Annotated in this window: 41 protein-coding genes and 1 tRNA gene; 7 read left to right on the forward strand and 35 right to left on the reverse strand. The window is 52.3% G+C overall.

The window, feature by feature from the left end:
* Nucleotides 1–51: 51 nt before the first annotated feature.
* Nucleotides 52–127, reverse strand: a tRNA-Asp gene (locus B3W37_RS10195).
* 259 nt (nt 128–386) lie between these two features.
* On the opposite strand from B3W37_RS10195, the gene B3W37_RS10200 reads away from it, so the two are divergent.
* Complete coding sequence (locus B3W37_RS10200; RefSeq protein ID WP_483171870.1) at nt 387–728, forward strand: hypothetical protein; 342 nt, start codon at nt 387–389, stop codon at nt 726–728.
* A 3-nt stretch (nt 729–731) separates the two neighbouring features.
* Here B3W37_RS10200 and B3W37_RS10205 read toward each other — a convergent pair whose 3' ends face one another.
* Nucleotides 732–1,601: an NAD(P)/FAD-dependent oxidoreductase gene (locus B3W37_RS10205; RefSeq protein ID WP_483175652.1), complete on the reverse strand. Its 870-nt coding sequence runs from the start codon at nt 1,599–1,601 to the stop codon at nt 732–734.
* Between the two features lie 137 nt (nt 1,602–1,738).
* On the opposite strand from B3W37_RS10205, the gene B3W37_RS10210 reads away from it, so the two are divergent.
* Nucleotides 1,739–1,990, forward strand: a complete 252-nt coding sequence (locus tag B3W37_RS10210; RefSeq protein ID WP_483175690.1) for a hypothetical protein — start codon at nt 1,739–1,741, stop codon at nt 1,988–1,990.
* A 40-nt stretch (nt 1,991–2,030) separates the two neighbouring features.
* Here B3W37_RS10210 and B3W37_RS10215 read toward each other — a convergent pair whose 3' ends face one another.
* On the reverse strand, nt 2,031–2,717 hold the full coding sequence (locus B3W37_RS10215; RefSeq protein WP_483171868.1) for a hypothetical protein: 687 nt from the start codon (nt 2,715–2,717) through the stop codon (nt 2,031–2,033).
* 165 nt (nt 2,718–2,882) lie between these two features.
* Between B3W37_RS10215 and B3W37_RS10220 the strand changes: the two genes are divergently transcribed.
* The gene (locus tag B3W37_RS10220; protein ID WP_483175653.1) at nt 2,883–4,091 is read left to right on the forward strand and encodes a cofactor-independent phosphoglycerate mutase; all 1,209 of its coding nucleotides are present in this window, start codon (nt 2,883–2,885) and stop codon (nt 4,089–4,091) included.
* 86 nt (nt 4,092–4,177) lie between these two features.
* Here the strand turns inward: B3W37_RS10220 and B3W37_RS10225 are convergent, their stop codons facing one another.
* The 4 genes from B3W37_RS10225 to B3W37_RS10240 form a co-directional block, all read right to left on the reverse strand.
* Nucleotides 4,178–5,716, reverse strand: coding sequence for a hypothetical protein (locus B3W37_RS10225; RefSeq protein WP_483175654.1), 1,539 nt, complete (start codon nt 5,714–5,716; stop codon nt 4,178–4,180).
* A 90-nt stretch (nt 5,717–5,806) separates the two neighbouring features.
* Nucleotides 5,807–6,241, reverse strand: a complete 435-nt coding sequence (locus B3W37_RS10230; protein WP_483175656.1) for a CGGC domain-containing protein — start codon at nt 6,239–6,241, stop codon at nt 5,807–5,809.
* Nucleotides 6,242–6,546: 305 nt separating this feature from the next.
* Nucleotides 6,547–8,046: a threonine synthase gene (gene thrC, locus B3W37_RS10235; RefSeq protein ID WP_483175657.1), complete on the reverse strand. Its 1,500-nt coding sequence runs from the start codon at nt 8,044–8,046 to the stop codon at nt 6,547–6,549.
* Between the two features lie 122 nt (nt 8,047–8,168).
* Nucleotides 8,169–8,909 (reverse strand): prepilin peptidase, encoded by a 741-nt coding sequence (locus B3W37_RS10240; RefSeq protein ID WP_483175658.1) that lies wholly within the window; start codon nt 8,907–8,909, stop codon nt 8,169–8,171.
* Between the two features lie 286 nt (nt 8,910–9,195).
* Between B3W37_RS10240 and B3W37_RS10245 the strand changes: the two genes are divergently transcribed.
* Nucleotides 9,196–9,732: a DUF2726 domain-containing protein gene (locus tag B3W37_RS10245; protein WP_483171864.1), complete on the forward strand. Its 537-nt coding sequence runs from the start codon at nt 9,196–9,198 to the stop codon at nt 9,730–9,732.
* Between the two features lie 95 nt (nt 9,733–9,827).
* Here the strand turns inward: B3W37_RS10245 and B3W37_RS10250 are convergent, their stop codons facing one another.
* Genes B3W37_RS10250 through nuoE form a run of 3 tightly spaced genes read right to left on the reverse strand, consistent with a single transcriptional unit; the run spans nt 9,828 to nt 13,295 of the window.
* Nucleotides 9,828–11,552 (reverse strand): NADH-dependent [FeFe] hydrogenase, group A6, encoded by a 1,725-nt coding sequence (locus B3W37_RS10250; protein WP_483175660.1) that lies wholly within the window; start codon nt 11,550–11,552, stop codon nt 9,828–9,830.
* 22 nt (nt 11,553–11,574) lie between these two features.
* Entirely contained in the window at nt 11,575–12,798 is a 1,224-nt protein-coding gene (gene nuoF, locus B3W37_RS10255; RefSeq protein WP_483175661.1) for an NADH-quinone oxidoreductase subunit NuoF, read from the reverse strand.
* A 53-nt stretch (nt 12,799–12,851) separates the two neighbouring features.
* Nucleotides 12,852–13,295: an NADH-quinone oxidoreductase subunit NuoE gene (nuoE, locus tag B3W37_RS10260; RefSeq protein ID WP_483171861.1), complete on the reverse strand. Its 444-nt coding sequence runs from the start codon at nt 13,293–13,295 to the stop codon at nt 12,852–12,854.
* Nucleotides 13,296–13,564: 269 nt separating this feature from the next.
* Here nuoE and B3W37_RS10265 point away from each other — a divergent pair, with 269 nt between their 5' ends.
* Entirely contained in the window at nt 13,565–15,157 is a 1,593-nt protein-coding gene (locus tag B3W37_RS10265) for an aldehyde dehydrogenase family protein (RefSeq protein WP_483175662.1), read from the forward strand.
* A 90-nt stretch (nt 15,158–15,247) separates the two neighbouring features.
* Here B3W37_RS10265 and folE read toward each other — a convergent pair whose 3' ends face one another.
* The 4 genes from folE to B3W37_RS10285 form a co-directional block, all read right to left on the reverse strand.
* Nucleotides 15,248–15,823, reverse strand: a complete 576-nt coding sequence (folE, locus tag B3W37_RS10270) for a GTP cyclohydrolase I FolE (RefSeq protein WP_483171859.1) — start codon at nt 15,821–15,823, stop codon at nt 15,248–15,250.
* A 192-nt stretch (nt 15,824–16,015) separates the two neighbouring features.
* Nucleotides 16,016–17,683: a formate--tetrahydrofolate ligase gene (locus B3W37_RS10275; RefSeq protein WP_483175664.1), complete on the reverse strand. Its 1,668-nt coding sequence runs from the start codon at nt 17,681–17,683 to the stop codon at nt 16,016–16,018.
* Nucleotides 17,684–17,847: 164 nt separating this feature from the next.
* Nucleotides 17,848–18,384 carry a spore maturation protein gene (locus B3W37_RS10280; RefSeq protein ID WP_481038028.1) on the reverse strand — a complete coding sequence of 179 codons (537 nt, stop codon included), beginning with the start codon at nt 18,382–18,384 and terminating at the stop codon, nt 17,848–17,850.
* Nucleotides 18,385–18,388: 4 nt separating this feature from the next.
* Nucleotides 18,389–18,979, reverse strand: a complete 591-nt coding sequence (locus B3W37_RS10285) for a nucleoside recognition domain-containing protein (protein WP_483175665.1) — start codon at nt 18,977–18,979, stop codon at nt 18,389–18,391.
* A gap of 234 nt (nt 18,980–19,213) precedes the next feature.
* On the opposite strand from B3W37_RS10285, the gene B3W37_RS10290 reads away from it, so the two are divergent.
* Nucleotides 19,214–20,485 (forward strand): helix-turn-helix domain-containing protein, encoded by a 1,272-nt coding sequence (locus tag B3W37_RS10290; RefSeq protein WP_483175666.1) that lies wholly within the window; start codon nt 19,214–19,216, stop codon nt 20,483–20,485.
* Between the two features lie 215 nt (nt 20,486–20,700).
* Entirely contained in the window at nt 20,701–21,900 is a 1,200-nt protein-coding gene (locus B3W37_RS10295; protein ID WP_483175668.1) for a M24 family metallopeptidase, read from the forward strand.
* Between the two features lie 87 nt (nt 21,901–21,987).
* Here B3W37_RS10295 and ytfJ read toward each other — a convergent pair whose 3' ends face one another.
* From ytfJ to ruvB, 21 genes are all read right to left on the reverse strand, one after another.
* Complete coding sequence (gene ytfJ / locus B3W37_RS10300; RefSeq protein WP_481038024.1) at nt 21,988–22,425, reverse strand: GerW family sporulation protein; 438 nt, start codon at nt 22,423–22,425, stop codon at nt 21,988–21,990.
* Between the two features lie 2 nt (nt 22,426–22,427).
* Nucleotides 22,428–22,952, reverse strand: coding sequence for a DUF2953 domain-containing protein (locus B3W37_RS10305; protein WP_481038023.1), 525 nt, complete (start codon nt 22,950–22,952; stop codon nt 22,428–22,430).
* Between the two features lie 52 nt (nt 22,953–23,004).
* Nucleotides 23,005–23,568, reverse strand: coding sequence for a DnaJ family domain-containing protein (locus tag B3W37_RS10310; protein WP_483171853.1), 564 nt, complete (start codon nt 23,566–23,568; stop codon nt 23,005–23,007).
* Nucleotides 23,561–24,085 carry an SMC-Scp complex subunit ScpB gene (scpB, locus tag B3W37_RS10315; protein ID WP_483171852.1) on the reverse strand — a complete coding sequence of 175 codons (525 nt, stop codon included), beginning with the start codon at nt 24,083–24,085 and terminating at the stop codon, nt 23,561–23,563. The genes B3W37_RS10310 and scpB overlap by 8 nt, the downstream gene beginning before the upstream one ends.
* Entirely contained in the window at nt 24,072–24,809 is a 738-nt protein-coding gene (locus tag B3W37_RS10320; RefSeq protein ID WP_483175669.1) for a segregation and condensation protein A, read from the reverse strand. Before B3W37_RS10320 ends, scpB begins: the two co-directional genes overlap by 14 nt.
* Before the next feature lie 13 nt (nt 24,810–24,822).
* Nucleotides 24,823–25,446 carry a site-2 protease family protein gene (locus tag B3W37_RS10325; protein WP_483171851.1) on the reverse strand — a complete coding sequence of 208 codons (624 nt, stop codon included), beginning with the start codon at nt 25,444–25,446 and terminating at the stop codon, nt 24,823–24,825.
* The gene (locus tag B3W37_RS10330) at nt 25,430–28,069 is read right to left on the reverse strand and encodes a CBS domain-containing protein (RefSeq protein WP_483175670.1); all 2,640 of its coding nucleotides are present in this window, start codon (nt 28,067–28,069) and stop codon (nt 25,430–25,432) included. Before B3W37_RS10330 ends, B3W37_RS10325 begins: the two co-directional genes overlap by 17 nt.
* 213 nt (nt 28,070–28,282) lie before the next feature.
* The gene (locus B3W37_RS10335) at nt 28,283–30,571 is read right to left on the reverse strand and encodes an S-layer homology domain-containing protein (RefSeq protein ID WP_483175671.1); all 2,289 of its coding nucleotides are present in this window, start codon (nt 30,569–30,571) and stop codon (nt 28,283–28,285) included.
* A gap of 242 nt (nt 30,572–30,813) precedes the next feature.
* On the reverse strand, nt 30,814–31,947 hold the full coding sequence (locus B3W37_RS10340; RefSeq protein ID WP_483175672.1) for an S-layer homology domain-containing protein: 1,134 nt from the start codon (nt 31,945–31,947) through the stop codon (nt 30,814–30,816).
* 223 nt (nt 31,948–32,170) lie between these two features.
* Nucleotides 32,171–33,463 carry a diaminopimelate decarboxylase gene (gene lysA, locus B3W37_RS10345; protein WP_483175674.1) on the reverse strand — a complete coding sequence of 431 codons (1,293 nt, stop codon included), beginning with the start codon at nt 33,461–33,463 and terminating at the stop codon, nt 32,171–32,173.
* A 230-nt stretch (nt 33,464–33,693) separates the two neighbouring features.
* Nucleotides 33,694–34,056: a lipopolysaccharide assembly protein LapA domain-containing protein gene (locus B3W37_RS10350; RefSeq protein ID WP_483175675.1), complete on the reverse strand. Its 363-nt coding sequence runs from the start codon at nt 34,054–34,056 to the stop codon at nt 33,694–33,696.
* Between the two features lie 18 nt (nt 34,057–34,074).
* A complete protein-coding gene (locus B3W37_RS10355; RefSeq protein WP_481038015.1) occupies nt 34,075–34,980 on the reverse strand; it encodes a cation diffusion facilitator family transporter in 906 nt (301 codons plus the stop codon).
* 157 nt (nt 34,981–35,137) lie between these two features.
* The gene (gene secF / locus B3W37_RS10360; protein ID WP_483175676.1) at nt 35,138–35,977 is read right to left on the reverse strand and encodes a protein translocase subunit SecF; all 840 of its coding nucleotides are present in this window, start codon (nt 35,975–35,977) and stop codon (nt 35,138–35,140) included.
* A gap of 13 nt (nt 35,978–35,990) precedes the next feature.
* Complete coding sequence (gene secD / locus B3W37_RS10365; protein ID WP_483175678.1) at nt 35,991–37,196, reverse strand: protein translocase subunit SecD; 1,206 nt, start codon at nt 37,194–37,196, stop codon at nt 35,991–35,993.
* Between the two features lie 24 nt (nt 37,197–37,220).
* Nucleotides 37,221–37,880, reverse strand: coding sequence for an HD domain-containing protein (locus tag B3W37_RS10370; RefSeq protein ID WP_483175680.1), 660 nt, complete (start codon nt 37,878–37,880; stop codon nt 37,221–37,223).
* Nucleotides 37,881–37,882: 2 nt separating this feature from the next.
* The gene (gene yajC, locus B3W37_RS10375) at nt 37,883–38,161 is read right to left on the reverse strand and encodes a preprotein translocase subunit YajC (protein WP_481038011.1); all 279 of its coding nucleotides are present in this window, start codon (nt 38,159–38,161) and stop codon (nt 37,883–37,885) included.
* A gap of 62 nt (nt 38,162–38,223) precedes the next feature.
* Nucleotides 38,224–39,330: a tRNA guanosine(34) transglycosylase Tgt gene (gene tgt / locus B3W37_RS10380; protein WP_483171846.1), complete on the reverse strand. Its 1,107-nt coding sequence runs from the start codon at nt 39,328–39,330 to the stop codon at nt 38,224–38,226.
* Between the two features lie 53 nt (nt 39,331–39,383).
* Nucleotides 39,384–40,439: a tRNA preQ1(34) S-adenosylmethionine ribosyltransferase-isomerase QueA gene (gene queA / locus B3W37_RS10385; protein WP_483171845.1), complete on the reverse strand. Its 1,056-nt coding sequence runs from the start codon at nt 40,437–40,439 to the stop codon at nt 39,384–39,386.
* Between the two features lie 5 nt (nt 40,440–40,444).
* Entirely contained in the window at nt 40,445–40,672 is a 228-nt protein-coding gene (locus B3W37_RS10390) for a DUF2905 domain-containing protein (protein ID WP_483171844.1), read from the reverse strand.
* Entirely contained in the window at nt 40,669–41,229 is a 561-nt protein-coding gene (locus B3W37_RS10395) for an epoxyqueuosine reductase QueH (RefSeq protein WP_483175681.1), read from the reverse strand. The genes B3W37_RS10390 and B3W37_RS10395 overlap by 4 nt, the downstream gene beginning before the upstream one ends.
* 11 nt (nt 41,230–41,240) lie before the next feature.
* Nucleotides 41,241–42,125 (reverse strand): Holliday junction branch migration DNA helicase RuvB (ruvB, locus tag B3W37_RS10400; RefSeq protein ID WP_483175682.1); only part of this gene is annotated, 885 nt, incomplete at its 5' end.

Raw genomic sequence — 42,125 nt, forward strand, 5'->3', positions numbered from 1 at the left:
CACGCGGATTTTCAGTCCGCTGCTCTACCAGCTGAGCTACCGAGGCTAATATGGCGAAGCCGAAGGGATTTGAACCCTCGATCTCCGGCGTGACAGGCCGGCATGTTGACCGCTACACCACGGCTCCGCAACGAAATTTATTATAGCATCACCTGCTTTTTTAGTCAACACACCAGTCATTTTCTGTCGTTGAGCAGCGATACTGTCATGGCGCCTGTTCCTGAGAATATGTCATTTATTGGATAATATTAATACTTGCCGTGGCAATATTTTATTATACATTCTTCTGCCATCCGTGTTAAAGCGGTTTTTTCCGCCTTTATTGCCGGTTCTTGCCGTCATATTTGAGCCGCCCGGGCAAATACTAAGCCAAAAGAGGTGTTATTATGCCCGAACACAAAGCGGATGTACACCCCAAGCAGCGCAGTTATGCCATGCGAATGGCCAGGGGCGACACCGGGAGAAATTTTTTAAACGAGTTCTTCGATGTTGTCTTTTACGGCGTTGACAGTATGTTGTATGAATTCGGCTTATTTAAGGATCAGGAAAAATCATCCCTTCCCTTGAGGAAGCCATTGCAGGGTCAGGAAAAAGCCCAACCGCCCTCGGGCAGTTATTTATCGCGGTCAGAAAACGCCCGGTCGCGGTACGGCAATCTTAGCAAAGCCCGGTCAGAAAATGACCCGAGGCTGCAAGAAGACCCTCAACCGCCTTCCTCCCCGGAATAGACCCTACGGCCGGGCCTGGGATGCCAACAGGCTGGCCTGCAGCCCGGCCACCTGCCCTTCCCCGATTGATTTAGCCACCTGATAGGGCTTGCCGGTGCAGTCGCCGGCGGCCAGAACGCCGTGAAGATTGGTTTCCTGTTTGCGGTTTACCTTTATGTGGCGGTCTTCCATCTCCAATCCCGGCACCAGCCGGCTGGGCGAAGTTTCGCCCCCCAGGATGAACAGCCCGTCGACCGGGATGACCTGATCATTGGTCATGCGCACCCCGGTTACTTCGTTTTCCCCTACGATCTCTCGCGGTCTTTCCTGCAAAACCTTAACACGGGCATCCATGGTTCCAACCTTTTTATACAGGGGCACATAATAGACATTACGGCAGATTTGCACCATGAAATCGGCTTCGTTTTCCCCCTCCTCATTATGGGAGATGAGCATCACGGTTTTATCCCGGTACAGCGGACCGTCGCAGGTGGCGCAATAGCCCAGTCCCTTGCCCAGCAGTTCTTCTTCCCGGGGCAGGGTGCTTTTGTAGGGAACCCCGGTGGCTATAATGATGGTTTTGCTGTTGATAAATTCATCCTGCAGCAGGAGTTGGTAGCCTGCTCCGGTGTCATTGATCAAGTCCACTTTGCCGTTGACGATTTCTATATCCACGGCCTGGGCGTGATCCATGAAGCGCTTCAAGAGTTCGGCGCCGCTGGTGGCGGGCAGCCCCAAGTAGTTGTCGATCTTCTGCGCCTTGTGCATAGGCGGGCTGCAGGGGTCTCCCCCGATGACCAGAACCTTTTTGTTGCGGATGGTGGCGTTGACGGCGGCCGATAAGCCGGCCGGTCCACAGCCTAAAACTACCACATCATAATCTGCATGCCGCATCTTATCCCTCCTTTACTCTGCTAACAGTATGCGCCCTAACTCATGCCTATAACCTAACTGGTGCATTTGATTGACTTAAATGTCACCGCCTGGGACAGAAACCGCATGGCCGGGTCTTTCCTGACAGTGTTTTGCCTATGGACGAAAACAATCTCGTTAATTCAAGTTCGGACAGTTCGGTTATGGAAAATACGTTTATGATAAAAAGCCACGCAAGAATACGTGCGATGGAAAACTCGTTTATGTTTGTGATAAAGAATCGCCAGCCGCAATTAAGTGGTCTTCTTGAAAAGGAAATCGCCGAGCGCTTTCCCGGCGATGTGATTGACGAATCATCTAACCGCTCAGGCATTTCGCGGCCTTGCTACCGGGCGATTTGCGTCCCATAGGGTATGCGGAACATTACTTGTCCCGCATGACTTCCTGCGGTTAGATCTCATGGGCGATGCGATTTAATTCTTCTATGGTTTCGGTCAGCTCTTTGATCCGGTTGCTTAAGACCTGCATCAAGCTGGCCTGCTGATCGCTGCGCTGCACGATTGCCTGTGATTCAGACATGATCATATCCAAATCTGCTCTTATGGCCTGTAAGGCATTGCCGGTTTCCTCACAGAGGGGGCCGCTGTCCTCTATCTGATGCAGGGATTGCTGGACGTTCTGGATATGCTTGTAGAGCACGGCGTTGTTGATTTTCACATCGTGGCTTTCCATTGCCAGCCTTTTCAGGGCGATGCCCATCTCGGCCGTCCCCACTTGATAGGTGTTGGCCAGTTTGCGCAGGGAAAAGGCGCTGTCGCGGCTCAGTGACATGGCGAAGGCGCCCAATAGCAAGTCCGGCTGGTCGTCATCAAATATCGGAGCGGCAAATACCTTTATAGGTTCTCCGTAGTAGCTGAGATCCAATTCCATAGCCACCACTTGCTCGGTGCGAATGGCGGTTCCGGAGGGTCCATGGGGTACATAAGGCTCCCCTACTTTTACTCCCGGAACGGAATCGGCCGGAGCCTTAAAGATCACTTTTTCCAGATTGGAGAGGTAAAATGTGAAACCCGGCGGCAGGGCTTGCAGCATGCCTTCTACAACCAGCGGATAGGAATCCCAAAATTTGCTGCCCATGATAACGCCTCCTTTTACTGTTTCTAAGTTAATTATAAGGGTCGTGCCATTATATAGCAATTCCAGCTGGAGCCGGCCGTTCATAATGACTGGCGCTGGCGGGCGTCTTATCATCCCGGCCCGGAGATGCTATACTGATTCTAATCATTGCGAGGAGGAAACAATATGAAATACCTGCTCATCCTGGCCGATGGGATGGCTGACGAGCCGATCGAAGCACTGGACAATACAACCCCTCTGCAGTATGCGCAAACGCCGAATATAGATTTTCTGGCTAAAACCGCTGTGATCGGAACCGCGCAGACCATTCCCCAGGGTTTCCCGCCAGGGAGCGACGTCGCCAATTTGTCGGTTCTGGGTTATGATCCCAGGCTTTACTATACCGGCCGCAGCCCTATAGAAGCAGTCAGTATGGGTGTTTCCATGAGCGATACTGACCTGGCGCTACGCTGCAATCTGGTCACATTGTCCGAGGGCTCTTGTTACGCACACCGTACAATGGTCGATTACAGCGCCGGAGAAATCAGCACTGAGGAATCCAGGCAGTTGATTGGCTTCTTACAAGGCGAGCTGGGAAATGACCAATTGAGCTTCCATCCCGGCATAAGCTATCGCCACCTGCTGCTGTGGAAGGGCGGCGCCGAACGGGTTATGGACCTTACCCCGCCCCATGATATAACCGGGCGGGTGGTGGGCGACTACCTGCCCCGGGGCGTAGATAGCCTGGCGCTGTTGGAAATGATGAAAAAGAGCGTAACCTTGTTGGAGAATCATCCTATAAATGTAGAGCGTCGCAGTCAGGGCAAAAATCCGGCAGTCTCGGCCTGGTTCTGGGGACAGGGCAGGAAGCCGGCCCTGGACAGCTTCGCTGACAAATACGGAATAAAGGGATCGGTAGTGGCTGCTGTCGATCTGGTCAAAGGCCTGGGCATCTGCGCCGGGCTGCGCCCGGTAATCGTGCCCGGGGCCACCGGGGCAGTTGAGACCAATTTTGCCGGCAAGGCCCGGGCTGCCCTGGATGAACTCCTGGGAGGGCAGGATTTTGTCTACATGCATATAGAGTCACCGGACGAAGCCGGACATCAGGGCAATCTTCGGGCCAAAATATGGAGCATCGAACAGATCGACAAAGAAGTGGTGGGCCTGGTGCGCGCCGAGATGAACCGCTTCGATGATCTGCGGGTGATGATCATCCCCGATCATCCCACCCCGCTGTCTACCAGGACCCACAGCAGCGGCATGGTTCCCTATATGATATTTGACAAGAATAATCCGGTGATAGGCGGAATAGGCCGCTACAACGAGGAGGCCGCCCGGGGAGGCCGCCATTTCCCCGCCGGCCACCAGGTGATGGACTTTTTTATCAGAGGATAGCATTTTTTATGAGAAAGAACGCAAGGGGGGCGTTTTAGCGTGTTATTTGCCTAAAAACCCTTTATTATTTCTACTTTCCGCACCGATTACTTCCAGGCAGAGTCCGGGTACAAATCTGGGGGAGGAATGATTTGAACTTTCCAGCGGAGCCAATGCTGAACCCATTTTTTGGCAGGAAGGTCCTGCTCCCGGCCCTGACTGTAGGCCCATAACGAGATAACACCGTCACTTTGTAGCCGGTTTAGCGCTTGTTCGAAGCGTTTTCGGGTGCGGTCCGGGTGTCTGGGGTCAATTCCTAAATCAACACTCTCCAAAAGAGTCCGGATCGACCAGGGACGGTTAAAGGTAGCATGATTCTTGCGTATCGCCCATTGAAAGGAAAGATACCTTCCCAACCGTTTTTCGTATTTTTGCCGGTAATAGTCATAGGTTAAAATCGCCCTGCTTAGATAGCCATTCTGCAGCCGATATGAATTCATGGTTAGAATTCCGATCTCCCCGGGATGATACTTTAGGGTTTGCGGTTGCATTAAGTTGTAGGTAAAAACCCGGCCATTGAAGGAAGCCTTATGCGGCTTTCCGCCCAGGGGATACGTAGTTAGGTTGGCGGTTTTAATGTTCAACTTATTGTAAAATTCAAAACAACCTTTTAAAAACTCTTTTTCCTTGGTGCGCCAACCTGCCGGGTAACCGGCTTTGATTTTCGGTTTAATACCCCGGACGCGTAAAACCGAATCGGATAAAATATATGCCGGTTCGGTTTCAATGCCAGCCTGCAACATCCACTGGCCCAGGCATATCAAATATACATCCGCCATTAAATCGCCCTTCGGCTGCATGCTTTCCCAGCATAGCCGGTCCGCTGCTGTATCAATATGATAGCTCACCTGGACCAAAGCCCTATTGCCTTCCCAGCATTGCTGATATGTATAGCCCTCAGCGTTTCGCACCCAGTTTCTCATGCTGGGAGCATTCTGCAAGGAATTGATCAAGGTCTGCACAATGGGATTGGAAGGTATACGCAGGTAAGGCCCGGCAAACATGCTTGTTATATCGATAGGTGCAACCTGGTTATGGGGCTGGCTATACTCCCCCAGCAAGCACTCCATTTGTTCCCTGCTCATGGTGTGAATTTTAAGAGCATTGACAATGGTGCGAGCCAGGCCCCGGCAATATATGGTAAACAACCGGTCCAGACGCTGTGCAATGGAGTTTGGAACCATTTTAAAGACACATTGTTCAAAGTAAGCCAGTCTTTGGAATCTATCCAGTAATTTATAGCCATTGCCTAATTCCGCTTCCATATCGCCAATGGCCTGTGCGGCTAGATGCTCATACAACCAATGATAAAGGTTATCCCAAACAGTAGGCGTCTGTTCACTACTAAACGACCTGCCCACTAAAGACTGTAAATAATCCGTGGACTTATCCAGCCTTAGGGGCAGGTCGTTTGATGAATGAGCATGCTGCCTCTCCACTTCCAGGCCTGCAGATCCAGGCTGAGGAGACTCACAAGGGACTATTGGCATACTCAGGTATCTGCGATAGATATGCGCAAGCACCAGCGCGGTTACAACTCCAACCAGCTTTCCGCTCGATTTAGCATCAGCTATAAAATCCGCCAAGAATCTGTGAAGCCGGAGGCTTTTAAAAGCAGTTGGTATTCCGTAATCTGAGCGGAAGCCGGGACCATTCATTTTAGATACTCCTTGACATCAAAGTCTCCCTAAAATAAAGTCTGTCATAGTTTGGCGCGGTTGATTAAACAGCTGTTTGACCCCCGCGCGGAAGTCTTCACGAGAAATATGTTCTTGGTGAGTGCCTTCAATTACCGTCAATTCAGGATAAGACTGTTTGATTGCATCGATATATTTCATTTTAAATGGGCACAAGGCTACAATACAATTACTGAGATGCAGAGCATCTAACCGGAATGCGGTCAGGCCTTGAATGCGCTGCATAAGCTTGTCGGTTCCGGTCAAAGTGGGGCATCCCGGGCAGTTTATCACCCCGATCAAATCGATGCGTTCCCCGTCCTCATATTTCGAGAATCCACCCTTTTTCTTGCGCCAATCAGCTAAGCAGGCAGACATGGCACAACCAAGCTCTTGGCTGGCATTGCTGCAATTAAGGATACCAATTCGAGCCATTTATGCTTCCCTCTCTCCCATTTTTATTCGCGGGCGGCCCTGCTAACTTGATTGTAAAATGCGCCAGGCCCATCTGTACAGGGAAGCCTTGGAGTATATAAAAATATAAACGGGGAGTGACAGGTGGGCAGAACCCATGGCATGCCGTGCGGCATATAGCGATTAATCAATATGGCGACGGGGTGGGGACATGATAACGTCCCCAGTTTAAATTGGGAAATACACACCAGCGGGGAAAGATTCTATTGTTTTACAAAAAGAAAACAATGGAATCTTTCCCCGTTTAAGTTCCCCCTAATACTAATCTATAATTTGAGGAACCTGGCCACGGTGTTTTGCATATCGGCCGGGCTGGTGGTGGTGTCGTGCAAGACCGGACGCTTATCCAGGTCTCGTATGCCTTGGGGAACCTCGCTTCCGGTCCATTCAGACAGGAAGCGGATCAAGCTGAATTCATCTTTGCCGGCCCGGATGGCTTCGGGGAGAATGGCCTCGGCCACGCTGCTGCCAAACTTGAAGGGGCTGGCGGTTGAGGCTATGATGGTGGTGCGATTATCCCCGGTCTTCTCCCGATAACGGTCATAAACGCACAAGGCCACCGCGGTGTGCGTGTCCGCCAGGTATTGATACGTATCCCAGGTCTTGCGGATGGTCGCGATGGTCTGGCGATCATCCCCGAAATCAGACCAGAACAATTCTTGTATTTTATCCCGCACCAGGCCGCTGACCTCATAGCGCCCGGCTGCGGAAAGCTGTTTCATCCATGCGTTTACCTGCTGAAAATCATGCCCGCTGACCTCGGCCAGAAGCCGCTCCAGATTGGAAGAGATCAGAATATCCATGGAAGGGGATATGGTTTTATAAAAGGGGCGGTTGCGGTCATAGACCCCGCTGTTTATAAAGTCGGTCAGGATATTATTGGCATTGGCGGCACAGATCAAACGCCCCACCGGCAGCCCCATTTGCCGCGCGTAAAAGGCCGCCAGAATGTTGCCGAAGTTGCCGGTCGGCACTACGATATTAACCGCTTCCCCGTATTCAATGCGCCCTTCCCGCAGCAGATCGGCATAGGCGGATAAGTAGTATACGATTTGCGGCAACAGCCGGCCCCAGTTTATGGAGTTGGCCGACGACATCTTCAAATTATTCCCGGCCAAACGGCCGATGAAGTCCTGATCGCCAAAAATTTTCTTGACCCCGTTCTGCGCATCGTCAAAGTTACCGGTAACACCTGCTACGTTTACATTCTCCCCGGCTTGGGTGACCATCTGCAGGCGCTGCACCTGGCTGACCCCCTGAGCGGGATAAAACACCACGATCTGTGTCCCGGCTACATCCCTGAATCCCTCCAGGGCCGCTTTGCCGGTATCTCCGGAAGTGGCCACCAGGATGACGATCTGATTATTCTCTCCGGTCTTTTTCATACTTGTTGTCAGCAGATGCGGCAGTATCTGCAGGGCCATGTCCTTGAAGGCGCTGGTGGGGCCGTGCCACAGTTCCAGCATGTGCAGCCGGGGCGATAATTCTATAAGGGGCGCGATCTGGGCATTGTCGAAGTTGCGCTGGTTATAAGCGGCCTTAATGCAGTCTGACACCTTTGCGGGGCTGAAATCGGTCAGATATTGCTGCAAAACAGTTTGCGCCCGGCCTTGATAGGGCAGGTCGATCCAATTTATAAAATCCTCTTTACTCAATGAGGGTATCTTATCCGGTATGTACAGGCCGCCATCCGGTGCGATGCCGTTTATAATGGCCTGAGCGGCCGTTACGCTGGGGCTGTTTCCCCGGCTGCTCTGATATTGCACTTAATCCATCTCCTTATTGATGCTCCCGGGCTGGCCGGACGAAGCGGCCTGCCTAACAGGGCTTGTTCTTCATTTTATACTGAAAGCACTCTATATGAAAGCCTGATTCTCCTGGAGACAGGTTAATAAAACTGCTTGTACCAGGCCAGGATCTGTTCCCCCCACAAGAGGGTCAGCATAGCCCCCAGGCTCAGGAATGGCCCCAATGGAATCGCGGCTTTGAGATCTTTATGCTGTCTCACCATCCATCCCAGGCCGGCTGCCGCGCCTATTAATATCCCCAAAAATATGGCCAGCAAGGAGGAAGGCCAGCCCAGATAAAGGCCGATCACTGCCGCCATTTTTATATCCCCTCCCCCCATGCCGCCCGGATACAGAAGAGCTGGCGCCAACAGCAGGAGCCCGGCACTCAATGCGCCCCAAAACGCAGGCCAAAACCGCTCTGGTGAAAACAGCAAACACAGCATTAAAAAAGCCAGGGTCATAAATGTTAAAAGCCGGTTGGGTATAATCCGCAGTTCCATATCAATGGCAGAGGCCACAAGCAGTCCGCAGAATAATAAGGCATCTTGCAAGAACTGCCAGCCCCATCCCGAATGGGCGTATAGTGCCGCCATGCCCAGCGCAGTGCCAGCTTCGACAAGCGGATACCTCCAGGCGATGGCCTGGCCGCAATACCGGCAAGAACCCCGCCGGAGCACAAAGCTCAATAGCGGTATCAAATCGCCGGCCTGCAGGTCATGCCCGCAGGCCGGGCAATAAGATCCCGGCCAGACTGTAGACTGAGCCCGCGGCAAACGCCAGATGCAGACATTTAAAGAGCTCCCGATGAACAGACCCAACAAGATTATAATAGCCAGCATGGGCAAGGTTTCCTCCAAAAATAAAACTAGGAGCGATGATTTTTTAATAATAAATAGTATCAGAGCAAATCATGGCAGTTATCAGTATATAATAGTAATATAATTAATAAAATTAATGCAGGCATTAAGATCCTGCCAGCCCATATCGATGCCCCCAACAGACGTATACCCCAAACCAGGGCTTGATCTCCCTGGAATAATGAACAGCACTTTTTTCTAACAATAAAGTGATAACGCAACAGGTTATGGCAATATTTTACAACATTCTGCCCGGGAGGTGGTAATTTTGGGACAGTTACTGGCTTTATTGATCATAGCAGTTGTCGCCAAATTTGCCTGGGACGCTTATAAAGAGCAGCAGGTCAAAACCAAACGGGAGGGCAAAGTCATAGATTTGAGCAACGCCTGGGTTGACCTCAACGATATGCCTTACCGTAAGCGTGATTTCATTCTCAATGCGCGCGAACTGTCAGGTTTCCGCCTGATATCCGAAACCCTGGATGACCGCTATGTAGTATTTCCCAAGGTGCGGCTGGCTGATCTGCTGTCGATGCCTGCCGACACCCCGCGCCGCCAGGAATATTTGGAGAGGGTTAAAGACCGCCGGGTCGATTTCGTCATCTGTGCCAGTAATAATCTGGAGCCATTGCTGGTGGTATTTGCCGGCAATCCCAGCGAGGCCAGAAAGAAATCGGCCGGCGACCGTTTCACCCTGCGGGCTCTGGAAGCCGCGGGGCTGCCTTATACCGGCCTGGACGTTGCCAACCTGCCTGGCAGCCAGGATCTTTTGGCAACTTTTCAAGCAGCCGGCCTAGCCATATAGATTGTGTATCAGAAGTCATGCCCGCCACCAGACAAGTAAAAACCGTGTCGCAGGCATTCTCCGCGACACGGTTTTTTATTGCGAATAAGATCTGCTTAGAGGTACTTTTTCTTTTTGTCGTGATAATGGGTGTGCAGAAGTTCATGAGACTTGTGTCCCAACGGCTCATGCAGGAATTCATCGTAAAGCACCTTGACTTCGGGATTTTCATGGGATTTCCTGATGGGCAGCCCCTCGTCCTCGAGATAAATGGCATCAATACGCTCGATGCGCTTCTGATTGCGCTTGGTGATGGGCTGTCCGCCGCCGCCGATACAGCCGCCCGGACAGGCCATGATCTCGATGAAGTGATAGGGCGACTCTCCGGCCCTCACTTGATCCATCAGCTTGCGGGCATTGGAAAGGCTGTGGGCGATGGCCACGTTCACTTCCAGGCCGTTCAGATCGACAGTGGCCTCTTTGATGCCGTCAAAACCGCGAATTGTAGTAAAATTGACATCTTCCAGGGTGTTGCCGGTGACCACTTCATAAACCGTTCTTAAAGCTGCTTCCATAACTCCGCCGGAGGCTCCGAAGATAACCGCAGCGCCGGTGTAGGCTCCCATCCAGGAATCGAAGTTTGACGGGGGCAGCTTGTTGAAATCAATGCCGCTCTGTCTGAACAGACGCCCGATCTCGCGGGTGGTTAAAACGATATCCACATCTTTGTAGCCGCTGTCCCTCATTTCGGGGCGATCCGCCTCAAACTTTTTGGCCACACAGGGCATGATCGACACGCTGAAAATCTTGGCAGGGCTGATGTTCATCTTTTCCGCCCAGTAGGTCTTTACCAGGGCGCCAAACATCTGCTGCGGCGATTTGCAGGTAGACAGGTTATCCAACAGGTCGGGATAGAAGGTTTCACAGAAGTTGATCCAACCCGGGCTGCAGGAGGTAAACATGGGCAGGGTGCCGCCTTCTTTCACTCTCTTCAACAGCTCGTTGCCTTCTTCCAGAATGGTCAGGTCGGCGGTAAAGTTGGTGTGCAAGACATAGTCGAAGCCGATCTGGCGCAGCCCGTTTACGAATACATCCATGGGAAGTTCGCCGGTCGCCATGCCAATCTCCTCAGCGATGGCGAGTCTGACTGCAGGGGCGATCTGAGTGACCACAATAGTCTCGGGATCGGCCACCGCGGCCAGGAATTGGTCGATATTTTCGATTTCGCCGATAGCTCCCACCGGGCAGGCGTGAATGCACTGACCGCACATTACGCATGGGCTGTCGATCAGGTCTTTGCCCAGCGAAGGGACCACCATGGCGTTGTTGCCGCGGCCTTCAATCCCTAAGGCGTTTACGCTCTGGATTACCGAGCAGGCCTCAATACAGCGCCGGCATAGGACGCATTTATCAGGATCCCTGAACAGCGACGGGGTGGAGGTGTCTTTATCATAGCCGCGAATCATCAATTCAAAGGGATTGTCGCGAATGATCAATTCCTCAGCCAGGGTCTGCAGTTCGCAGGCTCCGTTCCTGATGCAGTTGAGGCAATCCTGGGGATGGTTGGCTAAAATCATCTCTACAATGGTCTTCCGGGCTTCCAAGACCTTGGGGGTATTGGTTCTGACAACCATGCCGTCGAAGGCTGGGGCCGAACAGGCTGCTTGCAGAAGTCTGTTGCCTTCGACTTCGCAAACGCACACCCTGCAATTGGCCTTAATGGACTGATCAGGGTGATAACACAGAGTAGGAATATGGATACCGACTTGCTGTGCCGCCTGCAGGATGGTTGAGCCTTCGGGAACGGATACATTCATTCCGTTTATTGTGATGTTTACCAATTAGTTTCCCTCCTTTGCTCCCCTACAATAATTTGGCATTATAGTCGGCTTTGAAATGCCTGATAGTGCTCAATACCGGTGTTGGCGCCGCTTGTCCCAGCCCGCACAGACAGGAGTACGACATAACCCGGCCTACCTTTTCCAGCAAAGCAACGTCATCAATCGACCCTTCGCCCGCTTCGATCTTTTCCATCAATTCCGCAGTGCGCATGGTTCCTTCTCTGCACGGGGCGCACTTCCCACAGGACTCATGTTCAAAGAATCCGGCAATCCGGGTAACCACATCCACTATGTCGCGACTGTCATCCAGAACGAATACCGCACCAGAACCCAGGGTCGCGCCAACCGCGGCCATGGCATCAAAAGCCACCGGCGTGTCCAGATCAGCCTCGGGAATAAATGCCCCTGAGGTCCCCCCGATTTGGACCGCTTTGAATTTTCTGTCGCCGGGGATTCCCCCCCCCAGCTTGTAAACGATTTCTCTGATAGTCGTGTTGGTGGGTACTTCGAAGAAGGTTTTGTTGTTGATGTCGCCGGTTAAAGTGAACACTTTGGTTCCGGGATAATCAGGCGCTCCTATGGCGGCAAACCATTCGGCCCCTTTATCCACGATTACCGGGATGTTGGCAAAGGTTTCAACATTATTGACGATGGTGGGTTTCTGCCACAAGCCCTGTGCCGGCGGGAAAGGCGGTTTAAAACGAGGCTCGCCCCTGCTGCCCTCGATGGATTCGATCAAGGCAGTCTCTTCGCCGCATACATAGGCTCCGGCGCCCATTCTCACTTCAATGTCAAAATCGCCCAGGACGCCTTTATCTTTAGCCTGAGCAATGGCCTGGTTGAGAACATCCACTACATAAGGATATTCGCCCCGGCAATAAATATAGCCTTTGTCGGCTCCGATGGCATAGGCGCAAATGGCCATTCCTTCGAGGAGAGACTGGGGATCATTCTGCATGATTAACCGGTCTTTGTAAGTTCCGGGTTCACCTTCATCAGCATTGCATACCACATATTTCTGATCCGCTTGTGCCATATAGGCGAACCACCACTTCTGACCACAGTTAAATCCGGCACCTCCACGGCCCCTTAAACCAGATTTCTTTACCTCATCGATTAAGCCTTTCTGATCCGTGCCGCGGGCCTTCTCCAGGGCCTTATATCCACCCTGAGCAATATAGGAGTCTATATTGAGCGGGTCGATCTTGCCGTAGTTACGCAATACGATGCGCAGTTCTTCGGCCATCGTACGACCTCCTTTCTGAGGTTTGTTATTAATCATGAATGGCGGAGGCGATTCTATCTATATTCCGCCAGAATTGCCGCAATCTGAGCCGGAGATACGCCTGCATAAGGCTTGCCGTTGACAGTAATTACAGGAGTGGCCTGGCATTGTCCTACGCACTCGGTATACTCTAAGGTAAACTTGCCATCATCCGTGGTTTCACCCATCATGATGCCAAGTTCTCTTTCCAAAGCCGCTACCACTTCATCTGCTCCCGCTATGTGACAGGGAGCACTTTCACAAATACGTATCACATTTTTTCCTCTGGGTTCAACTGAAAGATAAGAGTAAAAAGTTGCTACTCCATACGCTTCAGCTACTGGTACGTTGAAGATCTTGGCTGCTTCAACAATGGCCTCTTCGGGCAAATAGTTGAATTGTTTTTGTACAGCATGGAAAGCTTCGATGATTCCCCCCGGTACATCCTTGTACTTGGCAATAATACCCTTGTAATCCATTCACATTCCTCCTTTCCCCTAAATTGAAGGCCTGAACTGTAACAGGCCACTTATATAAAGATAACTGATAGGGGCAAAATAATAAAAGCCTGAGGAAGCTTGTCTTTGTCAATTTGAAGCAAATTTTATGGAATTTCTCCAAATTATTAAATTTATATCATTATAACTCGTCCGCAGGTATGATTACTTATGATTCCTTATTAAAATGCGGTTTGAAATATTTCCCCCAATGTTGTATTACAAAATTTTTTATTTTTCGAGGTGTTTCGATGACAATAATGACTGATTTCGACATGCGGTCAGTGCCTGATTACTGCCGTATCACCCCGGTAAATGATGGTTTGGATTACCTGATCGGAGGCCAGGTCCTGACCTGGAAAGGGCCTAATGCACCGGTTTATTCCCCTATCGGAAAGAGCTCTTTAAAAGATCAAGACGGGGTTTATCTGGGAGCGGTTGCGCAGCTCGGCCCGGAAGAGGCAATAAGGGCTTTGAGCTCCGCCAGAACCGCCTATCGGGACGGCGCCGGGCGCTGGCCCTTGATGACTGCATCCCAGCGCATCTCGGCCCTGGAGTGCTTCCTGGAGATGCTGCGTGAATTGGAGGAGCCTTTTGTTCGCATGGAGATGTGGGAAATCGCTAAACCCTATTCAGCCTGCCGGGACGAGTTTGAACGTACCATTAAGTACATTGAAGACTCCATCGCATATCTGGAGAGCAACCTCAATTCATCAGCGCGCATCAGCCGCAGCGGCGCTTATGTTTCCGTTTTGCGCAGAACCCCGCTGGGGGTGGCTTTATGCCTGGGGCCCTTCAATTATCCCTTAAATGAAACCTTTGCTATGGTCATCCCCGCTCTGCTGATGGGCAATGCGGTGGTGATAAAGCCGCCCCGCTACGGCTGTTTATGCAGTATGATGCTGTCAGACGCTTTTGCGGCGGCTTTCCCTCCGGGAGTGGTCAATGTTATCTACGGCGAGGGCGAGAGCATCATAGACCCGCTCATGTCCCGGGGAGATGTTGAAATCCTGGCCTTTATCGGCTCCGCCGCGGTGGCCAATCACCTGGTTTCACTGCATCCCCGCCCTAATCGCCTGACTACGGTTTTGGGCCTGGAAGCCAAAAATCCGGCTTTTGTTTTTGCGGATGCTGACCTTGAGCTGGCCGCGCAGGAGTGTTTGGACGGGGCTATGGAGTACAACGGACAGCGCTGCACCGCCATCAAACAGGTGTTGGTGCACCAGGATGTTGCGGAGCGGTTTGTGGAGATTATCAGTGAGAAAGCGGACAGGCTGGTATGCGGCATGCCCTGGGAGGATGGAGTGGTAATCACCCCGCTGCCCGGGAAGGACCGGGCGGAATGGCTGCAGGAACTGCTGGACGACGCAGTCTCCCTAGGCGCCCGGGTGAGCAATCAGCGCAGCGGGTTGGGCCTGGGGACCTTATGGTATCCGACCATTCTTTTCCCCGTAAATCTGGAAATGAAAATCGCACAGGTGGAGCAGTTCGGGCCGGTTTTGCCGATTGGGGTTTTTACCGGCCAGAGCGAGCTCGTAGATTACATGCGGCACAGCAAATACGGCCAGCAGGCCAGCATTTTCAGCCAAAACCCGCAAAGCTGTGCCCGCTTTATCGATGTACTGGCCAATATGGTGGCCCGCATCAATTTGAACTCGCAATGCCGGCGCAGTCCTGATGAACTGCCTTTTACCGGGCGCAAGGACTCTGCGGAAGGAACCCTGTCGGTAGGCGAAGCCTTAAAAACATTCTCCCTGCCCTCACTGGTGACCGCCAATCCTAAAGGTCAGGCATTGTTCTGGGATATCTTTAAAAGCAATCAATCCCAGTTTGTGAGGATGTAAGAAGCGTGGCCAAAAAGGGCCTTCCCCTATTGCCGCCACAGCAACCGGACTGAACAAGAGAAGCATTCCCCTGTTCAGTCCCACCGGTCACTAATCGTTTAGAATCAGGGACAGCAGCTCGTTGCGGGTTTGGGCGCGGGTCTCGAAAAGCCCCCGCACTGCTGAAGTGACAGTTAAAGCCCCGGGCTTGCGCACTCCGCGCATGGTCATGCACATATGCTCGGCCTGTATCACCACAGCTACTCCGAAGGGTTTGACGGTTTCATAAATACAGTCGGCGATCTGCGAGGTCAGCCGTTCCTGCAACTGGGGACGCCGGGCGTAGGCATCCGCCACCCGGGCCAGCTTGCTGATACCCACCACGCGGCCTCCCTTGGGAATGTAAGCTACATGCGCTTTGCCGTAAAAGGGCAGAAGATGATGCTCACACATGGAATAAAGGGGGATGTCTTTGACCAGGACTAATTCATCATGATATTCAGTAAAAGACACCTGCAGAAACTCGCGCGGGTCCTGGTCACAGCCGGCAAAGATCTCTTCATACATGCGGGCCACTCTTTTAGGCGTATCCAGCAGGCCTTCCCGCTGCGGGTTTTCTCCCATCGCCTCCAGAATCATCAATACCGCTTGCTCGATTTTTTCCTTATCTATCGGTCTACGTTCCACTATTCTGACCCTCCTATGCGGCTTGTGTGAAAACTATTTTGCGGTTTTCAGCCGCCCCACTTATAGCTGATTTTTAGCCGTTATTGGGGACGGAGGCTAGTTTATTGACTGTATATCCCGCCCGCATCCCACTTTCGAGAATCAGGTTTTCAATTTCGAAATTTTTACACAGCCTGCCGTCCCCGCAAGAATTTAAAAGAGCCCTACGATTTCACCGTTTTCCTTAATGTCTATGTTTTCCGCAGCCGGGGTTTTGCCCAGGCCGGGCATGGTCATAATATTTCCGGCTATGGCGACAATAAAGCCCGCTCCGGCCGACAGCCGCACCTCACGCACATTTACCCTGAAGCCCTGCGGCCTCCCCTTTAAGTCCGGGTTATCTGACAGTGAATATTGGGTTTTGGCAATGCAGATGGGCAATAACCCATAACCAAGATTCTCCAGGGTGGCGATGACCCGATTGGCTTCGCTGCTGTAGGTCACCCCATCCGCACCGTAAATCTCCTGGCAAATTGCTGCTATTTTTTCTTTCACCGCAAGCTGCAGCGGATATAAAAAGCGAAAATCACTCAGCCCTTCGGCAGCCCTGATCACTTTGTGGGCCAGTTCTTCACCACCGGCGCCGCCCTCGGCCCAGACCCGGGACAGTGCAACCTCTACGCCCATTCCCTGGCAGCGGCTGACAATGTATGCGGTTTCTTCCGCAGTATCGGTGGGGAATTCGTTTAAAGCCACTACCGGCGGTACCCCGAATTTTTTGATGTTCTCCAGTTGTTTTTCCAGATTGGCAAAGCCCGTTTCCACCGCCTGCAAGTTGGGGCGGGACAGCTGTTCTTTGCCAACTCCGCCGTGGTTTTTCAAAGCCCTCACCGACGCCACCACTACTACCGCGTCTGGCTTCATCTCACCGTATCGGCACACGATGTCGAAGAATTTCTCCGCCCCCAAATCAGCCCCGAAACCGGCCTCAGTAACCATATAGTCGCCCAGTTTCATCCCCATGCGGGTGGCGATGATGCTGTTGGCGCCGTGGGCGATGTTGGCAAACGGCCCGCCATGTATAAAGGCCGGGGTGCCTTCCAGGGTCTGTACCAGGTTCGGCTTGATGGCATCTTTCATCAAGAGGGTCATGGAGCCGGCCGCTTTGAGGTCGTTGGCGGTAACCGGCTGGCCGTCATATGTATAGGCAACTACGATGCGTTTGAAACGTTCTTTCAGATCCATGAGGTCGGTGGCCAAACATAAAGCTGCCATCACTTCTGAGGCCACGCTGATATCAAAACCAGATTCCCGGGGCACGCCGTTGATCTTGCCGCCCAGTCCCAGCACTATGTTGCGCAAGGCCCGTTCATTCAAATCCATGGCCCGGCGCAAGACCACCTGGCGGGGATCAATGCCCAGGCTGTTGCCCTGATGAAGGTGGTTGTCCAGCATAGCTGCCAGCAGATTGTGGGCGGTGGTTACGGCATGGATGTCTCCGGTAAAATGCAGGTTGATGTCTTCCATGGGGACCACCTGGCTGTATCCTCCTCCGGCCGCGCCGCCCTTGATGCCGAAGCTCGGCCCCAGTGAGGGCTCTCGCAGCCCGATGACGGCCTTTTTGCCCACTCTATTCAAAGCCTGTCCCAGACCTACCGTAGTAGTGGTTTTGCCTTCTCCGGCCGGGGTGGGGGTGATGGCGGTTACCAATACCAGTTTGCCTGACGGCCGGTCTTTGATGCGCTCCCAAACCGGCAAGGCGACTTTGGCTTTGTACTTGCCGTAAAGCTCGATGTCATCGTCAGTTAATCCCAATGACGCTGCAACATCTGTTATCGGCTTCATTTGGGTCTCCTGCGCGATTTCGATGTCACTTTTCATGGCGGTCCCTCCTGTTACAATTTTCGCAATGTCATGTTTGATTCTACCATAATTCGGGACAGAAACCATGCTTCATCTGGGGCATAATGATAAATTTTCCCAATCCCTGACCCTGCGATTTTAGGGTATAGGGCCATTTTATCACTATGCCTTGCGCTGTTAGTTTATCCAAATAGCCGGTGGCATAAATACAAAGAGACCAGGAATCCGGTTATATCCGCGCTCAGACCGGAAACAACCGAATAGCGATAGCGGGTGACGCCGATGGAGCCAAAGTAAACCGTGAGCACAAAAAAGGTGGTATCGGTGGTGCCCTGCATAATTGAAGCCAGCCGTCCTATAAATGAGTCCGGCCCGTGAAACTTCATCAATTCGGCGGCCATGCCCAGAACTGCGCTCCCGGACAGCGGGCGCATAATAGCCAGAGGCATGATTTCAGCCGGGGCGGCGATCAAATCGGTGATTGGTTTTAAGAGGCTGCCTAAAACCATCATGGCTCCGGAAGCGCGAAAGACTGAAATAGCCACCATCATCCCCACCAGAAATGGGATGATTCTTACAGCGGTTCGAAAGCCCTCCTCAGCGCCTTCCACAAACTTTTCATAAACAGGCACTTTTTTGATGAAGCCGTAAAGCGGAATGATGAGCAAGAGCAGAGGGATAGCCCATTGCGAAATGACGTTTAACACATTAACCAGCATGGCCCTATCTCCTGCGGCGTCGATTGCGGCGCCGGAACCAGTAATCCACGCTCATGCCTACTACCATGGCGGAGGCGGTGGCCAGAATACAGGGGCCTACGATCTCAGTGGGATTGGCCGAGTTAAAAGACGCCCTGACCCCGATAATGGTAGCCGGCAAGAGAGTGATGCAGGAAGTGTTCATGGCCAGAAAGGTGCACATAGCCTCCGAGGCCGCCCCGGGCCGGGGATTAATCTGGTCCAAGTGCTGCATGGCTTTCATTCCGAAAGGAGTAGCGGCATTGCCCAGCCCCAGCACATTAGCGCTGAGGTTCAAAATAATGGCTCCCATGGCAGGGTGGTCAGGCGGCACGCTGGGAAACAGCCGCACCATCAAAGGCCTGAGCAATCGGGCCAGGGCGTTGACCAGGCCTCCGGACTCGGCGATTTTCATAATACCCAGCCACAGGGCCATAATCCCCACCAGGTTTAGGCACACCTCAACCGCATCACGAGCAGCCTGCAAGGCCGCTGAGGTGACCACCTCAATGTTGCCGTGCCAGGCAGCGACCAAAATGCCGGAGACCAGCAGAAACAACCAGATCAGATTGAGCACGGGACATCCCCCTCAACGCTTTTTGTAAAAGGGTTATGTCCATATGCGGCAAAATAGAACTGGACGCCGCACCGTTCCCGCTTGTTACAGGTTTTTGCACTTATGATGCAAACATGTTAAAGCCCTGGTTAAAGAAAAGTGAATGATAACCAGGATTTCGGACCTAAAACGGCATGTCAAAGCATGTAAAATAGAATCAGAGATAAACTATTTTCTTTGAGGAGGCAGCTTGGATTGGACAGAATCGTCTCCAAAGGGGCGCCGGACTCGCAAGCCCTGGCCATCCCCATCAATCCCCTGGTTCAGGCCGCATTGCGCTCCCTTTACTCAGGTCCCGGCGGCTTATGGGGCACGGGCCTTTACGGCTCCCCGCTCTTCAGTTATGAAGCCAAGGACGGACGCATTTACATTTTTTACGAAATGCCTCCCGGCATCAGGGCAATTGATTATGGCAAGATCTTTATGAGTCCACGCCTGGCCAGACCCGGTTTTATAATTGCGCAGCAGTTGAGAAAAAACGTGTCCGGCTTATCTGTTGAGACCGGCGATGTGTTCATCATTCTCCTGTCCGAAATCGCCCGGCTTCACGACCCCGGCAAAGATATTGCCTGGATATCTCTAGAAGACATTGCCGGCAAGCGCGGGGTAAACCTTCGCAACGGGCGCAAAAGCACCCTCATGGAAGACTTGAGGAAACATGTCTCGTATATTGCCGATTTGCGGCTGAGCATGACCTGGAAGGATTATAAACGCGGCAATACCATGGTATTTGGCGGACAAAACGCGGACCGCCTGCTGGATATTGTTGATGTGGAACACCGCCAGGGCTCGCGGCGCTGGATCGAGTTTGGGGTTCGATGCGGTCAGGCCTTGGGCTACTTTCTCAACCGGGACTCGGTGCGCTGGATCGGCTATTTCCATCGTTCGATACTTCAACTTAGCCCCTATCATGACGCAAACACCAAGAAAATCGGCTCCTACTGGACTATTATAGGCAGTATCGCCGGCAAGAGAGGCAAACTGCCCCGGGCCACCCCGAGGAGAATCCTGCAGTTTTGCGGCTCCCTGGTCAACCAGCGCAATCCCGGCCATACCATTGACAGCTTCATCAAAGCCCACGACCGTTTAATGCAATGCGGCGCATTGCAGGCAGTATCGGAGCTGGAGCCTGCAACGCGGACCAAAGGCTATTTCAAGACCTGGTTGGACACCCCCATTTCAGTGCAATTGTCAGAAAGCCTGTGGCAAATACAGCCGGGCATCTCAGTTCAGAACAGTGGTAATATCAGCGCTTTTCCCACGCCCAAATCAGCCGAAAACTTATGCAAATATCCTTTTCTGATCAAAGATTACCGCCATAAATCAGGCATACATCAGCAGGAACTGGCCCGGGCAGTAGGCCTGAGCCGGCAGACCCTCTCCAAATATGAGCGGGGGTTGCAGGCCATCCCCCCTGAGGCAGCCGCTAAATTGTTTTTGATCATACAAAACAAGCGCAATAATTAAGCACTTATGCAACCCAAAAGCGCACCCATCATGTGAGAATACCCACCTAACGATCAGAAATGTTAAACCTCTTCATGGTTTTGTTGCCGAAATTGAGTGTATTGAATCACCGCCATTTTTTCCAACAAGTATTAATTAGTTTAATTGTTAAGGGACGGGAAAACCCGTTGCTTTCCTATTTGCTATACTGCCTCAAAATGGAGGAGGGATAGTCAATGATTTATCAGCCACAGCGCGTAACGCCTCGTGCCGAGTTGGAAAGCCGTACCATTCGACTGCAGGAAGCAATGAGAAATCACGACCTGGATGGCGCCATTATTATTCAAAATGCCGACCTGTTCTATTTTGCAGGTACAATTCAACGCTCCCACCTGTTTATCCCCACCGAGGGAGAGCCCGTATTGCTGGTCAAAAAGAATTATGTGCGGGCTACCCGCGAATCGAAGCTCAAATATATCAGGGATTTTCCCAATGTCAAAGAAATGTCCGCAACCGTGGAAGCCTTGTTGGGGCATAAACCTAAACGTATCGGGTTTGAGCTTGACGTTATTCCCGCCAATCTGCTGTTCTTTTACCAGAAATTGCTGGCAGGAGTGCAAATAGTCGATATAAGCAGCCTTATACGCCAGGTCAGAGGGGTAAAATCCCCTTATGAAATTGATTTGATCAGGGAAGCCGCGCAGCTCAATTTCCAAATGTTCTCTCATGTAAAGGAGTTTTTGCACGAAGGGATTCCGGAAATCGAGTTTGCCAGCAAGCTAGAAGCGCTGTATCGGCAGGGCGGTCATCAGTGTTTTATACGTATGCGCGGCTTTAATGCGGAAATCGTCTATGGTCATCTGATGTCGGGTTGGAATCTGGCGGTCCCCAGCTTTTTTGACGGACCGACCGGAGGAAGCGGCTTGAATCCATCTTTTCCGCAAGGTTCTGGATATAAGATAATTATCCGGGATGAACCTGTTATGGTTGATTATGTGGGAGTCAAAGACGGATACATGGTGGATCAGGCCAGGATATTCTGCATCGGCAAGCTTAAGCCCCATCTGACCAAAGCCTACGCAGTGGCTGCCGAAATCCAGGCGGCGGTCAAAGAAATGTCCAAACCGGGTGTTTGCTGTGCCGATGTTTATGAGGCCGCCGTGCAGATCGCCCATAGAAACGGTTTAAGAGACCATTTTATGGGGTATCCCGAATCAGTGGCATTCATAGCCCACGGTATTGGAATAGAATTAGATGAGCTGCCGGTTATGGCACGCGGTTATCAGGCCCCGCTGCAGGAAGGCATGGTCTTGGCGCTGGAGCCCAAATTTGTGTTTCCCGACGGAGCGGTCGGCCTTGAGAACACTCTGGTAGTCACCCCGCAGGGACTGGAGAATCTAACCGTTTTTGATGAGTCTGTCGGTTTTCTGCCTTAGGACGACTTAAATGGGCGTGGCGACGGGGTGACAATTGAGATTGTCCCAATTGTCACCCCGTCACCCAGTTGCGTCCGTCAAGGTTCGTTATTGCACAGTCTCAGGCGGTTTTTGTTCCGAGCCGCGGTTCTGGAAGAGCTGCTGAATCTTGTCCACAAACTGCGGCATCAGATCCAAGGCCCTTTCCGCAACATGATTACCGCTGGTGGAGAGCAGCCTGACATCATTGCTGCGCACTACCAAAAAGCCGATGGGTTTAACCGAAACACCGGCGCCGCTGCCGCCGGCAAACGGTTTTTCGCTTTGCTGCTGTCCCCCCTGGGTTTCGTAATCGCCACCGCCGGCGGCAAATCCACAGGCAACCTGCGAAATCGGGATGATCACACTGCCATCGTTGGCCTCAACGGCATCGCCGACTACGGTGTTGACGTCCACCATTTCCTTAATGCTCTGCATGGCGGTTTTCATCAAGCCTTCAATGGGATGGCTATTGCCTTGCTGTTGATACTGATGCCCTTCGTCCATATTTATTCTCCCTTCGCTTTGAACCTCATCCAGGTGATTATATAGATATAATGCACCAGGCGTATTTTGAATATGCAATCCAGCTGGGAAGAGCAGCGAAATGCGCAAAAATCCGGGTTAACTTCTAATTGAAAGGCTCTGACTACACTGACGCGGCTTAAATAATTTATCACCGCTCCTTTCAGGGCCCACAACGCACCGCTGCCTATAGCGGTCAGCATGGCATCGTCCAATCCCAGCCAGCTTCTCCAGGTGACTTTCTGCACCCCCAGTTGTTTCAGAAACTGACTCATCAAAAAGCGCTTGGCCGGAGATGAATTGCCCGCACCCGCGGTGAGAATGGCCTTGCCCAATTCCTCGGCTTGAAGATGATGATTGCTATTAAATTGACTCAGTTTGGATTTGATATTGATGTCTAAAGAAGGCGGCTGAGCCTCGAACACAAATTGCACATCGACAGTGTAGGGAAGCCGCATGAATGCGGCCAGCCCGGCCAATAACGCAGCTGCCAGGATGAGATACCACATGGATAATCTCCCGTTTTACCATATTATTCCCGGGCTGGGCGTCTTTATGCAATTATCGTAAGGCCTGGCGAAGGGTCTTTATGTAAGCCTCCATGCTGGTGATAACCTCCAGCATCAGTTCTTCTACCACGATGTTTTCACGTCCCAGGCGGAAGGTGGGGCACATCAGATTGTAGTCCAGGATTTTTTTGTGGATCTGCTCCAGCCGGACCCGCTCTTCGAAATACATGGACTCTTTGCGTTTTTCGAAGCGTTCCTGGGCCTGCTGGTTGCGTTTGGAGCTATAGAACATGGCGGCATACTTGCGGAAGTTCTCCACTCCCCCGCGGTGCTTTTCGAAATCGGCATCGATTTCTTTGCCCAGCTCAATCCAGTAGGGGGCGCAATCATTGTCTTTCAGGATCTTAAATACCATCCTCAATTCAGGCGGTTCATAAGGGTTTTCATCAAAGCGCACCGGTTTGCCGTGGCCGTTGAGGTTGTCAAAGTCCCCCCGTTCCTGGGCTTTGAGGATCTGATTTTCCACCAGGTCGGCGGTGCTGCTCATATACCTGGCTAATTTACGGGCTTGCTGAGATTTTATCTTAACCTGTTCTTCCATGGATTTTTCAGACATCGGGGATATCCTCCTCTAAAACGGGCAGATCATTTAGGCTGGCCAGGCCGAAAACTTTCAGGAATTCCGGGGCGGTCTGATACAATACGGGTTTGCCCGGCGCCGTCTTATGTCCGGCTTCCTCGATCAAATTCCTGTCCAGCAGCATAGTGATAATGCGGTCGATCTTTACCCCGCGTATGGCTTCGATCTGTGCGCGGGTGACGGGCTGCTGATAGGCGATTACCGCCAGAGTCTCCAGGGCGGCGGTCGACAATCTTTTGCGCAAGGGCGGGTGCAGCCCGGCCAATAAGCCGGCGAACTCGGGCCGGGTGCACATCAGATAAGCACCTTCTACCTCCACAATTTGTATGCCCCGTTTTTCTTGATTATACTGCAAAAGCAGTTCTTGCATAATGGGTTTCAAATCCAGCAAACCCACATCGAGAATTTCCACCAGTTCCTCTAACGGCACCGCTTCAGATCGCGTAAACAGTATGGCTTCGGCGGCGGCTTTCACTTCATCACGCATCAACATGGCTGATCCCTGCCTGCAGATAAATTCTAATATCGGATTTGTGATCAGGCTGCACCGCCCGCACCCGGCGCTGCCGCAGCAGCTCCAGCAAGGCCAGGAAATAGCCCAGCAGCTCCTTGCGATTGGCAGCCGTTTTCAGTAATTCGCCGAAGGCCATGCCCCTGTGCCGTTTTTGGGTCAGCATGGCCATCAGCTGCTTCATTTTGAGGTCTATGTTCACATCTCCGCTCGGTATTTCCACCTGGTGCTGGCTGTACTTGATCTGATCGCGCAAAGCCTTATAAGCCGACACCAGGGATTTAACATCGGCCACCAGCTCTTCCTCAGGCCGGACTTCATCAGCCTGGCGATAGAATATCCGCTCCACTTCCCCCTGCTCGCGCCTGGCCAGGTAATGGGCCACCTGCCGGTAGCGTTTGTAGGACAGCAGTTTTTGCACCAGCTCCTCGCGGGGATCTGCTTCGCTTTCCTCGGCTTGCTGAGGCTTCAAGGGGTTCTTGGGCAGGAGCATCCGGCTCTTGAGCTGCAGCAGATATGAAGCCATCACCAGAAAGTCACCCAGGCGATCCAGATCCCAGTCGCCGGTATCGGCCAGATAAGCCAGGTACTGATCGGTTATCCGGGCGATGGGGATGTCGTAGATATCCAGCTGACTCTCTTCAATCAAATACAGCAAAAGGTCCAGAGGCCCGTGAAAAGCCTCCAGTGCCACCACATAGGACATGGCTTATCTCCCCTTAAAAAATCACCATAGAGGCCAGTAATTTATACAAAAAGTTGGCAATGGGCATAAAAATCTTTGACGCCATTCCGGTAATAATCAAGAGCATAAGGATGACGAATCCGTATTGTTCCAGGCCATACATTAAACGAGCACCGCTGTCCGGCAAAATCCCGGCTAAGATCTTGGATCCATCCAGGGGCGGCAGGGGAATGAGATTAAAGGCCGCCAAAATAATATTGATGCTTACCAGCGGTTGCAGTAATTGCAGACTAATGACAACGGTTTCACTGCTCTGAAAAGGGATCAAGATGCGCATCAAAATTAAAGCCAAAAAGGCCAGCAACAGATTCATGCCCGGCCCGGCCAGGGACACCAGCATCATGCCCTGTTTAATGGAGATATGCTTGAAATTATAGGGATTGACCTGTACCGGTTTGGCCCACCCGAAATGGAAGATAAAAAGCATGGCAAATCCGATCCAGTCGATATGGGGCAGGGGATTGACGGTGAGCCGGCCCTGCAGGCGCGGGGTGTCGTCTCCCAGAGCATAGGCCACCCGCCCGTGGGCATACTCATGAAAGGTAATCGCGATGAGGATGGCGGGCAGATATATGATTAAATCAACCAGGGAATTCATTGGTAAATCGTTCCTCCTTCAGCCACTGTCTGACTGTTTCCAATTCATCATGGGAGTCTTTTATTAATCCGTCCAATTTCAGCTTATAAAGCTCAGAGAACATTTGGCTGAATACCGGTCCCGGCCGAATACCCAGGTCTATCAGGGTTTGGCCGTCAATACTCACCTTGACCCGTTCCTTTTGATCCAGGTAGCAAACCAGCTTTTCCCATGCGGCTTCGTCTTTTACGCACAACAGCAAATATATGATACCCTCCCAGCTCCAGCTGGTCAGGTCGCTGTCGATAGTGCTAAGGGGAATATCCCGGTTGTCTTGATAAGCCCTGGCCAATTGCGGCGCCAGGAAGGATTCATCTATGCAGCGCAGGGCCGCTTTGGGAAGCGGATAGCGCGAAACCGCCAGAAGTGCGGCCTCGCGGCTCAGAGTGGACAGAAACGCCATGAGGTAAACAAGCCAGTCCTGCACCCCGGTGATATGATAGCGCTCCTGCCACCAGCCCAGCAGTATTCTGATGCGCCGCATATCGTTCCAATTCAGCCTGTCCAGATCGATCTCCGGGAATACATAAGCCCATACCCCGATTTCCTGCATACGTTTCAAGGCTGGCAAGGGGTCTTTTTCACCCAGAATCAGGATCAGTTCATTGAGGATGCGTCCATAGGACAAATGCCCCAGCATGCGGCGTTCGATGGCATCCCGGGCAAAGCGCAAAGTGTCCGCTTCCATGGTAAAGCGGTAGCGCTGTTCAAAACGGATGGCGCGAATGATACGGGTGGGGTCTTCCACAAAGCTCAGATTATAGAGAATGCGGATCAAACCCTCTTCGATATCGCGCCGCCCCCCGAAGAAATCGATCAATTCCCCGAAGTGGTCAGGGTTAAGGGCAATCGCCAGAGTGTTGATGGTGAAGTCGCGCCGGTACAGGTCTTCCTTGATAGAGGAGCGCTGCACCTGAGGAAGGGCGGCCGGGAACTCATAATATTCCGCCCGGGCGGTGGCCACATCTATTTTAAAGCCATCCGCCATGACCACAACGGCGGTCTTGAAGCGCTGATGCACCCTGACCCGGGCGGGCAGAGCCTCACCCAATAAATTGGCGAAGGTCGGCCCATCTCCTTCCACCACCAGGTCCACGTCAAAGTTAGGCACGCGGAGAAACAGATCACGCACCAGCCCGCCTACCAGGTAAACCTGGCAGTCTGCATTTTCCGCCACCTGTCCGATACGCTCCAGAATAGTCATGATCTGTGAGGGCAGCTGCTCTTTCATCAGGTTCAAACAGCTTTCTTCGTTATTGTAAGCCGCAGTATATAAAATCTCGTAGTCCTCAGGATAGTCGTCGCCGTGCAAAGTGCGCAAGACGTCGGTACGGGATACAATCCCCACAATATTGGTTTCATCGTCCAGTACCGGCACCCGGCCGATATCATGGCTGATCATGGCCTTCTGAATCTCGTTCACCGGTGTATCCGGCCGGGCGGTGATCACCCGGGCGCTCATGAAGCCCTTCACCGGCGCATGACCCAGATTATGCTGGCGGGCTTTGTCAACATCACGGCGTGATATCAGACCTACCATTTGATTACCGTCCATTACCGGCATGCCGGTATGCCCGTAACGCAGCATAGTCTTGCCGGCTTCTTCCATGGTCACATGGACTGAAACCGTTTTTACCGGAGAAGACATGATATCGGCGGCAACCAGCGGGGCTCTTGTTTTCTCTTTGAGGGCTTCCAGGAGGAGGGGGATGATATTGCTGTCATCCTGTCCCTTCAGGCTGGCTGAAGCCGCCTTGCTGTGGCCGCGTCCCTTGAATATCCCCAGGATTTCGTTGACCGGTATATTGGTGGTGCGGCTGCGCCCGATGATATTAATTTTTCCGGCCTGGCTGGCTATCACAAAAACGGCGTCACAATTTTCAATGGTCAACAATCGTTCGGTTACAGTCACCAAGCTGACGAATTCCCGACTGTGGCAGCTGGCCAGAACGATATCGTAGTCCTTGATATGGTAGCGCATGGTGCCGTTCAGCAATTCCTGCATCAAGCGGCGCTGATTGCGTGATAAGGGCTGATCGATGAAACCGGCTACCACACTGAGATTGGCGCCCTTTTCCAGGAGGAATGCGGCCGCTTTAACATCCCGGGCGGTGGTTGAACTGAATAACAGGCTGCCGGTATCTTCGTAAATGCCCAGGGCCAGTATAGTGGCTTCAAAAGCGTTTATATCCACCCCCCGGGCCATGATCTCCTCTACCAGGATGGTGGTTGTCGCCCCCAGCATTTGTATCTGGCGGCTCTCCCCCCGCAAATCATCCGGCATCGGGGGATGATGATCATATATCTTTATAGCAACCCCGGGCTGAGCGGCTAACGCCTTCAACTGATCCAGCCGGCTGGCATTGGCCGTATCAACCACAATCATTTTTGTAACCGCTTCAAAGTCTATATCATTAGGCTGCTCAATGTCGATCAGGTCTTTGTACAGACCCATAAAGCGTTTGACATTGGGTGACAGTGTTCCGGAAAATACCTTGACCGCCTGGGGGTAGAGCAGATTAGCGGCAACCATGGCAGCCAGCCCGTCAAAATCGAGCGCGGTATGTGATACAATAATCTCCATTCCATAACTTTCCTTCCCAAGATATATGCATTATATCACAACTCCCTATTACACGCACCGCAGGCAATCAGGGGCGCAATCAGGGACGGTCTCTTGATCAGCCTAGCCGATCAAGAGAACCGTCCCCCTGATTGCGGTGATTCACCCGTGACTCCAAAAGACTCCTTCAGCCGCTATGGCTGAAGGAGTCTCGGGTCTGCCTAATTATTTCGTTTACTGCAAGGCGTTGTAAATGACTGTCATGGCTTCCGCCCGGGTCGCATTGGCTTGAGGACGGAAGGTGTTGTCCAGATAGCCGTTCATAAGCTGGTTGTTGACTGCGCTGACGACCCAGCCGTAAGCCCAGCTGGAGATACTGGAACTGTCGGCAAAGCTGAGCTGCCCGCTGCTGGCCTGCAGCTTGGAAGCCTTGGCGATCATGGCGGCCATCTGCTCACGGGTGATCAGGTCATCGGGACCGAAGAGCTGCTGGCTGTACCCTTCGATGATGCCGGCGGCATAGGCGGCGGCGATGTAATCTTTGGCCCAGTGCCCGGCGGTGTCCTCAAATACCTTGCCCTGTCCATCCGGCAGGTCGAAGGCCTTAACTAGAACGGTAGCAAATTCCGCTCTGGTGATAGAGTTATCCGGTCTGAAGGTGTTGTCGGGATAACCGGAGACAGCCCTCATTCCTACCAGGCTGCGGACGGCTTCTTCTGCCCAGTGTCCGCCGATGTCAGTCAGTACAACCGGCTCCGGTTCTACCGGCGGTTCTACCGGCGGCTCAACTGGTATCTCAGTGGCTATCACCGCGAAGTGGCCGGTTTTGAAGGTCTCACCCCTGACACTGGATGCATAAACATCTACAGAATCCAGCTCCACCCATTCATCCGCATTTTCGTCAAATCTGTAGATGGATAAGGTGTATTTGTCGAGGTTTGCTGCGTCCTTATTAAAAGGCAGTTTAACGATGACCGGTTCGAGGAAGTCGCCCGGGGCTTCTTTAGTAAATTCGTAAATGTAACCCAGGATAACGCTGTCCTCGGGGGCGTCGATCTCATCGCTGTCGAGACGCTCGATATCTCCTCTGGTGTCCTCATCCACTGCCCCCTTGGGTATATTCACCACCATTTTATACATTTCCGCTGTGGTCCCGGTGGTGCGGATGGCAAAGCCCGCCTGGCCGCCTCCGCCTCCGCCGCCACCTCCGCCTCCGCCGGATGAGGCGGTCTTCGGGAAAACTGCGGTTACAATCCCGGAGTCAGCGGCATTGGTTGCAGTCGCTCCGGCTACGGTAAAGAAGTTTCCAGATACGCCGGTCAGGGTGTAGCCGGTTTTTGGTGCAATGGTAATAGTGGCTGTGTAAACAGTATTGCCGGCAAACGTAGTGTTGTCTGGCGACCAGCTTACGGTTCCGGTATACTGGTCATTGGCGGTTATGGCTGTTACCGGAGTCCCGCCGGTTACCGGCGCGGTTACTCCTGTTATCACAGCAATATTTATAGTCTCTTCCACCGTAACATCGAACTTGTACAGCCAGTCATAATCCGGATCGGCCTCAGCATAATCGCGGTATACGATCAACTGGGTCTCACCCGGAGCTAGGGCTTCAAGGACAAAGTTTCCGGTCACAGGGTCAGTGGTCACCTCAACAATACTGGGATCGGCGCTAGCCCAGGCCAGCAGGTCGGTTGCATTGCGTCCCATTATTTTAATGGTATACTCATCAACATCTGTACTGCTGCCTTCCGCTAAAGTAAGTGGGCCTGCCTCCAAAACGGTCTCAGAGCGAATCGCAGCCAAAGCCAATGAAATCCTGGCATATCCGTCGGCATCGACAAACCCCGCCAGCGCTTCCTGTTGAGCAATCAACTTCTCTGCTGTCCAGCCGATCGCTGACAATCTGCCGCTGAAGGTCTGGTTTGCAGTGAGCGATAAGGCCGCATCCATAGCCTCTTCCAGGAAACCCGGCATATTGTTCAGCAGGTACTGGTTGGTGCCTGTGGCCAACAGGCCTGCCTCTGCTTCGGTGATTACGCCGGGAAGGGCTTCGCGGGCATCGTAGAAGAGTCCATAAAATTCATCCATGGTTATATCCGCCCCGAAAAGGAGCTGGAATTCGTCGACATACTCTGCTCTAAAGTCCTCCAGGGTGTTTCTCAGCTGGGTTGGGTCAGTAGAATAATAGATTTCACCCAGACCGGCGAATATGTCTTGGGCTGCTTCCCGGGCCGCTTCTTCGCTCCCAAAACGCGAAATCACTTCACTGGTCAACAGGTTGTTGCCGGTGCCGACCCCCAGAACTTCATTCCAATCTGCTTCGGATCCGTTCACCGCAAAGTCCTGCAATTCGTCACGGGCAGCACTGATGCTGGTCTTGTCATAGTCGCTCATGTATTGGTATATATCCTGCATTTGAGCAACCATATCATCAATAACATCCGCATTGGCATAATTGCTTGTGGAGAAAAGGCAAAACAGTGACAACAGCAATATAAAACCTGGTTTTCGCATCCACTTCATTTGATTATGTATTCCTCCTTCCAAAAGAGATATATTTCCGGACAGCTTTTACCCCCCTCCGTAATTGTCTAGATTGCCAAACAATGATAAGATATTGAAGTGTTATCGCCAAACCGCACCGCGGCTTATTCCCTAGGCACTTTTCGATCGCTGAGCAAAAACAAGCTCCCTTAAACCCCCGCGCTTTTAAAAGCACCTGGTCTAAAGGGCTCTTACTGATTTATCGGTTGGAACCATAAAGACTACATCTCATTTAATAACTGATAGACTTTTAAAATCACCACAGTTGCTTCAGCCCGGGTGGCATGCTGAGCAGGCACAAAAGAACCCAAATCCCGACCGGTCATGATTCCGTTGGTCAGGCTGAATGCCACTCCCGATTTGGCCCAATGCGAAATTTGATCCTGGTCAGCAACCGCACTGAGGATCAGCAAAATCTGATTTTCACTAACCGCGACGCCCTTTTCTTTAAGCAGCAAGGCCCGGCTGATTATCACGCTGATTTGCTCGCGGGTGATGGGATCTTCAGGTCCAAATTGGGTCTGGCTGTAGCCGTCTATGATGCCCAGCTCGGCAGCTTGATTAACGGCATTGCAATACCAGGCGGTAAGCGGAACATCATCAAACCTGCTGCTATTATACGACCCCGGCGTCTGACCCAGTGCCCGCAGCATCAAGGTTGCGAACTGGGCTCTGGTAATAGGTATCTGGGGGCCAAACTGGGACGGGGTCATGCCAGCTGCCAAACCTTTTTGACAGGCCTGGTTGATGGGATCTTCAGCCCAATGGCCGATGATATCTGTGAATGGACTGATTACCGGAACCGGGGCAGGGGTAGTATCCTGAGCGGGCTGAGGCTGTTCCTGATCGTTCTTTTGGCCGGGGGATGAGCCCCCTCCACTTGAGGGCCCGCTATTATGCTGCTCGTCTTCTTCATCTTCAGGGTCATCCTCATTCCCGCCCAGCAAGGCCTCCATGATAGCATCATGTATCGGCAATAGTGAAGGATGAAGCTCACCATTTTCCCTGGTGTAATCAATTTCATCCCCATAGCTGCTCAGAAGAGCATTGAAGAAGGTGCGATGCTTACGCCACAATATGACTTCTTCAAAAGACTGATACATCTGGGAATCGAAATTTTCCTCAGTCAGGGTGCCGTAACCCTTGACGGTATCTTCCAAATCAATTAAAAAGGCCTCGATATCGCTTTCAGAAGCCCCGCCTGCGATAATGCAGTCGACCATTTCCGAATAGTCCTGTTTCAGGATCTGGTAACTGGATAAAAAATCGGCGGCCGTACAGGGCCGATAGACGGGAATGAAGGTTGTCAGCAGGAAAACAAATAACGTGAAAACGGTTAATCTTCTTAAATTCAAACAGTTATTCATTAATAATGCGTTCCTCTCCACATTACCAATCTATATATTTTTTGGCAATTATATGTGTTTTGGCTAAATCTTCGATAATAAATGTGTTTTCTCCTGCAAGAATGAAGAAATAATTGGAATAGGTAAGTAAAAAGAGGAACAATATAGTCCCTCTTTTAAAAATCTCATTTATAGCATTGTTATAGCATTGTTCCGGTATTAGATGAAAATATTATTTAAGGTAGTCGGGCACCAGGTCATTTCTGACTATATCTTGATAGGTTTCCCGCTTAAGGATCAAATGGGACTTGCCGTCTTTGACCAGAACCATGGCCGGCCGGGGAATGCGGTTGTAGTTGCTGGACATGGCATAATTGTAGGCTCCGGTAGCAAAAACCGCCACTATATCTCCGCTCTCAACCGGGGCCAGTCTGGCATCCCAGATCAGCATATCTCCTGATTCGCAGCATTTACCTGCAATAGAGACCTGTTCTGTGGCCTCCTGAATAGCCTTATTGGCTACCATTGCCAGGTATTTGCTGCCGTACAGGGCAGGGCGGGGATTATCGGTCATGCCTCCGTCCACAGCGATGTATTTGCGAATCCCCGGCACCTCTTTACCGGAACCGACCGTATAAAGGGTGATCCCGGCAGGTCCGACAATAGCCCGGCCCGGCTCTACTATAATCCGCGGCTTCTTCAGGCCATATTGGTCAGCTTTAGACTGCACCGCTTTAGTCACTGCCTGCGCCCAGTCATCCGGTTTTCTGGGCTCATCCCCGGGAAAATAATATATGCCGAAACCGCCCCCGATATCGAGTTCCTGGAATTCATGCCCGGTAAGTTCCTTAACGTCAGCCATGAAATGCATCATCAGTTCGGCGGCATGTTCGAAGGACTCCATTTCAAATATCTGTGATCCGATATGGCAGTGCAGCCCCACAAGTTCAAACGCACCGCATCCCAGAGCAGCCTGCACCGCTTCCATAGCCTGCCCGCCGGGCAGGGTGAAACCGAATTTGGAATCGATCTGGCCGGTTTTGATAAATTCGTGGGTATGGGCTTCCACCCCCGGGGTGATGCGCAGCAATATGTCCTGTTTTACCTGCAGCCCCTGGCAGATCTGGTTTAGGGTTTTTAGTTCCTGGAAATTGTCGACCACCACGCGCCCTACTCCAAGCGCAACCGCCATTTCCAGCTCGCCGGGCGATTTGTTGTTGCCGTGAAAATAGACCTTTTCCATAGGGAAGCCCGCATTCATAGCCGTGAACAATTCCCCGCCGGAAACTACGTCCAGCCCCAGCCCTTCCTCATTCACTATTTTGCACAGGGCGGTATTGCATAAAGCCTTGCTGGCATACAGTACCAGGGTATCGCCCGACACCCGGAAAGCGTTGCGGAAAGCCCGGCAATTCTCCCTAAAGCCGGTTTCATCTATAACCCACAGCGGAGTTTGATACTGCTCCACCAATTTGGTGGCATCTACCCCGCCAATTTCCAAGTTGCCAAATCCATTTATCCTCATGGTGCCTGTCAGATGCAAACTCTTCAGCTCCCCAATCACTAAATCGTGAATATTGTATCATTTCCTGTCGTTAAGGGTCAATAAAAGGCCCGCGGATATACAACATACAATCATAATATTGACGGTTCGAGGCAAGTGTGATGGTTGAGCCTGCCCCAATCCGGACACAGAACACAGGGGAACGGTTGAACCGTCCCCCTGGAAAACCGTCCTCGATTGCTGCTCAAGTCTTACGGTGTGACCCCGATAGGGCTTGCCGCATCTTTTTCCAGCTTATCCTTTTGCGCCTGGAGATCCTGGATTTGCTTTTGTAATGCGCCGTTGTTGTTGCGAAGTTCTTTAATGGTGCGCGCAATCTTGAAATACCTCACGCTGTCAAGCAAAAAAGTGATTAAAGCGCCGCCCAAAGCCGCCACTAAAACCACCAAGGCCAGAGATATCTGCGGTGTGCTCCAGGTGATGAAATGAATCTCTACGGCAGCAGGATTCTGAAAGATAAAGGTTAACATAGCCGCCAGAAAAAGCACCGCTCCTATTAAATAAACCTGCATCCTTCCTACCCCATTTCGCTGTTTTTTCATTTCCTTGAGCATATATTTTCGTTCTTTTTGTCAAAATTCCTGCCTTCCTGCTGCTCCAGCAATGGTTTTGATCTCAGCATCAGGCTCCACATGGATAAGCACCGATGAAAACGGCACCCGCTCGCCAATGGATTTTTCTATGCTGTCACACAGGTCATGGGCCTCCTGCACGCTGGTTCGGGCGTCTATGACCAGATGCAGGTCGATATGGGCTTCGCGCCCGGCACGGCGCGTGCGCAGGTCATGGTATTCCACATAGAGGTAATGGTGTTCGGCCAAAACGTACTGCACCTCCTGCAGGTGATGCTCTTCCAGGGAGGTATCCAAAAGGGGCACAAAAGCCTTCCGGGTCAGGTCATAGGCGGCTTTGACAATCAAACCGGCTACGACGATGGCGGCAATAGGGTCTATGATCTGCAGTCCGGTTATTTTTATCAGCAAGAGCCCGATAAATACGCCTAAGGAGGTATAGACATCGGTGCGCAGGTGCATGCCGTCCGCTTCCAGGGCAATGGAATGGTGTTCCCGACCGGTTTTCAGCAGGTAATTTGAAACTACCAGATTGAGGACGGTCGATACCCCCATTATAACCAGGCCCCAGGTGGGCTCCATGGTTTCTCCGCCAAATCTGATCTTTTCTATGGCCTCTTTGATAATCAGGGCTGCCGCCACGAAGATCAGCAGGGCTTCAATAGTCCCGGATATATTTTCGATTTTTCCGTGGCCAAAGGGATGCTCCTCGTCCGGGGGTTTGGACGATTCTTTCACCGCAAAAAGGGCAATAACCGCGGCTACCAGGTCATTGCCGGAATGAATGGCTTCAGAGATGACGCTTATGGAACCGCTCAAGACGCCGGCGACGAATTTGGCGGTCATCAGGAACAGGTTGCTTATAACGGATATTATTGCTGCTCTGGTCTTGATCTGTGTGTCCACAGCCCACCCCTCCGTTAAAAAAACGGGACTTCATAATATGAAGTCCCGCGGATTTCCGCTGCTCAATGAGCCCGGCTAAAAGCCTGACTAAACGCAGTGATGTTGTTATTAAGGTCTAGTATAGGGGACAAAGACTTGTCCTGTCAACGGATTTCGTCTAAGCCGCCTTTTTGATCTCGTACCACAGGGGGCTGGCAATGCAAATAGAGCTATAAGCCCCCACCACAAAACCGATCAGCATGGCTGCCACAAAGAATTTGAGGGTGGCGCCGCCCAGAATCAGCAAGGCCACCAGGGTCATAACGGCTGTCAGCACCGTATTGATGGATCGATTCAGCACCTGCAAGATGCTCTTGTTTAACAGCGTCAAATAATCCGGCTTTTTGGTGCTGCGCATGTTTTCCCGAACCCGGTCAAACACAACAATGGTGTCGTTGAGGGTAAAACCAACCACAGTCAGAATAGAGGCGATAAAGGGCGAATTAATTTCCCACTGAAATATGGAGAATACACCCACTACCACCAGGATGTTGTGCATCAGGGCCAGAACCGCCGCCACTCCGAAAGTCCATTCAAAGCGGAAGGAGATGTAGACCAGCATCAAGACCAGGCCTATCCCCAATGCCATAAGTGCGTTGAGGCCCAGTTCCCGGCCTATGGTAGCCCCGACGCTCTCGGCGCTCATCAATTCCACTTCGCCGAACTTGGTCTCTAAGGCATTGATCAAAGCTTTGGTCTGTTCCTGATCCAGTTCGCTGGTGCGGATAAAATAGGTGTTATCAATGTTCTTCTGCACCTCGGATTGTTCCAGTCCTACCGGCACCAGGGCTTCCCGCACCTCCGGGGCGCTTACGTCGGCAGCCATTTTCACATGCACGATGGATCCGCCTCTAAAGTCGATCCCCAGGTTGAGTCCATTGAGAAAAAGGGAAGCTATTCCCGGAATAATCAATATTAAAGATATGATGTAGAAAATTTTCCTGCGTTCAATAATCATGGCAATCCCCTCCTTATACCCCGTATAGCTTGGTGTTCTTGGTAAGATTAGAGGCCAGACCCAGCAAATAACGGGTAAAGGTCAGAGCGGTAAACATGTTGATTATCAACCCGATGGAGAGGGTAACAGCAAAGCCTTTTACCGAGCCGGTGCCAAAATACATCAAGACTACCGTGACCATCAAAGTGGTGAGGTTGGAGTCGAATATGGTCCAGAAGGCGCGTTTAAAACCGGCGTCTATAGCGGCCTGCAAAGTCTTGCCCCACCTGATCTCCTCCTTGATGCGTTCGTAAATAATGATATTGGCATCGACCGCCATGCCGATTGACAGCACAAAGGCGGCGATACCCGGCAGGGTCAGGACCGCATTGAGCAGGACCATGCTCCCCAAGACCAGCAGCCCGTATAAGACAATGGAAATGTCGGCAATCAAACCCGGCAGCCGGTAATAGCCCAGCATAAAGAGGAAAACGGCCAGTATGCCGATCATGCCGGCTTTAAGGCTCTTTTCCAGCGAATCCGCACCCAGGCTGGGGCCGATAGAGCGCTTTTCCAGAACATTGAAGCTGACCGGCAGGGCTCCGGAACGCAGCAATACCGCTAAATCCTGGGCTTCCTTGGCGTCGAAATTGCCTTCGATGATAGCATTGCCGTCGGTTATGGCCTGGTTGACGATGGGGGCGCTGATGGGCTTGCCGTCCAATACGATCACCAGCGGTTTGCCTACATTGGCGGTAGTGGCCTGGGCAAACAGATCGGCGCCTGCTTTGTCGAACTTGAGTTCCACATAGGCCTCCTGGGTGTTGGGGTTGACCCGAGCCTGGGCATCAGTCAAATTCTTGCCGCTTACCAGAACATTGCCTTGCTCATCCTGAAACTCCAACTGAGCTACGTTTTTGAGTATATCTACGGCGGCCTCAGGATCATCTTCCCCGGCGATCTCGATAACCACCCGATCTTTTCCCTGTGGATACAGGCTGGTCTCTCTGACCCCCAGGCTGTCTACGCGGTCGCGTATGATGCCTACGGCTTTTTGAATGGTGTCATCAGTGATCGGTTCACCCGGCTTTTCCTGGGCCTGTAATACCACCCGCAGGCCGCCCCTTAAATCCAAGCCCAAATCCAGGTTGTTTACCAGGGGCTTCTGCAGGAAAAATACAGCCAGACCCAGGGCGATCACAATCACTGCACTTATCGCAATACTTAAGTTTCGGTTCACTAATGCATTCCTCCACAACTTTACTTAGATCAGCTTGGCTCCATTTATAATGAGTTCGAATTCGCAGCCCAGAAAATCAGCGGCCCGGCGGCACAACAGCATGCGGCTCAGGAAAATCTCGAAATACTCCATCACCGGGCAGATAGCGGTGTCTATAGCCATCACCATGGAGATGAGCTGTTCCTCTTCATCGATATTCACAATAGAATACTCTACAGCGTAATTGACCCGGTCATGAATATCGAAGGTGGCGACATCATGGTTCCTGACCCGGTTGCGGTGTACATGCGACTTGTCAGCCAGGATCAAGGCTGCAGCCACCGCGTTTACCGGTTGACCGCTGCCTTCGTCATGATTGCCGATAGCCGCACAGATGACGGAGATTTCATCTTCCTGCATTTGCATACGGTTGAGCAGCTCCCAGGCGATCAAGGCCCCGGCCTGGCTGTGACCGTTGCGGTTGATGACATTGCCGATATCATGCAGATATCCGGCAATCGCTGCCAGATCGGCCATGCGTTCGGGGTACTTCAATTTAAGCAAGATTTCCCGGCTAAGCCGCGACACCACTTTAACATGGACCTGGCCGTGATCAGTGTAGCCAATCGCTTCCAGATGCTTATTCCCCTGCTTGATAAAGCCCTTCACCAGGGGGTGGCGATAAAGGTCGGCGACTTCGAGCATGATTATTCTGCCTCATCGACGCGGTAGGCTACCGCGGTTTTCAAAAACTCGATCTCTATGTTGTCATTGACTCTGATCATGACGGTCTTGTCTTTTATGCGGGCTACTTCCCCCCTTATGCCGCCGATGGTCACAACCTTCTCGCCCCTTTTGAGGGATTCCAACAGTTCTTTATGACGCTTCTCCTGCTTTTTGCGAGGTTGTATGATAAACACCCAAAAAATCGCAATAAACCCGCCAAAATAGAGAACCAAGGTTAGTACGGAATTGTCCAGTGGCATTCGATATCACCCCTTACATTTGATCAACTTAAGTTAAATTCGCGACTTAAGGCGAAAATCCTCTAAGATATTTGATAAACAGTTAAAAACTGGTGGTAAAAGTCCATATATCGGCCTGCCCGGATAGCCTGGCGGGCTTCTTTCATCAGGTTCACCAGAAAATGCACGTTATGGTAAGTGATCAGCCGGTGGGCCAGCATTTCACCGGCTTTAACCAGATGCCTGATATAGGCGCGGCTGAAACCTTTACAGACCGCACAGCCGCAGTCTGGATCCAGGGGCAGAAAATCCTCGGCATATTCCCGGTTGCGCACGGTAATCCGGCCCTGGCGGGTATAGGCGCTGCCATGGCGGGCTAAGCGGGTGGGTAAGACGCAGTCGAACATATCTATGCCGTGCCGTATCCCCTCCAGCAGATCCTCCGGCGCACCCACGCCCATCAGGTAGCGCGGGCGTTCCCGGGGCAGCAGGCTGTCCATGGCTTGTATGGTCTCATACATCTCCTTTTTGGATTCGCCTACACTGAGACCCCCGATGGCATAGCCTGGGAAGTCCAGGGCCAGCAAATCCTGGGCGCTCTTTAGACGCAAATCAGGGAAAACATTGCCCTGCACGATGCCAAATAATATCTGCCGGTCGGAATGGTGTGCTTCCCGGCACCTCCTGGCCCACAGCGTGGTACGTTCCACCGCCTGCCGGGCTTCCTCGTAATTGCAGGGATAGGGGGCGCATTCATCGAAGCACATGGCGATATCGGCCCCCAAATCCATCTGGATCTGCATTACCTTCTCAGGGGTGAGAAAGTGGGCGGATCCATCGATGTGGGACTGAAACTCCACTCCTTGGTCACTGATCTTGCGCATGGCACTGAGGCTGAAAACCTGAAACCCGCCGCTGTCGGTCAATACCCCTCGCTCCCAGTTCATAAAGCTGTGCAGTCCGCCGGCCCGTGCAATCAGCTGCTCACCGGGGCGCAGGTAAAGGTGGTAGGTGTTTGACAATATTATGGAGGCCCCGATCTGATAAAGATCGTCCGGGGTCAGAGTCTTGACCGTGGCCTGGGTTCCCACCGGCATAAACACCGGAGTCTCGGCATTTATATGCCCGGTTTTCAAGCAGCCCGTCCGGGCCCGGCATAAGGGATCATTCTTCTCTATTGTAAACATCATAGCACCTCAACTGTACTTGTAAATTTATCCGTTCAAGACAAACCACATACTTTTCAGCAAATCAACATCGCGTCTCCATAACTGAAGAAGCGATACTTTTCCTTAATGGCGTGCTGATAGGCCTGTCTGGTCTTTTCCACCCCCAAAAAGGCCGATACCAGCATCAGCAGTGAAGATCCGGGCAGGTGAAAATTGGTTATCAGCTGGTCAATGGCATTAAAATCGTAACCAGGGTAGAGGAAACAGTCGGTTTCCCCCTGCCCGGCCCGATAACCCCGGTCTTTATCATAAATGGTCTCCAGGGTGCGCACCACGGTAGTGCCTACCGCGGTGATCCTCCCCCCCTTTTCCCGGGCCCGATTGAGCAGGGATGCTGTTTCGGCGCTCACCTGGTAAAACTCGCTGTGCATCTGGTGCTGGCGAATATCGGCGCAGCTGACCGGGCGGAAAGTCCCCAATCCCACATGCAATACCACCGTGGCTATCTGAACTCCCTGGGCCTTTATCTCCTCCAGCAGGGTTGTGGTAAAGTGCAGGCCGGCCGTAGGCGCGGCTGCCGAACCGCTGTGTCTGGCATAGATGGTCTGGTAGCGCTCCGCATCACCTGACTCGTCACTGCGCTCTATATACGGCGGCAACGGGATATGCCCCGCCCGGGCAATAAACCCATCCTCATCACAATGGTTTAAGACCAGCCGCCTCCCTCCGGGAAAACCAAGCTCGGCGGTGATGACTGCCTCAGCCTCTTCAAACCCGGGGAAGAGTATGCGGTATCCGGGACGCAGGCGGCGGGCCGGCCTTACCAGGGCTTCCCATTCCGGGCCCTGTTTGCGCAGGAGCAATATCTCCACCTGCCCCCCGCTCTCTTTTACTCCCAAGAGCCGGGCGGGAATGACTTTGGTGTCATTTAAGACCAGTACATCGCCGGGATGCAGGTAGTCTGCCAGCTCTTTAAAATAGCGGTCATGCATCGCCCCGCCTTTGCCTTCCACCACCAGGAGACGGGAAGCATCCCGCGGTTCGGCCGGATACTGCGCAATCAGCTCCGGCGGCAGGTCATAATGATACTGCGCTAAATCATAATAGGGGCTGTTGTCATCCACTGACATGGATATTATCTCCTCAAAAACAGATTTAACAGGACGGTCAGGATCAAGCTCAGAATCAAGCCGGTAGCCAGCGGAAAGTAGAGGGTGAAATTGCCGCGGCGGATCACAAAATCACCGGGGATGCGAAATCCCTCTCCGCCCAGCTTGCTCATCAGCAATAATCCCAGCCCTGCCAGGAGAATTAACGCCCCCATGGTGATGAGGAGCCTGGCGATACTATCCATACCATTCATGATTTTGGGTTCTCCTTCTTCCGTTTCGCAGAGGCATAGCGCTCCTGTTCGCTGTACAGGCATCCGCAGTACTGCTGCCGGTAAAGCCCGGCCTCCTTGGAGCGGCTGACGGTCTCTTTATAGTCGCTGCGGAAGTCCCGGTACAGGAAGGGGACCCCATATTTTTCAGCAGCCATCTCCCCGGCCTCCTTGATGAGGTCATGCTTTTGAAAGGGGCTGACCAGAAGCGAGGTCGAGAAATAATCGAACTTGCCGGAGCGGGCCATCTGTGCGGTCTTGTGCAGGCGGATCTGATAGCATAACTGGCAGCGCTTCTGTTCCCGGAAAGTAATGTGGTGGAAATAATCCACCGGGTTGTAGGGCTCCTCGCCGATCAGTTTGAGCCCCTGCTGCCGGGCATACTCCTGCAAAGCCTCCAGGCGTTTGGCATATTCAGTAAAAGGGTGAATGTTGGGATTGTAAAAATAGCCCCGCACATCAAAACCCTCTTTTCTGAGGGCGGGAAGGGGAACGGTGGCACAGGGCCCACAACAGGTATGCAAGAGTACTTTGTCCATAATTCACTCCATTACTCGCCATCATCAGGCGCGTCAGCGCCAAGGTTAAAAAGGTCAGATTTCCAGGCCGGATTTAAAGGATAACCCAGATGCTTGTAGGCATTCTCCGTAGCCACGCGCCCCCGCGGGGTCTTTTGTATCAATCCCAGTTTAATCAGGTATGGTTCGTAGACATCGCTTAAGGTATCTCCTTCTTCTGACACCACGGCAGCCAGTGTTTCCAGGCCCACCGGGCCTCCCCCGAATTTATTGATCAGGGCTTCCAGTATCATTCTGTCCACGTTGTCCAGGCCGCATTCATCGATTTCCAGGCTGCTCAAGGCCATTTGAGCCAATCTCAGGCTTATCACCCCGTCGCCTTTCACCAGGGCAAAATCCCATACCCGGCGCAGCAAGCGATTGGCGATGCGCGGCGTGCCCCTGGCCCGGCGGGCGATCTCCCGGGCGCCCTTCTGGTCTATACGCAGGCCCATAATCACAGCCGCCCGCTCGATGATCAACAAAAGGTCATTTTCATTATAAAAGTCCAAGCGGCAGTTGATGCCGAACCGGTCCCTTAAGGGTGAACTCAAGAGGCCTGGACGGGTGGTGGCGCCTATCAGGGTGAAAGGAGGCAAATCCAGGCACAGTGTCCTGGCCCCGGGCCCCTTGCCGATAACTATATCGATCGTGTAATCCTCCATAGCCGGATACATGATCTCTTCCACAGTACGGTTTAAGCGGTGTATCTCATCGATAAACAGGATCTCACCCGGCTCCAGGTTGGTTAGAATCGCCGCCAGGTCTCCGGGACGTTCGATAGCCGGGCCCGAGGTTTTGCGGATCGATTTGCCCAGTTCATTGGCTATGATAGTGGCCAGGGTGGTCTTGCCCAGACCCGGAGGCCCGCTCAAGAG

This window comes from Syntrophomonas sp. UBA5494 (genome assembly GCF_002426325.1).

Bases quoted from the DNA above. Each gene is read 5' to 3' on its own strand.
- B3W37_RS10265 (WP_483175662.1), top strand. From the start codon at position 13,565: ATGACAATAATGACTGATTTCGACATGCGGTCAGTGCCTGATTACTGC.
- B3W37_RS10350 (WP_483175675.1), bottom strand. From the start codon at position 34,056: ATGCTCAAGGAAATGAAAAAACAGCGAAATGGGGTAGGAAGGATGCAG.
- B3W37_RS10395 (WP_483175681.1), bottom strand. From the start codon at position 41,229: ATGGACAAAGTACTCTTGCATACCTGTTGTGGGCCCTGTGCCACCGTT.
- queA (WP_483171845.1), bottom strand. From the start codon at position 40,439: ATGTCAGTGGATGACAACAGCCCCTATTATGATTTAGCGCAGTATCAT.
- B3W37_RS10220 (WP_483175653.1), top strand. From the start codon at position 2,883: ATGAAATACCTGCTCATCCTGGCCGATGGGATGGCTGACGAGCCGATC.
- B3W37_RS10215 (WP_483171868.1), bottom strand. From the start codon at position 2,717: ATGGGCAGCAAATTTTGGGATTCCTATCCGCTGGTTGTAGAAGGCATG.
- B3W37_RS10325 (WP_483171851.1), bottom strand. From the start codon at position 25,446: ATGAATTCCCTGGTTGATTTAATCATATATCTGCCCGCCATCCTCATC.
- B3W37_RS10275 (WP_483175664.1), bottom strand. From the start codon at position 17,683: ATGAAAAGTGACATCGAAATCGCGCAGGAGACCCAAATGAAGCCGATA.
- nuoF (WP_483175661.1), bottom strand. From the start codon at position 12,798: ATGGCCGAAGAACTGCGCATCGTATTGCGTAACTACGGCAAGATCGAC.
- B3W37_RS10390 (WP_483171844.1), bottom strand. From the start codon at position 40,672: ATGAATGGTATGGATAGTATCGCCAGGCTCCTCATCACCATGGGGGCG.
- B3W37_RS10240 (WP_483175658.1), bottom strand. From the start codon at position 8,909: ATGCTGGCTATTATAATCTTGTTGGGTCTGTTCATCGGGAGCTCTTTA.
- secF (WP_483175676.1), bottom strand. From the start codon at position 35,977: ATGATTATTGAACGCAGGAAAATTTTCTACATCATATCTTTAATATTG.
- B3W37_RS10200 (WP_483171870.1), top strand. From the start codon at position 387: ATGCCCGAACACAAAGCGGATGTACACCCCAAGCAGCGCAGTTATGCC.
- lysA (WP_483175674.1), bottom strand. From the start codon at position 33,463: ATGAGGATAAATGGATTTGGCAACTTGGAAATTGGCGGGGTAGATGCC.
- yajC (WP_481038011.1), bottom strand. From the start codon at position 38,161: ATGCCACTGGACAATTCCGTACTAACCTTGGTTCTCTATTTTGGCGGG.
- B3W37_RS10370 (WP_483175680.1), bottom strand. From the start codon at position 37,880: ATGCTCGAAGTCGCCGACCTTTATCGCCACCCCCTGGTGAAGGGCTTT.
- scpB (WP_483171852.1), bottom strand. From the start codon at position 24,085: ATGTTGATGCGTGATGAAGTGAAAGCCGCCGCCGAAGCCATACTGTTT.
- B3W37_RS10295 (WP_483175668.1), top strand. From the start codon at position 20,701: ATGATTTATCAGCCACAGCGCGTAACGCCTCGTGCCGAGTTGGAAAGC.
- ytfJ (WP_481038024.1), bottom strand. From the start codon at position 22,425: ATGGACGAAGGGCATCAGTATCAACAGCAAGGCAATAGCCATCCCATT.
- nuoE (WP_483171861.1), bottom strand. From the start codon at position 13,295: ATGGATTACAAGGGTATTATTGCCAAGTACAAGGATGTACCGGGGGGA.
- B3W37_RS10230 (WP_483175656.1), bottom strand. From the start codon at position 6,241: ATGGCTCGAATTGGTATCCTTAATTGCAGCAATGCCAGCCAAGAGCTT.
- B3W37_RS10280 (WP_481038028.1), bottom strand. From the start codon at position 18,384: ATGCTGGTTAATGTGTTAAACGTCATTTCGCAATGGGCTATCCCTCTG.
- B3W37_RS10305 (WP_481038023.1), bottom strand. From the start codon at position 22,952: ATGTGGTATCTCATCCTGGCAGCTGCGTTATTGGCCGGGCTGGCCGCA.
- B3W37_RS10335 (WP_483175671.1), bottom strand. From the start codon at position 30,571: ATGAAGTGGATGCGAAAACCAGGTTTTATATTGCTGTTGTCACTGTTT.
- B3W37_RS10310 (WP_483171853.1), bottom strand. From the start codon at position 23,568: ATGTCTGAAAAATCCATGGAAGAACAGGTTAAGATAAAATCTCAGCAA.
- B3W37_RS10320 (WP_483175669.1), bottom strand. From the start codon at position 24,809: ATGTCCTATGTGGTGGCACTGGAGGCTTTTCACGGGCCTCTGGACCTT.
- B3W37_RS10210 (WP_483175690.1), top strand. From the start codon at position 1,739: ATGGACGAAAACAATCTCGTTAATTCAAGTTCGGACAGTTCGGTTATG.
- B3W37_RS10330 (WP_483175670.1), bottom strand. From the start codon at position 28,069: ATGGAGATTATTGTATCACATACCGCGCTCGATTTTGACGGGCTGGCT.
- B3W37_RS10205 (WP_483175652.1), bottom strand. From the start codon at position 1,601: ATGCGGCATGCAGATTATGATGTGGTAGTTTTAGGCTGTGGACCGGCC.
- tgt (WP_483171846.1), bottom strand. From the start codon at position 39,330: ATGATGTTTACAATAGAGAAGAATGATCCCTTATGCCGGGCCCGGACG.